General features: G+C 65.5%; 49 protein-coding genes, 1 tRNA gene and 1 pseudogene. 31 read left to right on the top strand and 20 right to left on the bottom strand.

The annotated features are described in order from the left end of the window. Positions 1-40 precede the first annotated feature (40 nt). From ABIB54_RS04255 to ABIB54_RS04245, 3 genes are all read left to right on the top strand, one after another. Positions 41-946: a nuclease-related domain-containing protein gene (locus ABIB54_RS04255; RefSeq protein ID WP_354574298.1), complete on the top strand. Its 906-nt coding sequence runs from the start codon at positions 41-43 to the stop codon at positions 944-946. Positions 947-1,490: 544 nt separating this feature from the next. Then, positions 1,491-2,711, top strand: a complete 1,221-nt coding sequence (locus ABIB54_RS04250; RefSeq protein ID WP_354574297.1) for a Fic family protein — start codon at positions 1,491-1,493, stop codon at positions 2,709-2,711. Positions 2,712-2,861: 150 nt separating this feature from the next. Further along, entirely contained in the window at positions 2,862-5,327 is a 2,466-nt protein-coding gene (locus ABIB54_RS04245) for an SIR2 family protein (RefSeq protein WP_354574296.1), read from the top strand. Between the two features lie 161 nt (positions 5,328-5,488). On the opposite strand, the gene ABIB54_RS04240 is transcribed toward ABIB54_RS04245, so the two are convergent. Next, positions 5,489-6,562, bottom strand: a complete 1,074-nt coding sequence (locus tag ABIB54_RS04240) for a zinc-binding dehydrogenase (protein WP_354574295.1) — start codon at positions 6,560-6,562, stop codon at positions 5,489-5,491. Positions 6,563-6,600: 38 nt separating this feature from the next. Then, complete coding sequence (locus tag ABIB54_RS04235; protein WP_354574294.1) at positions 6,601-7,467, bottom strand: IclR family transcriptional regulator; 867 nt, start codon at positions 7,465-7,467, stop codon at positions 6,601-6,603. Positions 7,468-7,579: 112 nt separating this feature from the next. Between ABIB54_RS04235 and ABIB54_RS04230 the strand changes: the two genes are divergently transcribed. From ABIB54_RS04230 to ABIB54_RS04185, 10 genes are all read left to right on the top strand, one after another. Continuing rightward, on the top strand, positions 7,580-8,248 hold the full coding sequence (locus ABIB54_RS04230) for an ABC transporter permease (RefSeq protein WP_354574293.1): 669 nt from the start codon (positions 7,580-7,582) through the stop codon (positions 8,246-8,248). Further along, a complete protein-coding gene (locus ABIB54_RS04225; RefSeq protein ID WP_354574292.1) occupies positions 8,241-9,266 on the top strand; it encodes an ABC transporter ATP-binding protein in 1,026 nt (341 codons plus the stop codon). The genes ABIB54_RS04230 and ABIB54_RS04225 overlap by 8 nt, the downstream gene beginning before the upstream one ends. Continuing rightward, on the top strand, positions 9,263-10,045 hold the full coding sequence (locus ABIB54_RS04220) for an ABC transporter permease (protein WP_354574291.1): 783 nt from the start codon (positions 9,263-9,265) through the stop codon (positions 10,043-10,045). Before ABIB54_RS04225 ends, ABIB54_RS04220 begins: the two co-directional genes overlap by 4 nt. Before the next feature lie 100 nt (positions 10,046-10,145). Next, positions 10,146-11,084, top strand: a complete 939-nt coding sequence (locus ABIB54_RS04215) for a glycine betaine ABC transporter substrate-binding protein (RefSeq protein WP_354574290.1) — start codon at positions 10,146-10,148, stop codon at positions 11,082-11,084. Then, entirely contained in the window at positions 11,084-11,599 is a 516-nt protein-coding gene (gene fae, locus ABIB54_RS04210) for a formaldehyde-activating enzyme (protein ID WP_354574289.1), read from the top strand. The genes ABIB54_RS04215 and fae overlap by 1 nt, the downstream gene beginning before the upstream one ends. 39 nt (positions 11,600-11,638) lie before the next feature. Continuing rightward, the gene (locus ABIB54_RS04205; protein ID WP_354574288.1) at positions 11,639-12,577 is read left to right on the top strand and encodes an NAD(P)-dependent oxidoreductase; all 939 of its coding nucleotides are present in this window, start codon (positions 11,639-11,641) and stop codon (positions 12,575-12,577) included. Continuing rightward, positions 12,577-14,091 (top strand): NAD-dependent succinate-semialdehyde dehydrogenase, encoded by a 1,515-nt coding sequence (locus ABIB54_RS04200; protein WP_354574287.1) that lies wholly within the window; start codon positions 12,577-12,579, stop codon positions 14,089-14,091. Before ABIB54_RS04205 ends, ABIB54_RS04200 begins: the two co-directional genes overlap by 1 nt. A 2-nt stretch (positions 14,092-14,093) precedes the next feature. Beyond that, complete coding sequence (locus ABIB54_RS04195; protein ID WP_354574286.1) at positions 14,094-14,870, top strand: SDR family oxidoreductase; 777 nt, start codon at positions 14,094-14,096, stop codon at positions 14,868-14,870. Positions 14,871-14,922: 52 nt separating this feature from the next. After that, complete coding sequence (locus ABIB54_RS04190) at positions 14,923-16,386, top strand: FAD-binding oxidoreductase (protein ID WP_354574285.1); 1,464 nt, start codon at positions 14,923-14,925, stop codon at positions 16,384-16,386. A gap of 4 nt (positions 16,387-16,390) precedes the next feature. After that, complete coding sequence (locus ABIB54_RS04185; protein WP_354574284.1) at positions 16,391-17,848, top strand: FGGY-family carbohydrate kinase; 1,458 nt, start codon at positions 16,391-16,393, stop codon at positions 17,846-17,848. A 27-nt stretch (positions 17,849-17,875) separates the two neighbouring features. Here the strand turns inward: ABIB54_RS04185 and ABIB54_RS04180 are convergent, their stop codons facing one another. The 5 genes from ABIB54_RS04180 to ABIB54_RS04160 form a co-directional block, all read right to left on the bottom strand. Further along, positions 17,876-18,592: a DUF4389 domain-containing protein gene (locus ABIB54_RS04180; RefSeq protein WP_354574283.1), complete on the bottom strand. Its 717-nt coding sequence runs from the start codon at positions 18,590-18,592 to the stop codon at positions 17,876-17,878. Between the two features lie 65 nt (positions 18,593-18,657). Next, positions 18,658-19,332 carry a DUF2306 domain-containing protein gene (locus ABIB54_RS04175; RefSeq protein WP_354574282.1) on the bottom strand — a complete coding sequence of 225 codons (675 nt, stop codon included), beginning with the start codon at positions 19,330-19,332 and terminating at the stop codon, positions 18,658-18,660. After that, the gene (locus ABIB54_RS04170; RefSeq protein ID WP_354574281.1) at positions 19,329-19,538 is read right to left on the bottom strand and encodes a DUF8691 family protein; all 210 of its coding nucleotides are present in this window, start codon (positions 19,536-19,538) and stop codon (positions 19,329-19,331) included. Before ABIB54_RS04170 ends, ABIB54_RS04175 begins: the two co-directional genes overlap by 4 nt. A gap of 3 nt (positions 19,539-19,541) precedes the next feature. Further along, the gene (locus tag ABIB54_RS04165; protein ID WP_354574280.1) at positions 19,542-20,180 is read right to left on the bottom strand and encodes a hypothetical protein; all 639 of its coding nucleotides are present in this window, start codon (positions 20,178-20,180) and stop codon (positions 19,542-19,544) included. A gap of 54 nt (positions 20,181-20,234) precedes the next feature. Continuing rightward, on the bottom strand, positions 20,235-22,688 hold the full coding sequence (locus tag ABIB54_RS04160) for a winged helix-turn-helix domain-containing protein (protein ID WP_354574279.1): 2,454 nt from the start codon (positions 22,686-22,688) through the stop codon (positions 20,235-20,237). A gap of 118 nt (positions 22,689-22,806) precedes the next feature. Between ABIB54_RS04160 and ABIB54_RS04155 the strand changes: the two genes are divergently transcribed. Beyond that, positions 22,807-23,778 carry an aldo/keto reductase gene (locus ABIB54_RS04155; RefSeq protein ID WP_354574278.1) on the top strand — a complete coding sequence of 324 codons (972 nt, stop codon included), beginning with the start codon at positions 22,807-22,809 and terminating at the stop codon, positions 23,776-23,778. A 31-nt stretch (positions 23,779-23,809) separates the two neighbouring features. Beyond that, positions 23,810-24,670 (top strand): aldo/keto reductase, encoded by an 861-nt coding sequence (locus ABIB54_RS04150; RefSeq protein WP_354574277.1) that lies wholly within the window; start codon positions 23,810-23,812, stop codon positions 24,668-24,670. Here the strand turns inward: ABIB54_RS04150 and ABIB54_RS04145 are convergent. Beyond that, positions 24,613-25,542, bottom strand: coding sequence for a LysR family transcriptional regulator (locus ABIB54_RS04145; protein ID WP_354574276.1), 930 nt, complete (start codon positions 25,540-25,542; stop codon positions 24,613-24,615). The genes ABIB54_RS04150 and ABIB54_RS04145 overlap by 58 nt on opposite strands. Positions 25,543-25,792: 250 nt before the next feature. On the opposite strand from ABIB54_RS04145, the gene ABIB54_RS04140 reads away from it, so the two are divergent. Both ABIB54_RS04140 and ABIB54_RS04135 read left to right on the top strand, forming a co-directional pair. Continuing rightward, on the top strand, positions 25,793-26,281 hold the full coding sequence (locus ABIB54_RS04140) for a CBS domain-containing protein (protein ID WP_354574275.1): 489 nt from the start codon (positions 25,793-25,795) through the stop codon (positions 26,279-26,281). Then, a complete protein-coding gene (locus ABIB54_RS04135; protein ID WP_354574274.1) occupies positions 26,278-27,564 on the top strand; it encodes an ArsB/NhaD family transporter in 1,287 nt (428 codons plus the stop codon). The genes ABIB54_RS04140 and ABIB54_RS04135 overlap by 4 nt, the downstream gene beginning before the upstream one ends. Positions 27,565-27,673: 109 nt before the next feature. Here ABIB54_RS04135 and ABIB54_RS04130 read toward each other — a convergent pair whose 3' ends face one another. The 3 genes and pseudogenes from ABIB54_RS04130 to ABIB54_RS04120 form a co-directional block, all read right to left on the bottom strand. Beyond that, a complete protein-coding gene (locus tag ABIB54_RS04130) occupies positions 27,674-29,377 on the bottom strand; it encodes an ABC1 kinase family protein (protein ID WP_354574273.1) in 1,704 nt (567 codons plus the stop codon). Positions 29,378-29,381: 4 nt separating this feature from the next. After that, positions 29,382-29,936: a PadR family transcriptional regulator gene (locus ABIB54_RS04125; protein WP_354574272.1), complete on the bottom strand. Its 555-nt coding sequence runs from the start codon at positions 29,934-29,936 to the stop codon at positions 29,382-29,384. A 103-nt stretch (positions 29,937-30,039) separates the two neighbouring features. Continuing rightward, positions 30,040-30,435 (bottom strand): annotated as a pseudogene (locus tag ABIB54_RS04120) (nitroreductase/quinone reductase family protein); the annotation flags it as partial. A 221-nt stretch (positions 30,436-30,656) separates the two neighbouring features. Between ABIB54_RS04120 and ABIB54_RS04115 the strand changes: the two are divergent. The 3 genes from ABIB54_RS04115 to ABIB54_RS04105 are packed head-to-tail and all read left to right on the top strand — an operon-like array spanning position 30,657 to position 33,481. Then, the gene (locus ABIB54_RS04115) at positions 30,657-30,938 is read left to right on the top strand and encodes a metal-sensitive transcriptional regulator (protein ID WP_354574271.1); all 282 of its coding nucleotides are present in this window, start codon (positions 30,657-30,659) and stop codon (positions 30,936-30,938) included. A gap of 39 nt (positions 30,939-30,977) precedes the next feature. After that, positions 30,978-31,211, top strand: coding sequence for a heavy-metal-associated domain-containing protein (locus ABIB54_RS04110; RefSeq protein ID WP_354574270.1), 234 nt, complete (start codon positions 30,978-30,980; stop codon positions 31,209-31,211). A gap of 2 nt (positions 31,212-31,213) precedes the next feature. Beyond that, complete coding sequence (locus ABIB54_RS04105; protein ID WP_354574269.1) at positions 31,214-33,481, top strand: heavy metal translocating P-type ATPase; 2,268 nt, start codon at positions 31,214-31,216, stop codon at positions 33,479-33,481. On the opposite strand, the gene ABIB54_RS04100 is transcribed toward ABIB54_RS04105, so the two are convergent. Next, the gene (locus ABIB54_RS04100; RefSeq protein ID WP_354574268.1) at positions 33,456-33,875 is read right to left on the bottom strand and encodes a pyridoxamine 5'-phosphate oxidase family protein; all 420 of its coding nucleotides are present in this window, start codon (positions 33,873-33,875) and stop codon (positions 33,456-33,458) included. The genes ABIB54_RS04105 and ABIB54_RS04100 overlap by 26 nt on opposite strands. 105 nt (positions 33,876-33,980) lie before the next feature. On the opposite strand from ABIB54_RS04100, the gene ABIB54_RS04095 reads away from it, so the two are divergent. Continuing rightward, positions 33,981-34,787, top strand: coding sequence for a thymidylate synthase (locus ABIB54_RS04095; RefSeq protein WP_354574267.1), 807 nt, complete (start codon positions 33,981-33,983; stop codon positions 34,785-34,787). A 78-nt stretch (positions 34,788-34,865) separates the two neighbouring features. On the opposite strand, the gene ABIB54_RS04090 is transcribed toward ABIB54_RS04095, so the two are convergent. Both ABIB54_RS04090 and ABIB54_RS04085 read right to left on the bottom strand, forming a co-directional pair. Continuing rightward, on the bottom strand, positions 34,866-35,633 hold the full coding sequence (locus ABIB54_RS04090) for a C40 family peptidase (protein ID WP_354574266.1): 768 nt from the start codon (positions 35,631-35,633) through the stop codon (positions 34,866-34,868). Positions 35,634-35,720: 87 nt separating this feature from the next. Continuing rightward, positions 35,721-36,884: an MFS transporter gene (locus ABIB54_RS04085; RefSeq protein ID WP_354574265.1), complete on the bottom strand. Its 1,164-nt coding sequence runs from the start codon at positions 36,882-36,884 to the stop codon at positions 35,721-35,723. 60 nt (positions 36,885-36,944) lie between these two features. On the opposite strand from ABIB54_RS04085, the gene ABIB54_RS04080 reads away from it, so the two are divergent. Further along, positions 36,945-38,192, top strand: a complete 1,248-nt coding sequence (locus ABIB54_RS04080) for an aspartate aminotransferase type Ic (RefSeq protein ID WP_354574264.1) — start codon at positions 36,945-36,947, stop codon at positions 38,190-38,192. A 40-nt stretch (positions 38,193-38,232) separates the two neighbouring features. On the opposite strand, the gene ABIB54_RS04075 is transcribed toward ABIB54_RS04080, so the two are convergent. Next, on the bottom strand, positions 38,233-39,540 hold the full coding sequence (locus tag ABIB54_RS04075; protein ID WP_354574263.1) for a hypothetical protein: 1,308 nt from the start codon (positions 39,538-39,540) through the stop codon (positions 38,233-38,235). A 111-nt stretch (positions 39,541-39,651) separates the two neighbouring features. Between ABIB54_RS04075 and ABIB54_RS04070 the strand changes: the two genes are divergently transcribed. After that, positions 39,652-43,428, top strand: coding sequence for an AAA family ATPase (locus ABIB54_RS04070; protein WP_502917058.1), 3,777 nt, complete (start codon positions 39,652-39,654; stop codon positions 43,426-43,428). A 305-nt stretch (positions 43,429-43,733) separates the two neighbouring features. Here the strand turns inward: ABIB54_RS04070 and mscL are convergent, their stop codons facing one another. From mscL to ABIB54_RS04055, 3 genes are read right to left on the bottom strand one after another with little or no spacing between them, the layout of a single operon-like run. Then, positions 43,734-44,240: a large conductance mechanosensitive channel protein MscL gene (mscL, locus tag ABIB54_RS04065; RefSeq protein WP_354574261.1), complete on the bottom strand. Its 507-nt coding sequence runs from the start codon at positions 44,238-44,240 to the stop codon at positions 43,734-43,736. Positions 44,241-44,246: 6 nt separating this feature from the next. Further along, positions 44,247-44,624 carry an FmdB family zinc ribbon protein gene (locus tag ABIB54_RS04060; protein WP_354574260.1) on the bottom strand — a complete coding sequence of 126 codons (378 nt, stop codon included), beginning with the start codon at positions 44,622-44,624 and terminating at the stop codon, positions 44,247-44,249. Between the two features lie 26 nt (positions 44,625-44,650). Continuing rightward, positions 44,651-45,229 (bottom strand): 5-formyltetrahydrofolate cyclo-ligase, encoded by a 579-nt coding sequence (locus tag ABIB54_RS04055; protein WP_354574259.1) that lies wholly within the window; start codon positions 45,227-45,229, stop codon positions 44,651-44,653. An 83-nt stretch (positions 45,230-45,312) separates the two neighbouring features. Between ABIB54_RS04055 and galU the strand changes: the two genes are divergently transcribed. From galU to ABIB54_RS04035, 4 genes are all read left to right on the top strand, one after another. Then, on the top strand, positions 45,313-46,206 hold the full coding sequence (gene galU, locus ABIB54_RS04050) for a UTP--glucose-1-phosphate uridylyltransferase GalU (RefSeq protein ID WP_185201526.1): 894 nt from the start codon (positions 45,313-45,315) through the stop codon (positions 46,204-46,206). An 84-nt stretch (positions 46,207-46,290) separates the two neighbouring features. After that, on the top strand, positions 46,291-46,947 hold the full coding sequence (locus ABIB54_RS04045) for a GNAT family N-acetyltransferase (RefSeq protein WP_354574258.1): 657 nt from the start codon (positions 46,291-46,293) through the stop codon (positions 46,945-46,947). A gap of 38 nt (positions 46,948-46,985) precedes the next feature. Continuing rightward, positions 46,986-47,891 carry a hypothetical protein gene (locus tag ABIB54_RS04040; protein ID WP_354574257.1) on the top strand — a complete coding sequence of 302 codons (906 nt, stop codon included), beginning with the start codon at positions 46,986-46,988 and terminating at the stop codon, positions 47,889-47,891. A 62-nt stretch (positions 47,892-47,953) separates the two neighbouring features. Next, positions 47,954-48,026: transfer RNA gene (locus ABIB54_RS04035), tRNA-Ala, on the top strand. A gap of 102 nt (positions 48,027-48,128) precedes the next feature. On the opposite strand, the gene ABIB54_RS04030 is transcribed toward ABIB54_RS04035, so the two are convergent. Further along, positions 48,129-49,550, bottom strand: coding sequence for a tyrosine-type recombinase/integrase (locus ABIB54_RS04030; protein WP_354574256.1), 1,422 nt, complete (start codon positions 49,548-49,550; stop codon positions 48,129-48,131). A gap of 440 nt (positions 49,551-49,990) precedes the next feature. Between ABIB54_RS04030 and ABIB54_RS04025 the strand changes: the two genes are divergently transcribed. The 4 genes from ABIB54_RS04025 to ABIB54_RS04010 all read left to right on the top strand — a co-directional run bounded on the left by ABIB54_RS04025 (position 49,991) and on the right by ABIB54_RS04010 (position 56,369). Beyond that, a complete protein-coding gene (locus tag ABIB54_RS04025) occupies positions 49,991-50,455 on the top strand; it encodes a hypothetical protein (RefSeq protein ID WP_354574255.1) in 465 nt (154 codons plus the stop codon). A 161-nt stretch (positions 50,456-50,616) separates the two neighbouring features. Further along, complete coding sequence (locus tag ABIB54_RS04020; RefSeq protein WP_354574254.1) at positions 50,617-52,128, top strand: type I restriction-modification system subunit M; 1,512 nt, start codon at positions 50,617-50,619, stop codon at positions 52,126-52,128. Next, positions 52,128-53,339, top strand: a complete 1,212-nt coding sequence (locus ABIB54_RS04015; RefSeq protein ID WP_354574253.1) for a restriction endonuclease subunit S — start codon at positions 52,128-52,130, stop codon at positions 53,337-53,339. Before ABIB54_RS04020 ends, ABIB54_RS04015 begins: the two co-directional genes overlap by 1 nt. Next, positions 53,340-56,369, top strand: a complete 3,030-nt coding sequence (locus ABIB54_RS04010; protein ID WP_354574252.1) for a type I restriction endonuclease subunit R — start codon at positions 53,340-53,342, stop codon at positions 56,367-56,369. 62 nt (positions 56,370-56,431) lie between these two features. Here the strand turns inward: ABIB54_RS04010 and ABIB54_RS04005 are convergent, their stop codons facing one another. Then, positions 56,432-56,794, bottom strand: coding sequence for an ASCH domain-containing protein (locus ABIB54_RS04005; RefSeq protein ID WP_354574251.1), 363 nt, complete (start codon positions 56,792-56,794; stop codon positions 56,432-56,434). Positions 56,795-56,999: the final 205 nt, after the last annotated feature.

Here is a 56,999-nt window from a genome sequence, read left to right as displayed (position 1 = left end):
CTTCGAAAGGTCGCAGGGGGCGGCGTGACCGGGGGAAACGATGTCAGATCTGCGCGCGCGCGTTCCTGCTCAGTCTTTAATGCAGCGCACGCTCCAGCTCCATTCAGCTGGCCAGGAGACACCGAGCGGACAATCGCGCCCCTGGTACGTCGGTGCCCTCGGCGAGATTGCGGTGGCGGGACTTCTCAGTTTGCTTGGACCGGAGTGGACAGTGCTTCACTCAGTTCCGATCGGGAACGGTGACACGGACATCGATCATGTCGTCATCGGGCCGCCCGGCGTCTTTACGATCAACACCAAGAACCACTCGGGTCAGGAGGTGTGGATCGGGGGTCACGGGCTATTCGTCTCCGGGAAGACCACGCGCTATATCTATGCCGCGATCGATGAGGCCACCGCAGCAGAGAAGCGACTCTCGGCCGCTTCTGATCTGACCGTTCCCATTTCTCCTGTCATTGTGCTGCTAAGCCCAGGGGTGCGTACCGTCAAGGCCGAGCCTGAGGGCGGCGTCAGGGTTGTGTCCGACGCAGAACTTCTGGACATCCTTTGCGGCCGTCCGGTCTTCAGCACGGAGCAGGTCGCCCAGATTGTGAGGGCAGCGATCAAACCCGAGACCTGGCACGACAATCCGCGCACTGAGTTGGATGGGTCTTCCGTGGCTATCCAGTTCAACGCGATCATGGCGCGGGACGCGCAGGCCGCCCTCTCTGCTGCAGCTGGTTCCAACACGAACAACGCGGCAAGAGCCTCCGCCCCGGCCAGGGCGCCTTGGCGCACCCCGTCGCGATCAGCGGCATCTCCGCGTCGGTCTGGATCCGGTAGCCGTCGAAGGGCTAAGAAGTCATCAACAGGGGAGGCACTGGTCAAACTGATCGTGCTGGGCGTCGCGCTATTGATCTTCTATGTCGGTGTACTTCCGGCCATGCAAGCAGCCGGACACCATTGAATATTCGACCGACTTCGAGCGACCCAAACGGGATGATTGCGGAGTGACCCTGTATCCGCACCCAATTAACCGGATTGCATACGCAGCCCCCATCCTGGTCCTGGGTGGGCTTGCGTTTGTGTCCGCCTATCCAACTTGGCTCATTGCGCCCACCCTGATCGCGGGTGTCGTTCTCGGCCTGCGCGGCTTTCGGATGAGCGTCACCTGCACAGATTCCGCTCTTGTTGTGCGCGGAATGTTCATGACGCGAACCATCCCGAGGACGGCGATAACATCTATTCCCGATAATGCGTGTCTAGTACCGCATGTGAACTGGCGGGACGAGAGGGGAAGAAGCCGATGGAGCCCCATTTTGGTATTCGCCGTTGGTCAGCGCGAACTGCCCTTCTTCGGCCGGCCCAAGATCGCACAACTCGCGAAGGTCCGGAAATGGTCTCGCGGTAGGTAGGTGCCAGTTCCATCACACCCCTGACGGGCAGCCCAACCGACAACAAGGGCAGCGCTTACCAATACTTACGACAACAACTATCTGTAAGCTGATGGCATGCGGATACCTGATGCGACCAGCGAGGCGGCTCCGGGCTGGCCCGCGATCACATTCGAGGAGCTCCCGTGGCGAAGCGCCGCAGACGAGGGGCAGTCGCGGCGCGCTGCCCTCAAGGCGCGCGGACCGTACGAAGCGGCCGTCCCGCCGTTCATCGCGAGCCTGCCGCTTCCGCACCTCGACGATGAAACCGCCGCCGCCGCCGAGGATTCTGTCTCGGCGCTGGGGCGATTCGACGGCGAGGTGGGCGCGGTCGCGGCGCCATTCTCGGCCATCCTGCTGCGAAGCGAAAGCGCCGCGAGCTCCGAGATCGAGCAGCTGACCGCGACCGCGAAGAACATCGCGCTGGCCGAACTCGGACGAGGAGGCGGCACGAACTCCCGCGCCATCGTCGGGAACGTCCGCGCGATGGAGGCGGCGATCGACATGGCAAACGAGCTGGATGCCTCGAGCATCATCGCCATGCAGGCCGAGATCCTGCGTGACGACCAGCCCGAGCACACGGGCGGATGGCGCGAGCAGCAGGTCTGGATCGGCGGGGGATACGCGAACAGCCCGCACACGGCCTCCTTCGTCCCGCCCCACCACGAGCGGGTAGCCGCCCTCATGGAGGACCTCGTCGCCTTCGCGACACGCTTGGACCTGCCTGCCTTCGCCCAGATCGCGATCGCGCACGCCCAGTTCGAGACGGTGCATCCGTTTCCCGACGGCAACGGCCGCACCGGCCGCGCGCTCATCCAGGCGATGCTGCACCGGTCGGGGGTGACCCGAAACGTGACCGTGCCGGTCTCGGCCGGGCTGCTTCGAGACACCGGGGGCTACTTCGACGCCCTGACGGCCTATCGGTCAGGGGATGTCGCCCCGATCATCCGCGGGCTGGCGGAGGCGTCGCTGGCGGCCGTCGTGAACGGGCGACACCTGGTCGCGGACCTGACGGATGTCCGCGCCGGCTGGGAGCGGATCGCGTCCGCACGCGCGGGAAGCGCCGGGCGCCGCCTGTTGGATGTGCTGCAGCGGCAGCCGATCATCGACGCGAAGCTCGCCTCCGATGCGCTCGGGATCAGTGCCCGCAACGCGCAGGGCGGAATCGATCGTCTGGTCGAGGATGGCATCCTGCACAAGATCGGATCCGCCGAGCGCAATCGCGCCTACGAGGCGCGGGAGGTGCTCATCGCCCTGGACGAGTTCGCTGCCAGGGCGAAGCGCCGTCGGGCAGGTTGAGTGAAACCAGCGCCCAATCTGGTCAGAAATCGAGAGTTGGGCAGCTGCGACTTAGCTTTCCGACACGGGCGACAGCAGGAAGGGCGTTGTGCGCTCTTCAAAGAGCGCGGTGGACGCAGGTGGCCATCGAAAGAACGATAGCTTGATGCGATGAACGTAGACGATTTGGCGAATGCGGTAGTTCCATCACGAACGACACTGTTATTCGGCGCTGGCGCCTCTATTCCGTCGGGCGGCCCTAGTGGATCCCAACTTGCACGCACAATTGCAAAGCTGCTATCGCCGGAGCCAGAAGGTGATGACCTCGCGGAAATCGGACAAATCGTTGAAAACCGAAAAGGTCGCGCTGCTCTTGTGGCTGCCGTCAGAAAGACCCTTGAAGGGATAGCGCCGACCGCCGGCCTCTTGGCGCTTCCAGATTTTGACTGGCTTTCCATCTATACGACGAACTTCGACACCCTTGTCGAACAGGCATATCAGGCCAAAGCTCGAGGTCTTGAGGTGTATCGGTCAAACTTCGATGTTACTCATCCCCGCGATGGACGGACCCCCCTTTACAAGATTCATGGTTGCGTTACTCAAGATGTGGCGGACGGCCACAAGAGCCGAATGCTCATTACCGAGAGCGACTACGACGACTTTGAGCAATACCGTCAAACTCTTTTTAACTCGCTCGTTCAGGACATGTTCACGAGCGACACCGTCATTGTCGGCCAGTCTCTCAGCGACAGGCATTTAAAGGACCTAGCCAAACGAGTTGTAGGGCTGAGGCCTCAAGGGGTCGCGACTCGTGTCTTTCTCATGGTTCACGATTACTCGGCAGACAGGGCCGAACTGTACACACGCCTCGGAATTGAAGTGGTGCACGGGGCACTGGACGATCTCCTTAGAGCGCTCATGCGAGCAGGCAAGACTGCCCAATCAGTCGCCTATTCGACGTCGACCGACGCGGGAATCCTGACGTCCGAGCTTGTTCTGTCGACCATCGATGTTCATCACGCTGCCGGCCTGACGCCCAATGTCGCGAGGTTGTTTAACGGGGCACCGGCCACTTACGCCGATGTTCGAGGCGGATTCACCATTTCGCGAGTAGCTCAATACCGGCTGGAGGAGGCCTTCAAGGGGGCGCGCGGATTCTTCATCGTGCTTGAAGGAGCGCGTGGGGTGGGCAAGACGAGCCTTGCCAGAGCTTTGATGCTGGCACTATCCGATCGGGGGCTCGCATGTTGGGAGCACCAATCGGACCAAGCTTTTTCGGTTGATTCTTGGCTCGGGGTCGAAAGCCGTCTGCGGCTTTCGGGTTCCGAGGGAGTCCTTCTTGTGGACGACTGTTCGAGGCACCTAGCGCAGGTGAACCGTCTAGTCGACAAGCTGAGCGCGCTTGACCGCCCGCACCTGCGCGTTGTGGTGACGGCGGACGCAGCCAAATGGAAGGTTTCGGTGAAGTCGCAGGGATTCTTCTCACGGGGCACCTTGCTGCGCCTTTCCGTGCTCGAGCGCGGTGACCTCGACGAAATGGTAGGTCTCGTCGATCGACGCCCCGAAATCAAAGCCCTTGTCGAACAGAGCTTCCTCGCACTGGGCCGCGCCGAACGAGTCTCGCGTCTTCGGGACAAGTGCAGTGCCGAGATGTTCGTGTGTCTCAAGAACATATTTGCGAATGACAGCCTGGACGACATCTTGCTGCAGGAGTATTTTTCGCTCGCGCCTGAACCGCAAGATGTCTATCGCTACGTTGCTGCTGTCCAGGCTTTGGGCGGTCATGTACATCGTCAACTCATCATGCGGGTCCTCGGCATAAGCGCCACGGGACTCGACAGTCTGCTCGGGCAACTCGAGGGAATCGTATTTGAACAAGTAATCGATACGCGACAGGGGATCTACGGGTGGCAAACCCGCCACGACGTGATCGCGTCGATTATCGCAAAGCTAAAGTTCGCTGACCAAGCGGAATTGGAGCAACTCCTGCTGAACTTGATCGATGGGTTGAACCCGTCAGTTCGCCTTGAACTCGAAACCGCGATCGCCATTGCCACCGAAGAGGGCGGCATCCAGCGGATTACCAATTTCGACACTCAGGTCAGCCTCTATCGGCGGCTGATTAACACGATCCCCGCCCACAAGACTCCTCGACGGCGGCTGGTGCGGCTCTACCTTGACAAAGATCTGCTCCCGGAAGCGACCCAGGAGATCCTTTCGTCGGAAAGGGCTGTCGGCCAAGACCCGGTGCTTATGCGGTACAAGGGTCAAGTTGGGCTGAGGAAGGCGGAAGGGATGAAGCAGGTCGAGGAATCCGATCGCAAGGCAATGCTCTTGGACGCCGAAAACATTATTCGGCGGTGCATTGACAAGTATGGACGTGATCTTTATAGCTACGTAACGCTTGGACAAATCGGTCTAGCTCTTGCTCGTCGATTCGGCGACTTTCGCGCCGCAGACGACGCGATCGAGTACCTAATCGAGTACGAAGTGGTTAACGGAGATCCACAAATCCAGCAGCGGCGTCGCGAACTCCAAGACTCTTTGCGACGTTTCGAGACTCCCTGGGATGGTGTGAGCGCGATCGAATTAGAAGACGCTGCCGGGACGCTTGATGCCAGTTTGATCGCGGAGTAGCTTGCCCACATTTTGCCCACACTTGACGAAAATTGGACCACAACCTGTAGTGCCGTGGTAATCCAAAATCACCGAAATCCCGGGGGTTTTGCCCGAAATCGCGACCATATCTAGGGCGGAATTAGAGTTCGAGTCCCTCCAGGGGCACCTTAGACGTGCGACTAACGCGAGCTGCGGACCAGCGTCTTCATTCCGCGCCCGGCGCCGAGCTCGCGAATGGCCTCCTCGACGTGCTCGAGTTCGACGATGTCGATCCACGACATCGCGGAGTCGTAGAGGCCGTCAGACATCGCTTCGATGACATCGCGATAGTCGTCAGGGGAGTAGACCTCGGAGTTTCGGATCGTGCGACCAGCTGAGAGCTGGTTGCGCGTGAGCTGATAGGGCTTCTCGTAGACGGCCACGACTACCATTCGGCCGTTGACGGCGAGGCAGCGCATGGCGTCAGGGAAGGCGGCCGTCGAACCGGCCGCGTCGATGACGGCATCGACGCCGCGTCCGCGAGTGAGGGATCGAACGCGCTCGGGCAGGTCCTCGGAGGTCGGGTCTATGACGTGAGCGACGCCGAGTGTGTGCAGAAGTTCGCGGCGAGATCTACTCGGCTCGGAGAAGATGACCATCTCGATGCCGCGGGCGCGGGCCGCGTAACAGGCGCCGAGACCGATGGGGCCACCGCCAACAACGAGAACACACTCGGAGGATTCGAGTTGCGCGACCGCGACGCTGTGCCACGCGACAGCCATCGGCTCGACGAGTGCTCCGAGGGTGAGGTCGACCGAGCGAGGCAGTACGAAGCACTGCTCGGCAGCCACGGAGGAGAACTCCGCCATTCCACCAGAGCGGCCTTGGATACCCTCGAACGCCATCAACTCGCAACCCGTGGTCTGTCCCGCCAGGCAGGGCTGGCACTTTCCACACCAGTTGTACGGGAAGACGGCGACGTTGTCGCCGACAGCGACGGATCTCACGCCGGCCCCGACCTCGGCGACGGTGCCGGAGAACTCATGGCCGAGGATCTGCGGCCAGGTCGCGCCGGTGAGCGGAGCCGGCTGATGGAAATCGCTGCCGAACGACTCTGGCGCGAAGAACAGGTGAAGGTCCGTCCCGCAGATACCGGCGAAGGCGTTCCGGATGAGGACCGAGCCTGGGGTCGCGCACGGGCGATCGACCGTCTCGAGCCGCACATCCTCGGCGCCGTGGATGCGGATCGCTCTCATCGTTTCTCGCACTCTCATGCCGCGTTTCTCGGCGGGTGAATCACCGAGGGCTCTCGTCACAATTCGGCACTGTGCGTTGTGGCGCCGAGCTTGCGGGACAGGTCCTCCGCGGCGGCGGCCACATAGTGCCCGAGGTTTTCCAGGCGTTCACCGATCCGCCCCTTTGGTGCGCTCACATTGATCGCCGCGACAATCCGCCCATTGAGGTCCCGCACCGGGGCCGACGCACCGACGACTCCCAATTCCAGCTCCTCATCCAAGGTCGCGAATCCTCGCGAACGAATCCGGGACAGCTCCTCACACAGGCTCTCGAAATCGTTCACGATTGCCTTGTCTTCTGGAGGAACAGGCAACACCGAGAAGCCGGCTCCGGCCATGACGGGGTCAGTGGGCCCGACGATGGGCAGGTCGCGCCCATGCTCGTCGTACCAGCGGGCGAGGGAAATGCGGTCCCAGTCGCTCAGCAGCACGCGCCCGGAGGGCGTCCGCCAGGCCGCGGTCGTCACGCCCTCCCATCCCGTCGTGCGGAACTCATGGGGACTGAGCTCGCTCAGAATCGTCAGCACGTTTCCGCCGCGCAGCACACAGAGGTGGGTCGTTTCGCGGGTTGAGAGCGCGACCTGCCGCAAGTGCGAACGCGCCTGAGACGCGAGGCGACTCTCCGTGGTTCGAGCCGCGAGCGCATACAACCGCGAGCCAAGCCGATACGTCAGTGTGGTCTCGTCCCGATCGAGCAGCCCAGCATCCGCCAACGTCGCCAGCGATCGCGATACGGCGGCCTTGTCCCGCCCGGTGAGTTGCGACACCCGAACGACTCCGAGACCGTGATTCTGTGCCGCTTCCGCCCCACCCAACAGCTCGAGGATCTCGACATCCCTGGTCAACCCCGACGTGTTCCGCCTCGGTTCCACTGCCTTAGCCATTTGCATACAGTAACCGGTGGTTGCCATATCAACAACACCTCTTGGCAAAGTGTCATCGCCTAGCTTTATGGTTAGTCCATTGAGCCCACTCAACGAAGAGAGGGGATGGTTCATGGACACTGGCTTCAGCTTCGATAATCTCGCGCTGTTTCTCAACGACCGGTGGAGCGAGATATTCGATCTCACTGTTCAGCACATCTCGGTCGTCGCGCTCTCGCTGATGATCGCGTTGATCGTCGGCGTGGCTATCGGCGTCGTGGTGTGGAATAAGCCCATACCGCGAGCCACGGCACTCGCGGCGGCGGGTATCGCAATCACCATCCCGTCACTTGCGCTCCTTGCGCTCCTGTCGCCCCTGCTCGGTTTGGGCTGGGGACCGACGATCGTCGCACTCGTCTTCTACTCGCTGCTTCCGATCATCCGGAACACCGTCGTCGGGCTGCGCGAAGTGCCGGCAGACGTGCTCGAGTCCGCTCGCGGGATGGGTATGAGCCGCACGAAGGTGATGCTCACGACGCAACTGCCCATCGCGTGGCCGGTCATCATCACGGGCGTGCGGGTGGCGGCGCAGCTCACCATCGGAATTGCCGCAATTGCCGCCTATGTGGCGGGGCCCGGTCTCGGGCAATACATCTTCACGGGGCTGTCTTCGGTCGGGTCTCGCAACGCGATCAACTACGCGCTGACCGGAACGGTCCTGATCATCATCCTCGCGCTCGTCGTCGACGGCGCGTTCATCCTCATCACCCGCTATACAACCTCGAGGGGTCTACGTGTCTGACATCACAAATACCGGATTTCTCACCGCGATCTCGCAGCAGTCGGGCGGTGTGAGCATCGAGCTCGATGCCGTCACCAAGGTCTACCCAGGGCAATCTGGTGCGGCCGTCGAGAACTTCTCGATGAGAATCGAACCGGGCGAACTCGTCGTGTTCGTCGGGCCGAGTGGCTGCGGGAAGACGACGACGATGAAGATGATCAATCGGATCATCGAACCCTCGTCCGGCAGCATCCGGATCGACGGAAAGGACGTGCTGTCGCTCGACCCGAACGCGTTGAGACGTCACATCGGCTACGTGATCCAGCAGATCGGGCTTTTTCCGCACCGGACTATCGCGGAGAACGTCGGTACCGTGCCGAAGATGCTGGGTTGGTCGAAGGACAAGGTGGCCGAACGCGTCGACGAGCTGCTTCGCACCGTGCAGTTGGACCCCGACTTGTTTGCCAAGCGGTATCCCAAGCAACTCTCTGGTGGCCAGCAGCAGCGGGCCGGTGTCGCTCGGGCGCTCGCTGCGAACCCGCCCGTGATGCTGATGGATGAGCCCTTCGGCGCCACTGATCCGATCACGCGCGAGAAGCTGCAAGCGGAGTTCCTGCGGCTGCAGGCCGAGCTCGGCAAGACGATCATCTTCGTCACCCACGACTTCGAAGAGGCCATTCGACTCGGCGATCGCATCGCGGTGATGAGTGAGCGCAGCAAGATAGAACAATTCGACACGCCCGCCCGGATTCTTGCGGCACCGGCCAATGAGTACGTCGCGTCCTTCATCGGGCAGGGCGCGGCGATAAAGCGGCTCACGCTCATCCCCGTGACGGATGCGAGACTCAAACCTGCTGTTGATGGTCTCCCCTCCATCCCTTCGGATCTGTCGATGCGGGATGCGCTCGACCTCTTGGTGCTGACCGGTAGCGAGGCGATCAACGTCGTCGATCGGGCGGGAGTGCCGATGGGGTCCCTCGACCATGCCTCCATCTCGAATCTCCTCGGGGGACCGTCGAAACTCGGGGCCCGAGAATGACAACAACGATGCCGGTGGAGGTGAACGCCGCACTGGACTCTCGCGCCAAGGACCGAAGATCGGTGATCGTCCGGCGCTCTGCGGCGCCGGTACTCGTCGCACTCTTACTGCTTTCGACATTCTTGTGGGTGTCGAGCCTGCAGCTCGACTCGATCGAACAGCGCACGCTGAACCCCGTCTACATCGCTGCGCGCATTCGTGAGCACCTTGTCTTGACTATCGTGGCTTCTGCGCTCGTCGCCGTGCTTGCGATCCCGGCGGGCATCCTCGTTCACCGCGTGCGTTCGAAAGTGTTCCGGAGCATCGTGCTCGTCGTCGGCAACATCGGGCAGGCGACACCCGCCGTCGGTGTGGTGATCCTCCTCGCGATCGTCTGGCAGACCGGATTCGCGACGGCGCTCGTCGCTCTCGTGGCCTACTCGTTTCTCCCGACGCTTCGAAACACGATGATCGGCCTCGCGCAGGTGAGCCCTGATGCGAGAGAAGCAGCGCGGGGGATGGGCATGACGCCCGGCCAGGTGTTGCGGCAGATCGAACTCCCGCTCGCGACACCCACCATCTTCGCTGGCCTGCGCACTTCGCTGGTCTTCGCTGTGGGCGTCGCGACGGTGGCGACCTTCATCAACGCGGGCGGCCTCGGCGACATGATCGTCAACGGCCTCAAGCTTCAGCGCTTTCCCGTGCTGCTCGTCGGATCAGTGCTGGTGGCGGCCATCGCCATCCTCATCGACTGGCTAGCCGGGATCGTCGAAGACATTGCCCGCCCCCGCGGGCTCTGAAAACCGAACAGCACAACCGCACCACAATCACACCTCTGCATCACCCGTCTCGCGGCGGTCCGTTGTCGTGCCCCGCGAACATCACGAAAGAAGGAAATCCATGATCACGAAGAAACATCTCTCGGTGGTGGCGATCGCTGCGGCGGCCGTCTTGCTGTTCAGCGGATGCGCCGGCTCCGGCGGCGCCGCATCAGGCGGCAAGGGCACGGAGCTGAAGGGCCTGACCGGCGATATCGGCTCGAAGGACTTCTCGGAGCAGTACATCCTTTCTCATCTCACCACCGACCTGCTCAACGCGCACGGTGCGAACGTGAAGGCGAACACGAAGCTGGTCGGATCATCGAATGTGCGACAGGCGCTCGTGAACAACCAATTCGTGGGCTATTGGGAGTACACCGGAACGGCCTGGATCACCTATCAGGGCAACACCAAGCCGATCACCGACCCTCAGGCCCAGTTCGACGCGGTGAAAAAGGCAGACGCAGCCAAAGGCATCGCCTGGCTGGACCCGGCACCGCTGAACAACACCTATGCATTCGCCGTTCTGTCGTCGAAGGCAGCGAAGTTGGGTGTGAAGAGCTTGAGCGATGTCGCGAAGCTCCCGCAGGCGGACCAGACGTTCTGCATCGAAAGCGAGTTCTCCACCCGTGACGACGGTTGGCCCGGCCTCAAGAAGGCCTATGGCATAACCGTTCCCGACTCGAACGTCAAACTTCTCGACACCGGCCTGATCTACACCGCGACGCAGAAGGGCCAGGACTGCAACTTCGGCGAAGTCTTCCAGACCGATGGTCGCATCCAGGCACTCAAGCTGACCGTGATGAAGGACGACAAGAAGTTCTTCCCGGTCTATCAGGGTGCATTCTCGATGCAGGATTCTCTCCTCAAGAAGTACCCTGCGATCTCGAGCATCATGGCGAAGCTTTCGCCATTGCTCACCACTGAGGAGATGCAGAAGCTGAATTCGCAGGTCGATGTCGACGGCCGTGATCCGGCGAAGGTCGCGGAGGAGTTCCTGAAGAGCAAGGGCCTCATCTGATGTCGGAGGCCACCGCACCGCAGATTGGCGAGAGCTTCGTGGGAGAGGGTGTGAATGCCGCGCACATCAACACCGTGCTCGGTGACCGTGGCGGTCCGACCGGCGTCGCTTGGGCTACAGCTCTTGCCTCCCCGAGTGCCGGACACGTGCCGTTCGTCGCGATCCTTCAGCCATCCCTGCCCGTCAAACCCATGACTCTGTTCGTGACCAAGTCGGCGCCCGTCGGCGACGTGCACGGGAATATGATCTGGGGCCCGGCGCAGGCCGGAGTGGCGGCCGGGGTTGCGGATGCGGTGGCCGACGGGGTCATTCCCGAGTCCTTCACCGAGACGGCCGCGCTCATCGCGGCCGTCTGGGTGAACCCCGGCGCTGACGACGCCGACGCGGTGTACCGCAACAACCGGTTGGCGACCGCCACCGCGCTGCGGAACGGGGCTACGGGCGAGCCGACGCTGGACCGCATCCTCGAGGCGCGTCACCGGCCAGCCAACCCTTTCTACACAGCCCCGGAATAGGGCCGACAACTCGACCGAATGCCTCACGAAAGAATGAACATGACAACACAAGGATTGCCGACGGTGGGATTCATCGGACTCGGCAGCATGGGTGCCGGGATGACCCGCAACCTTCAGCAGGCGGGCTACCCGCTGGTGGTCAACGATCTACGGCCCGAATCTGCGGAGCACCTGATCGCCGGGGGAGCGACGTGGGCCGACACGGCCGCCGAGGTTGCGACGAAGAGCGATCTGGTGATCACGATGCTGCCCACGCCGCGACATGTGGCCGATGCGGTGTCGGGCCAGGGTGGCGTGCTCGAGGGGATTGCCGACGGTGGGACATGGATCGATATGTCGACCTCGGTGCCCGAGGTAGCGAACACGGTTCGCGCCTCCGCCTCCTCGCGTGGGCTGCACATCCTCGACGCGCCGGTGAGCGGAATGTCGGTCGGGGCGGCGAGCGGGAGGCTGCAGATCTTCATCGGGGGTGACGCTGACGATGTCGAGCGGCTGCGCCCGGTGTTCGAAGCGATGGGTGACCCCGAGCGCATCCTGCACGTCGGCTCGCACGGCGCAGGCTACGCGGTGAAGCTCATGATCAACCAGCTCTGGTTCTCGCACCTCGTTGCTACGGCCGAAGTGATGGCGGTTGGGGTATCGGCGGGAGTCGACCTGGCTGTGCTGAGGAACGCACTGGTCGCCAGCCCCGCGAACAGCAACTTCGTGGAGCACGACGTGCTCTCCATCCTCGAGAACGGAGACTACGACGAAGGGTTCGCGCTTGCCCTCGCTTGCAAGGATCTCGGGCTGTCGGTAGATCTGGCGCGCTCGGTCGGCGTCTCGGTCGAGCTGTCGGCGATGGTCGAGCAGGTATTCCGCCGGGCACGGAACATCCACGGCGACCGGGCCGGCGAGATGACGCCGTTCCGGCTGTACGAAGACATGGTCGGCTCGCCGCTGCGTTTGGCGCCGGTCGACGAAGAGGCGGTGGCCTGATGACGACCGCGATCACCGTTACCGCGGCCGACGAGCAGCAGCTGCTTGGCCGAATCCGAACCGACCTCTACATCGACGGCCAGTGGCGAGCTGCCTCATCCGGCCGCACCTTCACGGTCACCGATCCATCGACAGGTGAGACGCTGGCCGAGGTGGCCGACGCCAGCCCGGAGGACGGGCAAGCAGCGCTGGATGCCGCGCACCGGGCTCAGCGCGGATGGGCGAAGACCCCGCCCCGCGTTCGTGCGGAGATCCTTCGGCGCGCCTTCGACCTGGTCACCGCCCGCGCCGACGAGTTTGCGTTGACGATGACGCTCGAGATGGGTAAGCCGCTCGCCGAGTCGCGAGGCGAGGTCGCCTACGGCGCGGAGTTCCTGCGGTGGTTCTCTGAGGAAGCGCCCCGCATCTCCGGCCGCTATTCGACTGCCCCGGACGGCGCCAACCGCCTCCTCGTCGTGAAGCGACCGGTCGGGCCGTGCCTCTTCATCACGCCGTGGAACTTCCCGCTCGCGATGGCCACGCGCAAGATCGCTCCGGCCATCGCGGCCGGGTGCACGATGGTACTGAAGCCTGCCGCACTCACACCGCTCACCGCACTGCTGCTGACGCAGGTGTTCGAGGAGGCCGGCCTTCCGCCGGGGGTGCTCAACCTGATTCCGACCACCAGCGCAGGCAAAGTCACCGCCCCGCTGATCAAAGACCCGCGGCTGCGCAAGCTGTCGTTCACCGGTTCGACCGAGGTGGGTCGACGACTGATCGCCGACTCGGCCGAGCAGGTGCTGCGCGTCTCGATGGAGCTCGGTGGGAACGCGCCGTTCATCGTGTTCGAGGATGCGGACATCCCGGCCGCCGTCGCCGGCGGCATCCTCGCCAAGATGCGCAACGGGGGAGAGGCGTGCGTCGCCGCCAACCGGTTCCTCGTCCACGAGTCGGTTGCCGAAGAGTTCACCACCGCTTTCGTCGAGCGGATGGCCGGATTCTCGGCCGCCCGCGGCACCGAACCGCAGTCGACGGTTGGGCCGCTCGTCGACGAGGCGACCCGAGAGAAGGTGTCGTCGCTCGTCGCCGGCGCAATCGAAGACGGTGCCCACGTCGCGCTCGGAGGGTCGAGCATCCCCGGCCCCGGATACTTCTACCAGCCGACAGTCCTGACGGGGGTGCCCGCGGGCGCGCGCATCCTCGACGAGGAGATCTTCGGACCTGTCGCGCCCATCACCACTTTCCGCACCGAAGCAGAAGCGATCACGCTCGCGAACGACACCCCCTTCGGGCTCGTCTGCTTCGCCTTCACCGCCGACCTCAACCGTGCGCTGCGTCTGGCCGAGGAACTCGACACGGGAATGCTCGGCATCAACGCCGGCGTCGTCTCCAACCCGGCCGCGCCGTTCGGCGGCGTCAAGCAGTCCGGGCTCGGCCGCGAGGGTGGCTTCGAGGGCATCGACGAGTACCTTGAGACCCGCTACGTCGGCATTGCCGACCCCTTCGTTTCGACTTCCGACACCGAGGACGATTGAGTATGGACATCACCGAATTCAGCACGGATTTCTTTTCGCTGAAAGGCAAGCGGGCGATCGTCACCGGCGGCAACTCCGGGCTCGGGCGGGCGTTCGTCGTCGCTCTTGCGGCAGCGGGAGCCGACGTCTTCGTGCCGAGCCTCGACGACGACGACGGCACGACCGCTCGGCTGGTCGACGAACGTGGGGGCCGCTACGAATTTCTCCAGGCTGACATCACGCAGAGCGGCGTGCCGGCGCAGGTCGTCGCGACCTGTGTCGACCGCCTCGGCGGTGTCGACATCCTGATCAATTCGGCCGGCATCTGCCTGCTCGATGACGTGATCGCGTTCGATCGCAGCAAGTGGGACCCGATGATTTCCGTCAACCTCACCGCGGCTTTCGACCTCGCCCACGAAGCAGGCAGGCTGATGATCGCGCAGGGCTCTGGCAAGATCGTGAACATCGCCTCCCTGTTCTCCTTCCTTGGCGGGCGGATGTCCCCCGCCTACGCCGCGACCAAGGCCGGCATCGTCGGCTTGACGAAGGCATACGCCGATGAGCTTGGTGAGCATGGCATCCAGGTCAATGCGCTCGCTCCCGGATACTTCGCAACCGCGATCACCGAACAGACCCGGGCGGACGCGGACACCAGCCGCCGCATCCTCGAACACATCCCGGCGAACCGCTGGGGAGACCCGGCCGACCTCATGGGTGCCTTGATCTTTTTGTCGAGCCGCGCATCCGACTACGTCAACGGCCACACGCTCGTGGTCGACGGCGGGTACCTCGTTCGCTGATCCTCCTCGATCCGATCACGCCCACCCCTCAACCTCAGCTCCAGGAGCAACAATGACCGCATCCCGATCACCCCTGACCCGTGAGCAGATCGTGTCGGCCGTCGCCGACCTTCTCGGCTCCGACCACCTCGACACCGATGAGACCGCGCTGCGCGAAGCCAGCGTCGATCGCTTCAAGAAGTACTCGGCGGCACACAGCATCTACGACGGGCCGTTCCCCTCTGTCATCGTCTACCCCCGGACCGCCCAGGAGGTGGCGGCGGTCCTGCGCTTTGCGAACGACAATCTCGTCGCCGTCGTGCCGCGAACCGGGCGTACCGCGACCGAGGGCGGCCTCGAGACAGTGGTTGCCGACTCCATCGTCCTCGACGGGTCGCGGATGAACGCGATCGTCTCGATCAACCCCGTCGACATGATGGCCACGGTCGAATGCGGAGTTCCGCTCCAGGTGCTGGAGGATCAACTGCGCACCCAGGGACTCACCACCGGCCACTCACCGCAGTCGAAGCCACTCGCGCAGTACGGCGGGCTGACGGCGACCCGCTCGATCGGACAGTTCTCGACCCTGTATGGCGGTATCGAAGACATGGTCATCGGGCTCGAGGCCGTCTTCCCCGATGGGACGATCAGCCGCATCAAGAACGTTCCTCGCCGCGCGGCCGGCCCCGACATCCGGCACATCGTCATCGGCAATGAGGGGGCGCTCTGCTTCATCACCGAGGTCACCATCAAGGTGTTCACCTACCAGCCCCAGAACAACAAGTTCTTCGGCTTCCTCCTCGACGACTTCGGACAGGGCGTCGATGCGCTCCGCGAGCTGATCACCTCCGGTTACCGCCCCTCAATCTGCCGCGTCTACTCGCCCGAGGATGCCCGCCAGCACTTCGCGCACTTCGCGAAGGATAAGAACGTGGTCGTGCTCATGGCGGAGGGCCCGGCCCCGATCGCCGAGGCAACGGCCGGTGCCATCGAAGAAGTATTCGCCTCCCGCCCGCACGAGCGTGTCGACTCGGCTCTCATCGAGGACTGGTTCAACCACCTGAACTGGGACCAGAGTTCCATCGACGCCGAGAAGGCGACGATGATCGCGGATGCGCACCTCGGTTACACCACGGAGGTCTCCATGGACTGGTCACGCGTGAACGACCTCTACGAGGCCGTCATGACGCGCGTGCGCTCGGAGTTCCCGAGGGCGGCCGACCTGACGATGCTCGGCGCGCACTCTTCGCACAGCTACCAGACGGGCACGAACCTGTACTTCGTCTACGACTACAACATCCACTGCGAACCACGCGACGAAATCACCGAGTACCATGAGCCGATCAACGCCCTCATTGTGGAGGAGTCGCTCCGGCTGGGAGGTTCGATGGTGCACCATCATGGCATCGGCAAGTACCGCACGGCCTGGACTGAGATCGAGCATGGGAGCGCCTACCCCATTCTGTTGAAGCTGAAGGCGGCGTTCGACCCGAATGGAGTCATGAACCCGGGCACCATCTTCCCCCTGGAGGCCTGAGCCGGTGGCGGCTGCTGATCCCTCACGGCAGTTTGTCGTCGCGATCGACAACGGTTCGCAGAGCACCAAGGTGTCGATCGTGGATGCGGAGGGGCGCATCCACGCGAACGCGCGCGTCGGCTTGCGCGCCTACCAGAGCCCCGAACCGGGCGAGGTGGTGCATCCGGACGACGACGTGTGGGACTCGATCGCGTCGGCCTGCCGGCTTGCGCTCTCGCGCTTTGCCGGTGATCCCTCGAAGATCGTTGCGGTCGGCCTCTGTACGATCCGATTCTGTCGCGCGATCCTCGCCGCTGACGGGCATCTCGTCGAGCCCATGCTCAGCTGGATGGACGCGCGGGTCGGGCTCCCCTACGAGCGGACGTCCGAAGAAGCCCGATACGTCACCACATCGTCTGGTTACATCACGCACCGTCTGACCGGCGCCTTCAGGGACACGTCGGCCAACTACCAAGGCATCTGGCCGATCGACGCGCGCACCTGGCGCTGGTCGACGGATGCGGCGGCCTACCGACAGACGGGTATGCCGCGGGAGCTGCTTTTCGACCTGGTCGACCCCGGTGACGCGCTCGGAACGGTGACGGATGCGGCGGCCAAGGCCACGGGATTGCCCGCCGGCATCACGGTCTACGCCACCGCGAACGACAAGGCCGTCGAAGCGCTTGGGGCCGGTCTTCGATCGGAATCGGAGCTGGTGCTCTCTCTCGGAACCTACGTCTCGTCCATGACCATCGGCTCGGAACCCCGCGAGTCCGACGCGTTCTGGGTGAACTTCGGATCGTCCCCCGGACAATTCCTCTACGAAAGCGAGGGGATCCGGCGCGGGATGTGGACGGTCAGCTGGTTCCGCTCCCTGCTCGAGTCCGAGACGAACGGGAGAGCATCCGAAGTCGACGGCGAGCATCTCTATAGACTCGAGGCCCGCCTGAACGCTGGTGCCGCGGATGTGCCACCCGGGAGCAATGGGTTGATGACGGTCCTCGACTGGCTGGCACCCGATCACGCGCCACACCGGCGTGGTGCGCTTCTCGGCTTCGACGGCAGCCAGGGCCGTTTCCACATCTACCGTTCAATTCTGGAGGGCCTCGCTTTCACGATGGCCGACCATGCCGCGGCGATGGAGTCCGCGCTCGACCGCCGCTTCGACACGGTGATCCTTTCGGGCGGCGGCGCACGATCGGACCTCATGGCGTCGATTGTCGCGAACGTCTTCGGCGTCGACGTCAAACGGGCAGAGGTCGACGACGCGGCCGGGATGGGTGCGGCGGTCTGTGCGGCAGTCGGCAGCGGTATGCATCCTTCCTGGGACGAGGCCGTGGCGCGGATGGTGCGACACGCGCCAGTCGTCTCGCCTTCCCTCCGCGGCGCAAGCGACTATCGCCGGTTTCATCGCGTGCACACAGAACTCCGAGCTCGATCGCATGACCTCTTCGAGTGGATGAATTCCCAACTCACCGACTGAGGTCGTCGAGACTGGCCGGACGGCAGCTCAGCGCACCGTGACCGCAGCGGTCTCGTGCAGTGGGCTCGCGGGGGAGGGCGACTCTCGGCCGGGTTCCTGGCCGCCGGCATCCAGCCGGAAGGGCGGATACACCTCCGTCATCAGCCCGACGAAGGCGACGACGCGGTAGGTCCAGCGGCTGAATCCCACCAAAAACTCGAACAGCGAGGTCGGGTAGCGCCCCGTGATGAGAAGGAAGACTCCCGCGATCACCACGAGCAGATTGAGCACCGAGTACCCGCCGACCGGATGCCCGCCCTGCCAGCTCGCATAGGCATCCCACGGGTAGAGCATGATGATGCCGACGAACGACCCAACCACGAGGAGGTGCGGAATGGCGAGCAGCCAGGCGACGAGCACGCGGGGGCGGGAGAGTCGCTCCGGGTAGTCGACGTCGAGGGTGGCGGGGTAGTCGGTGGCGGCGAGGGTGAATGGCGGATAGGCGTCGGTGCCGAGCGCCGCGTAGACGAAGAAGCCGACGCGCCAGTTCCAGCGCAGCACTCCCACGTTGAAGTCGAACAGGGCACGCGGATAGCGGCCGGTCGCGAGAATCGCGATCCCCGCGATCAGGCTCGTGATCACGAATGCCGCAGTGAGCACGACGAGGATCACGTAGTGCGGGATGGCCAGGAACATCTTGACGATCCACAGCCAGCGCGACAGGTGCGGGTCGAGGGTTGCTTCGAGTCGTAGCGGATAAGACATGGTTCTGCTCCTTCGGTTGCGGCTGGGAACTGCGCTGTGGTTGATGTCCGGGTGGTCCGCGGTCCTCAGCGGCTCGCCGCGGGGACCCGGCGCCGCCGACGGATGACGAGCTCGGCGATCGTGAGGTTGATCACCCAGGCGGCCGCCATGAACGTCGTTCGAGGCAACTCATTGCCGGGCCCGAAGATGATGGTCTCGGGGATGAGGACGATCGCCTGGGTACCCGCAGCGACGGCGATGGCGTCGGCGCGGGTCATCCACTCCCCGTGTGTGGCGAAGTTGCGGTTCACGATCGCGCGGATGCCGAGGGCGATGCTCGCCACCATCGCCGCCCCGAAAGCCAGGCGAATGACGGTGAGGGGGAGGCCCTCGCCGGCGGGGTGCGGGTAGAAGGCAGCCATCCACATGCCCGACAGCGCGGTGACCAGCCCGGCCGGGATCAGTATGCGCCCGGTGATGCGGTGCCAGCTCCGACCGCGCCGCAGCGCGGGGACGAACTGGAACGCGCCGAGGATGCTGAAGATCGTCACGCTCACGATGTGGGTCGCGACCGGGATCGGCGATTCGAGGAACCGCGCGTTCTTCGCGGTTTCCACGGCGCCGCTGGCAATCTCGTGCAGTCGTACTTCGCCGGCGAGGATCGGGACGAGGGTGAGCAGGATCAGCCCGGCGGGCACCAGCCACTGGCGGCGCGCGCCCGTGGTTCCTCGGCCGGTCGATCTGGCGACGGTTGTGGTCATTTCTCGTTCTCCTTGTGCAACTCGTTGAGGGAAATCAGTGTCACGCCGAGATCACCGATCCGTCTCAGCAGTCCGTGCAGGGCAGCCTGGTCGGTGACCGGGCCGGTGAGGGTCGTTGTTCCGTCGCTGTCGACGGCGAGCGTGAATCCCTCGAACCAGTCGCTCCACCGGTGGTCGAGCTGTCCCTGCAGGCGTATCTCGTACATGACTCAGGCCGTGGGCATCCGGCTCGACCAGAGAGACCACCCCAGCCAGACCATCGCTGCGCCCATGGGCAGCGCGGCCAGGCGTTCCAGGGTGTGCGGCAGCAGCGCGCCGGCGACGGGGGTGATGGCGGCCGCGGCGATCAGCAGGATTCCCGCACCGCGAGACAGCACCCGAGCGCGGATGATCGCGATACCGAACAGCAGCGCACCGCCGATGTAGAGGATGCTGCCGACCAGCGGCACTCCGGCGAGCATCCCGAGGTCATTGACCGCCGGGTAGCGGCCGAACAGTCCGACGATGTCGACAGCCAACTGTGGGGCGTCGACGGCGATGAGCGGGGCGATGAGGGCTTCGGAGAAGTTGAAGGCCGCCTGCAGCACGAAGAACAGTGCGAGCGCCGCGTAGGCGATGAGCCCGAGCAGCCCCAGTTGGCGCACCTGGCGCAGGTAGATTCCGGCGAAGCCGATCAGTGCAAGCACCGCCTCCGCGAAGCTGATGATGTGCACCGTCACCCAGCGTTGGGTGGAGAGTGATTCGACGACATCCAGGGGGTGGATGAACTGGATGACGATGTAGGCGGTTCCGGCAAGCGCGGCGGCCACGGCGGCGGCGCGAGTGAGGGTGGTTGAGGTGATGTTCATAGGGGCAACCTACGAACGCACCTGGTGACCCGGCATCACCACATCTGGTGATAGTCAGAGCACACCCAGTTCGCGCCCCCGCCGCACGGCGGCGGTGCGCCCGTTCACGTCGAGCTTCTCGAAGACGTGCCGGGTGTGGGTGCGGAGCGTGTTCACCGAGACGTAGAGTTCGCGCGCGATCTCGGGGCCGGTGAGTTCTGTGGCGAGCAGTCGCAGCACCTGCAGTTCGCGGTTGCTCAGCCCCTCCCTGGCGCCGCTCGCCTCGCCGGCCGGGCGTCCGGCCAGCGCGCGCAGTTCTCGCACGACCCCGGCCCGGCCACCGCCCTCGGCGGCGAGGAGCAGCCGTTCGAGCAGTCCGGCCGCGCGGGGGTCACCCTGCGCGATCAGTAGCCGCGCCAGAGTGATGTGGGCGTACTCGGTCAGGTAGCTCAGCGCATCCTCCGGGGTCAGGCCGAGAGAATCCGCCCACGCCTGCGCCTCGGGAAGGTGCCCCTGCACGATCAGGATGCGCGCCCTCATGGCCGCGATCGATCGGGCCTCGGCGAAGAAACCCCGGCGATAGTGCCGCTCCGCCGACTCGAGCAGTTCGAGAGCGGCGTCGAGCTCGCCCCTGGCCTGCGCGAGGAGTGCTTTCGCTACGAACCATCGGTGATGGTGTTCACTCGAGAACGCCGCATCACCCAGCGCGGCACCCGCGGCCAGGTGCTCTTCGGCGGCCTCGAGGGCACCGAGCTCGACCAGCACTTCGGCGATTCCGCCGTGGAGATCTGCGGTGGGTGGGCCACCGGCGAGCGTGGTGGTCGCCTCTCGCAAGGCCGCCTCGTACGCGCGGCGCGACTCCGCGAGGCGGCCGAGGGGGATGAGCATGTCGGCGAGCACCATCGTCGTGCTCAGGGCATCGGTCAGGTTGCCGGCGAGACGCAGGCTGCGCGCCGCTTCGCCGAATGCCGTCACGCCGGCCTCGAGATCGCCGGCGGCCCACTTGCCGAGGCCGAGGAGCCCGGCGGCCGCGCCCCGCCCGAGGTGATCGGAGGGGCTCGTGAGTTCGAGGGCGAGGCCGGCGTGCCGGGTGATGCCGGCCAGGTCACCGGTGGCGAGCGCGACGGATGCCCGATACAGACAGATCGTGACCGGGAGCGTGTCGAGTTCCTGGCCGGGCTCCGAGTCGTGCCCGGTCTCGAGGGACCTCTCCGCTCGGACGAGTTTCGCCTCGACGGCGGCGATGTCGCCGGAGACCAGCGAGAACCAGGCGGAGAAGACCCCGAGCACGGGCCGCCGATCGATCGCGTCGTCGGGGAGGAGGGCGAGCCATCCGAGCAGCGTCGCATCCTGCCGGGACTTGCGCACACCCGGAATCGTGGCTTCGATCAGCCGTGCGGCCCGGGAGAAATCGGAGGCCGCCAGAGCATGAGCCACGCCCTCCTCCGGCAGGTCATTGGCCTCGAACCACCCGCTGGCGAGGCTGTGGAGTGCCGCGACATGCTCGGGGCCGCCGGAGAGAAGACGCGCCCGCAGCACGTCCGCGAAGAGGTGGTGGTAGCGGAACCATTCGCGGCGATCATCGAGTTCGACGATGAAGAGGTTCGCCCGTTCGAGGGCGTCGAGCATCTCCTCGCCCCGGCCCTGGCCGCTGACCGCCTCGCAGAGTGGTGCGGTGAACCTCTCGAGAATGGCGGTGTCGCAGAGGAACCGTCGCACGTCGAGGGGCGCCTGCTCCAACACCTCCTCGATCAGATAGTCGATGACGAATCGGTTGCTGCCGGCGAATGCGGCAATGAAGGCGGATGTGTCGGCGCGGTCCCGCATGCTGAGGGCGGCCAGCTGGAGTCCGGCGATCCATCCCTCGGTGCGGGCTTCGAGAGCGGCGACATCGTCGGGCGACAGCGCAAGGCCCATCGCCCGATTGAGGAATCCGGCGGCCTCGTCGGGGGTGAAGCGGAGGTCGGCGGCGCGCAGTTCCGTCAGCTCGCCCCGCGCTCGCAGGCGTGCAATGGGCAGCAGGGGATCGGAGCGGCTCGCAATCGCCAGGTGCGCGGTGGGCGGCAGATGGTCGAGCAGGAAGACCATCGCGTCGCGCACGGAGGGGTCTTCGATGAGGTGGAAGTCGTCGAGCACCAGGAGGATCTCGTGGGCGCTGCCGGCGAGGTCGTTGACGAGTGCCGTCAAGGTCGCTTCGCTCGGCCGTTCGCCCGCCGGGAGTGCCGCACCGATGGCGGCGTCGGCGCTCTGCAGCGCGGCAACGAGGTAGCCGAAGAACCGCACCGGGTCGTTATCACCGGACTCGATCGATAACCAGGCGACCCGCATTCCGGCCTCTGGCCGGCCGATCCTGGCCACCCAATCGCTGAGCACGGTGGTCTTGCCGAACCCGGCCGGGGCGGAGATCAGGGTGAGTTTTGCGCCGGACCGGATGCCCGCATCCAGCCGGTCGACGAGCCGCGGCCGGGCGACGGCCTGCGCCCGCGCCAGGGGCACGAAGAGTTTTGTCGCCAGAACCGGCATCGGCATGTGCTCATGTTAGGGCCGCGGGCTCACCCCCGGGATTCCGTCATTGAGAACCCCGACTGCTGAGTAGCATCCGCAGTTCCTATTGGACAGATGGGCGGCTGGGGAGCACCGTAGAAGTATGGAATACACGCATCTCGGCCGCTCCGGCCTCACCGTCTCCCGCCTCTGCCTCGGAACCATGAATTTCGGCCCTCAGACGACGGAGTCCGACTCTTTCGCCATCATGGACTCGGCGCAGGAATACGGCATCAACTTCTTCGACACGGCGAACGTGTACGGTGGCGAACTGGGCCGCGGCACCACGGAGACGATCCTCGGCAACTGGTTCGAACAGGGCAACGGCCGGCGCGAGCACACGGTTCTCGCCACCAAGCTCTACGGCGACATGACGCAGTGGCCGAACGAGGGCAAGCTCTCGGCGCTCAACATCCGTCGCGCTCTCGATGCGAGCCTCTCGCGGCTGAAGACCGACTACATCGACCTCTACCAGTTTCATCACGTGGATCGGGATACCCCGTGGGACGAGATCTGGCAGGCGATGGAGACGGCCGTCGCGCAGGGCAAGATCCTGTACGCCGGCAGCAGCAACTTCGCGGGATGGCACATCGCCACCGCTCAGGCGGAGGCGCGCCGACGCAACTTCACCGGGCTGGTGAGCGAACAGTCCATCTACAACCTGCTCACGCGCGATATCGAGCTCGAGGTGATCCCCTCCGCCCAGGGAAACGGCCTCGGGATCATCCCGTGGTCGCCGCTCCACGGCGGGCTTCTCGGCGGAGTGGTGCGCAAGGAGCGGGATGGCAAGCGCCGCCTGGAGGGCCGCGCGGCCGAGACGCTCGAGACCCATCGCGAAGCCATCGAGCGCTATGAGGACTTCGCCGAGGAGCTCGGCCATGAGCCGGGGGATGTCGGACTGGCCTGGTTGCTGCACCAGCCCGCGGTGACCGCTCCCATCGTCGGACCGCGCACCATGGACCAGCTGGATGCCGCGGTGCGTGCCCTCGACGTCACCCTCGACGCCGACGCGCTCGCCCGACTCGACGAGATCTTCCCCGGTCGCAAGACCGCGCCGGAAGACTACGCCTGGTAATCCGTTCACCCGAAAAGAGAGACCCACGAACATGAAGACACGAACCATCGGCGATGTACAGGTCAGCGAGATCGGCCTCGGCGGCATGCCCATGTCCATCGAAGGGCGGCCCGATGAGGCTCGCTCCATCGCGACCATCCACGCTGCTCTCGATCTGGGGGTGACGCTCTTCGATACGGCGGATGCCTACCACCTGACCGCGACGGATGTCGGCCACAACGAGTCGCTCATTGCAAAGGCCATCGCCTCCTGGGGAGGGGACACCTCGGCTGTGCTCGTCGCCACCAAGGGTGGCCACCTGCGCCCGGGAGACGGCTCCTGGACCCAGGATGGCCGCCCCGAATACCTGAAGAAGGCGGCGGAGGCCTCGCTGAAGCGGCTCGGTGGCGAGGCGGTCGGCCTCTACCAGTTCCACCGTCCGGACTCCTCGGTGCCCTACGCGGATTCCATCGGCGCCCTCCGCGACCTGCTCGACGCCGGCACCATCCGGCAGGCAGGCATCTCGAACGCGAACCCGGAGCAGATCCGACTCGCGCAGGAGGTGCTCGGCGGCCGGCTCGCCTCGGTGCAGAACCAGTTCTCGCCCGCCTTCCGAAGCAGCGAGCCCGAACTCGAGCTGTGCGATGAACTCGGGATCGCATTCCTGCCGTGGAGTCCGCTCGGAGGCATCACCTCCGCGGCTGCGCTCGGCGACAGGTTCGCGGCGTTCGGAAAGGTGGCGGCCGACCGTGGCATCACCCCGCAGGTCGTGTGCCTCGCCTGGGAGCTGGCGAAGTCGCCCTGGGTGATCCCGATCCCCGGCGCGTCGCGTCCCGAGAGCATCACCAACTCGGTTCAGGCGGCCGAGGTCACCCTGACCGCCGAAGAGCTCTCGATGCTCGACGCGGCCTGAGCGCTCCCCTCGAACATCTGGTCGAGGAATGCGGTGGCGGCCGGACTCGGTTCGTCCGCCATCGCGACGGCGACCGTCCAGTGCGGCACGTTCTCGGGCAGCGGCACGGCGCAGAGGGTGTCCGGACGCTTCGCGGCAAAGCTCGCCGGCACGATCGCCACCCCGAGGTTGTAGCCCACGAGGTCGAGCAGAGGGTGCACGTCATTGACCTCCATTGCGGTGCGGTAGTCGTAGCCCGCCGCCGCGAATGCCCGGCGCGCCAGCACGTGGGCGCCCCACCCGGGTTGGAAGCCGATCATCGGCTGGTCGTGCAGTGACTCGATATCGACCTCGCTGCGTGAGGCGAACGGATGTTCCGGATGACACAGCACCACGAGCTTCTGCGAACTCACCGGGCGCAAGCGCACGCCCTGCGGGGCGGGACCGGTCACCACGACCAGGGCCACATCCCGGAGCCCGCTCGCCACGCTGTCGAGCTGATCGACGGATCCCTCGTAGCGCAGCCGTACCTCGACGCCGGGATTCGCGAGTCGGAATCGCCCGAGTTCGGCAGGAAGGTCGATCGCGCCGATGCAGGGTTCCGCGCCGACGGTGAGGCGCCCACGAACGAGCCCCCGCACCGCCGCGACCGCGTTCTGCGCTGCGGCGGCGCTCGCGAGCGTACGAATCGAGTCGGCGAGCAGCGCCTGGCCGGCGGCGGTGAGCTCGACGCGGCGCGTGCTGCGAACGAACAGCGAGATGCCGAGCTCGGTTTCGAGAGCCCTGATCGACGCGGAGAGGCCCGACTGCGAGATCTGAAGCAGCTCGGCCGCTCGGGTGAAGTGCCTCTCGTCGGCGACGGTGACGAAGTGTTCGAGTTGACGCAATTCCATTCAGCGACCTTAGCAATGAATAGATGCCCGGCCAGAAGCCGATCAGCGCAGAATCATCGATGCGGTGGGCGGGAGGCGCCGGTCATCACCCGGGTCGAGACCAGGCACGGCTGGCGCGCTGGGCCGTCGACGCCTCCTCACCGCGGCGACCGCCCACACGAGAAGCGTGAACCCCCGCTACGCTCGACTGAGGTGAGCCGGGAAGTCTGGTCGGCGCAGCAGGACTGCTGCCAACTTCTGAGGGGACCCCATGCGCGCATCCGATCTTCACGTCAGCCTTCCGATAGTCGCGCGGGAAACCACCGCGTTGGAGGCCGCGCGTGCCATCGCCGCCGATGACCTCGTCGGTCTCGTGATCGCCGATTCGGCCGGAGTTCCCTCGGCGGTGGTCTCCGCGGTCGACGTATTGGGCCTCCTGGTGCCCAGCTATGTGCTCGATGACATGGCGCTGGCCGGGGTGCTCGACGAAGAGGCGGCCGAGGAGGTCTGGGCTAAAGCGGGCCAGAGCACCATCGGGGAGCTGATCGACGACGACCGTGTCCACATCTACGAACTCCTCCGCGTGGATGCGGACGACACGATCCTCGAGGTGGCCGCCCGCATGGCGAATGCCCGGGCGCAGATCGCTCTCATCAAGGGATCGAGCGGGCCCGACGCCCAGTTCGTCACGCTCACCGCCCTGATGGATGCCATCCTCACGTTCTGTGCACCGTCCGACACCTCGCACAACGACGCATGAGCATCCAGGTCATCCTGGCTCTGGCGGTATTCGTCGGCGCCTACGTCCTCATCGCGACCGAGAAGGTGCCCCGCGTCACCGTCGCGCTCGTCGGCGCCGGTCTCATGGTGATCATCGGCGCGACCGATAAGAGGGGGATCTTCTTCTCCCAGGAGAGCGGGATCGACTGGAACGTCATCTTCCTGCTGCTGGGAATGATGATCATCGTCGGCATCCTCCAGCAATCGGGTCTCTTCGAGTTCCTGGCGATCTGGGCCGCGAAACGGGCGAAGGGCCGCCCCTTCGTGATCATGGTCATGCTGGTGCTGATCACCGCCGTGCTGTCCGCGTTCCTCGACAACGTGACGACGGTTCTTCTCATCGCCCCCGTCACCCTCCTGATCTGCGACCGGCTCACGATCTCGCCGATACCCTTTCTCATCGCCGAGGTCATGTCGAGCAACATCGGCGGAACGGCGACGCTGATCGGCGATCCGCCCAACATCATCATTGCCAGCCGGGGCGGCCTCAGCTTCAATGACTTCATCGTCAACGTCGCGCCGATCGTCGTCATCCTGCTCGTCGTGTTCGTCGGACTGTGCTGGCTCATGTTTCGCAAGCAGCTCGGCTTCGACCCGGCGCGGGTCGCGCGGGTGATGGCGCTCAATGAGCGGGAGGCGATCCGCGATGTGCCGCTGCTCGTGAAGTCGCTGAGTGTGTTGGCGCTCGTGATCGCCGGCTTCATCCTGCATTCGCTCGTGAACCTCGAGCCGGCGATCGTCGCGCTGCTCGGGGCCGGGCTGCTCGTGCTCATCACCCGGCTCGAGCCCCGCAAGATCTTCGCGGACGTCGAGTGGCAGACGCTGCTCTTCTTCGCCGGCCTCTTCATCATGGTGGGCGGGCTGGTGAGCCTCGGAGTGATCGAAGCCGTCGGCCAGGCGGCGATCCAGGCCGTGGGCACCAACTACCTCGGTGCGACGGCCGGGCTCCTGTTCGGATCCGCCGTGTTCTCGGGCATCGTGGACAACATCCCCTATGTCGCCACTCTCGCCCCGCTCGTCAACGACCTGGTGCAGGCCGGTGGCCAGCCCGCCCAGCCGCTCTGGTGGGCGCTGACGCTCGGTGCTGACCTCGGGGGAAATGCCACCGCGGTGGGAGCAAGCGCCAACGTGGTCGTGCTCGGCATCGCGATGCGCAACGGGCATCCCATCTCCTTCTGGACCTTCACCAAGTACGGGCTCGTGGTGACCGCCGTCACGGTCACGCTCTGCCTGCCCTACCTCTGGTTGAGGTACTTCGCCTGAGCGGGGGCGGCACACAGGGCTCTGGTCCCCGCGACGCATCGGGGTGACTCCGGAATCGCCGCTGCGGGTGATGCGGCACTTCGAGCGGGCGAGGCGAACGACCCGGTCGTCAGCGCCGCCGCGCCGTCACGACCACGTGTAGCAACGGGAGGGCGGATGCCCCCATCAGCACCCAGCCGAGCGTCTCATCCGTGGGGCGCAGAAGCACCCCGGCGATGAGCAGCGTCGCGAAGACGAGCGCGGAGGCGAGGCGGCTCACGGAGCGCTCGATCGACCGCAGCCGGCGGTCGACCTCCGGGGCCCGCACGGCGACCTGTCCGCGGTCGAGGCGGGTGGCCAGTTCGTCGAGTCGCCGCGGAAGCCGAGCGAGCGTGTTCGCATAGCTCACCGCCTGCTGGCCGATGCCGCGAAGCGCGTTTCCGCTGGTCGAGCTCAGCACGGTGCGCGCGAAGGGGTCGACGGCGTCCCACATGTTGAAGTCCTTGTTCAGCGCGCTCGTCACCCCCGAGATGAGGGAGATGCTCCGCACCAGCAGCAGGAAGTTCTCGGGCAGCTGGAAGGGCAGGGCTCGGATCGTCTCGCCGAATCCCCGCGCGAACTTCTCCAGCTCACGCGGGTCCACGGTCTGCAACTCGGCGACGCCCATGCCGCCGAAACGGTCGAACAGGGCGGTCATGGCCCGCTCGAGTTCGTTGGTGTCCGCCGTCTTGAGCAACACGCCGAGGCGTTCGAGGGCGGCGACCAGGGCGCGACCGTCCCGACCGACCGCCGCGAGGATGAAGTCGCGAAGCCCGCTCCGGAGCGAGTCGGAGATCTCGCCCATCATCCCGAAGTCCACGTAGGTGAGGCGCCAGTCCTCGTCGGTCCCGGGTCTTCCCGGTGTGATGAAGATGTTTCCCGGATGCGGATCCGCGTGGAAGAAGCCGGCAACGAAGATCTGCTGGAAGGTGGACCGCGCGAGCTCCTGCGCGACCTCTGCCGGGTCGATTCCCGCCGCGGTGAGGCCCGCGACATCCGAGATCTTGATCGCGGTCACATCCGACAGCGTGAGCACGCGGAGGGCACTGCGGTCCCACACGATGACGGGCGCGCCGATGCGGGGATCGCTGGCGAAGTCCTCCGCGAAGCGCTCGGCACTCGCGGCCTCGTGAAGGTAGTCGATCTCCTCGAGACTCGTCGCGGCGAACTCCTCCACGAGCGCGGGGGCGTCGGCGCGGTTCGAAACGAGTTTCACGTGGGAGAGCCAGCGGGCCACCCGGCGAAGCGCCGCGAGGTCGACCTCGACGATCTTCTCGATGCCCGGCCGCTGCACCTTCACGACGACGTTCTCGAAACCGACATCGGCGGCGATCCCGGCGGTCAATCGAGCGCGATGAGCCTGGCCGAGGGATGCCGCGGCGATGGGAATCGGCTCGAACGAGGCGTAGGCCTGCTCGAGCGGCATGCCCAGTTCTGTCTCGGCCTGGCGGCGGATGCGCTCGAACAGCTCTGGCTCCACCTCATCCTGCAGCCCCTCGAGCTCCTTGGTTATCTCCGGGGGAAGGATGTCAAGGCGCGACGAAAGGAACTGGCCGACCTTGATCATCAGTCCGCCGAGATCGGCGGCGAGCACATAGAAGCGTCGGGCGATGCGCTGCACCCGCTTGGTGCGGCTGCGGGCCGCGAGTCGGCGAAGGCCGAATCGCGGCAGAACGAGTTCGAACCACCAGGTCTGCGCCAGAGCGGACGCGGAGAACCGCATGATGCGGCGATACCGTGCGCGGTAGGCGGGGTCTATCTGCGATGCAGTGCTGGTGCCGCGATCGGGCGGCATGCCCTCAGTCCTCGGCGAGGATGGAATAGAGCGTGCGGCGCGCCTCGTCGATCGCGGCGACGGCACGCTCCCTCTGCTCGGCGGTGCCGCTCTGCGCGACCTGCGCGGCAGCCTGGGCGAGCTTCGCCCCGGCCTTCGGCAGTGCGGTGTTGCGGTCGGAGTTCCAGGACCGGCGCGGCTCCCAGGGCGTCGGGCCGCTGGAGAACTCGGCGGCGGCTTCCTTGCCCGCCTCGGTGAGGGAATAGACCTTGCGCTCACCGACCTGCTCCGAGCTGACGAGTCCCTCGTCGGAGAGCAGCTGAAGCGTGGGGTAGATGGAGCCGGCGCTCGGCTTCCAGGCCCCGTTGGTGCTCGCCTCGATGGACTGGATGATCTGGTAGCCGTGCATCGGCTCCTTGGCCAGGGCGACGAGGATGGCGGTGCGCACGTCTCCTCGGCCCATCCGGCCGGTCTGCCCCGGCTGCCCGGAGTTCATGTATCCCGCCATGCGGGGGAAGTTCTCGCGGAGGCCGTCGACGGCCTCCCACAGGTCGAAGCCGGAAGAAGATGGGGTGCGCATGATGTGTCCTCTCTGGACGGATGTGGCCGGTGCTGAAGTGCCAGCACCGATATGCCAGTCGCTCACGTCTCAACGATACGTCACGACACATTGTTGACAGCTGTTAATCGGCGCCCGGAAGCTGACCTTCGGCAGCACTCGACAGGGGCCGCAACAGCACGCGGGGGATCTCCCGGTCGGTCTTCCTCTGGTAGCCGGCGTAGTTGGCGTACCGTCCTGCGATGAGGGGCCAGAGTCGGGCTCTGTGCTCGGGATCCGCGATGGTCGCGAGCATCGGTACACGGGGATGACCCTCGATCACGACCTCCACCCGGGGATCGTCCCGAAGGTTGAGAAACCAGGCGGGGTTGCGGTCGTCTCCACCGCGGGAGGCGACCACCACATAGGCATCCCCGTCCCTCGCGGGAGAGGTGAGCATCGTCGTCCGGCGTTCACCGCTCTTTCGGCCGGTGGTCGTGAGCTCGATCACGGGCATCCCGGCGATGTTCCAGCCGGCCCTTCCCCCCCGTGAGGCGCTGCAGGAAGCGGTGGGCGGATTCCATTAGTTTCATCGACCGTGTGCTTGGCATGATCGGAGCCTACTGCGGGCCGTTCGCGAGCGGACCGGGTGTCGCTCGCGACGCTGCCCTCGCTCGCCGTCGGGCGACCGCCAAGCGTTTGACTTCGGGCGGACCGAGGCGTACATTTATACCCCATAGGGGTATAGAGAAGGGTCGCATCATGGTCGGGTACAGCCAGAACAAGGACGATCTCGTCAAGCGGCTGCGACGTGCCGAGGGGCAGGTGCGCGGCATCCAGCGCATGGTCGAGGACGACACCTACTGCATCGATATCCTCACCCAGGTCTCGGCCGCGACCAAGGCACTGGAGACCGTGGCGCTCGCCCTGCTCGATGACCACCTCGCACACTGTGTCGCCGAGGCCGCTCGGGAGGGCGGGCCTGTCGCCGACGAGAAGATCAAGGAAGCCTCGGCCGCCATCGCGCGACTCGTGCGCTCCTGAACGACCAGAGACCACCGAGCGGAAACTGAGGATTTCACCATGCCAGAACACACGAATATCGAACAGCACTACCTGGTCGAGGGGATGACCTGCAACCACTGTGTCGCCAGTGTCACGGAGGAGGTCTCCGAACTCTCCGGCGTCGAGAGCGTGACGGTCGACCTCAGGGTGGGTGGAGCCTCGGATGTCACCGTCGTGAGTTCGGCCCCGGTGCCGCTCGAGGGCATCCGGGCCGCCATCACCGAAGCAGGATACCTGCTGGTCTCGGCGTAGTCATGGCCGGCACCGAGCTGCAGGACCTGAACTTCGACATCGGGGGCATGACCTGCGCCTCCTGCGCCACTCGCATCGAGCGAAAGCTCAACCGCATCGAGGGCGTGTCGGCCACCGTCAACTACGCCACCGAGAAAGCCCACGTGGAGACGGGAGGGGCGGATGCCGCCACTCTCATCGCCGCGGTCGAAGCGGCCGGCTACACCGCCACCCTCCCGGTGTCGGTCGTGGCCGAGGAGCAGGCCGCACCGCCGGTCGATCGCGACGCCGCAGAGCTGCGTCGACGCCTCATCATCTCCGCGAGCCTCGCCATTCCGGTCGTATTGCTCTCCATGATCCCGGCCCTGCAGTTCACCAACTGGCAGTGGCTCGCCCTCACCCTTTCGGCACCGATCGTGGTCTGGGGCGCCTGGCCGTTCCACCGCGTCGCCGTTCTCAACGCGCGGCACGGATCGGCTTCGATGGACTCCCTGGTGAGCGTCGGGGTCATCGCCGCCTTCGCGTGGTCGCTCTACGCGCTGTTCTTCGGCAGCGCCGGCGAACCCGGCATGCACATGACCTTCCAGCTGGTGAATACGCGCTCGGGCGCCAGCGAGATCTACCTCGAGGTCGCCTCCGCGGTGACCGTCTTCATCCTCGGCGGCCGGTACATCGAGGCACGGGCGAAGCGGGAATCCGGAGCGGCACTCAAGGCGCTGCTGCGCCTCGGGGCGAAGGATGCCACGCTCCTCCGCGGGGGAGTGGAGACCCGCGTCGCCGTCTCGACCCTGGTGCCCGGCGACAGCTTCGTCGTGCGCCCGGGGGAGAAGATCGCCGCCGACGGTCTCGTGACCGAGGGGGCATCCGCCGTCGATCGCAGCATGATCACCGGAGAATCTGTGCCCGTCGAGGTCTCGGCGGGCGATCGGGTCGTCGGAGCGACGGTCAACGTCGGTGGACGACTCGTGGTGGAGGTGACCCGGGTGGGCGCCGACACCGAGCTCGCCCGCATCGGCCGCCTGGTCGAAGATGCGCAGAGCGGCAAAGCCAAGGCGCAGCGGCTCGCCGACCGGGTCTCCGCGATCTTCGTGCCGGTGGTGTTCGGGCTCGCCCTCATCACCTTCGTGGGGTGGCTGCTCTTCGGCGGCTCGCTCGAGGCGGCCTTCACTGCCGCGGTGGCGACGCTGATCATCGCCTGCCCGTGTGCGCTCGGACTCGCGACCCCCACTGCCCTGCTCGTCGGTACCGGCCGTGGGTCTCAACTCGGCATCCTCATCCGCGGACCGCAGGTGCTCGAGCAGACCCGCACCGTCGACACCATCGTGCTCGATAAGACCGGCACGATCACCACCGGCACCATGGCGGTCGTCTCGGTGGAGCCCCTCGGTGCCACGTCCCGGGCCGAACTGCTCGGCGCCGCTTCCTCCGTCGAGAGCGGGTCAGAGCATCCGGTTGCGCGGGCGATCGTCGCGCTGGCTACAGCCGAGGGCATCCCTCCCGGCGAACCGGCATCGTTCAGCGCGCAGGCCGGGCAGGGTGTGCAGGCGGTCGTGGATGGCCGACTCATTCTCGCCGGACGGGCCTCGTGGCTCGCCGACTCCTGGTCCATCGCGCTGTCGAGCGCCGCATCCGCCGCCGTGCACTCGGGCGAGGACGCCGCCGCCACCGTGATCGCCGTGGCCTGGGATGGCGAGCTGCGCGGCATCATCACCGTGCGGGATGCCGTGAAGCCGACGAGCGCGGAAGCCATAGCGCGGTTCCGCGCGCTGGGTCTTCGCCCGGTGCTCCTCACCGGGGACAATGCCGGATCCGCTCGTACCGTCGCCGCAGAGGTGGGCATCGACGAGGTGCATGCCGGAGTGACCCCCCAGGGCAAGCTCGACCTGATCCACGCCCTTCAGGCAGACGGTCGGGTGGTGGCGATGGTCGGCGATGGGGTCAACGACTCCGCGGCGCTCGCGGCGGCAGACCTCGGAATAGCCATGGGCGGCGGAACGGATGCGGCCATCGCCGCCAGCGACATCACGATTGTCAGTGGTGACCTTCTCGTCGTGGCCGACGCGGTGCGACTCGCACGCCGCACTCTCGGCACGATCAAGGGCAACCTGTTCTGGGCCTTCGCCTATAACGTCGCTGCGCTGCCGATCGCGATGCTCGGCCTGCTCAACCCACTGCTCGCCGGAGCGGCGATGGCGTTCTCCTCGGTCTTCGTCGTGACGAACAGCCTGAGGCTGCGCAGTTTCGCGCCCGCGGACAGGGCCGCGACTACCCGGCGCGGTGCGAACTCGTGAACTGCCGCCCGGTGATCGACGACGCGGTGATGCGCACGTAGTTCCACTTCTCCGTCGGCATGAGCGAGTGAAGGCGGAGAACGCCCGATGCCTCGATCTCCTCGTCGGAGCCGAGGCGCACGGCTGTGCCCTTGACGACCACACTCCAGCGTCGCCGGCGGTGCGTGCCATCCGTCTCCAGGGCGACGATCGGATGGGTCGTGAGGTCCATGAGCTTGGAGCCGGGAGCGCTGCGGAAGAAGATCACCCGATCCGCCACCACGTAGTTGATGGGAAAGATGTCGACACCGCCCTCGGTCGAGACCGCGAGCCGGCCGAGATCGGCGGAGGCCAACAGATGCCAGCTGGCTTCGTCGCCGAGCACGTCGACGGGGGATTCGGGGGAATCTGGCATGGGGGCTCCTCACGGTCAGGGAAGGCATCCAGTCCACCAGTGCCGGCAGCCGGTCCTCGGGTCGAAAGTCCCGAATGTGCTCGACAGGCTCTACGCTCGAACGTGATGACTACGGCAATCCCCACCCCTTACGAAGACCTCTTGCGCGACACCCTCGCGAACGGCGCGCAGAAGTCCGATCGCACCGGTACCGGCACGCGCAGCGTGTTCGGTCGGCAGTTGCGCTTCGACCTGGCGGAGGGCTTCCCGCTCATCACGACCAAGCGGGTGCACTTCCGATCCATCGCCTACGAACTGCTCTGGTTTCTGCGAGGAGACGGCAATGCCCGCTGGCTGCAGGACAACCGGGTGACCATCTGGGACGAATGGGCGGATGCCGACGGCGACCTCGGTCCCGTCTACGGGGTGCAGTGGCGATCCTGGCCCACTCGAGACGGCGGCACGATCGACCAGATCGCCGAGGTGATCCAGGCGATCAAGACGAACCCCGACTCTCGGCGGCTGATCGTGTCCGCGTGGAACGTGGCGGACATCCCGAGCATGGCGCTCGCCCCCTGTCACCTGCTGTTCCAGTTCTACGTCGCCGACGGCAAGCTGAGCTGCCAGTTGTACCAGCGCAGTGCCGACCTCTTCCTCGGGGTGCCGTTCAACATCGCGAGCTATGCGCTGCTCACCCACCTGATCGCCGCGCAGGCCGGTCTCGGCGTCGGCGAGTTCATCTGGACCGGCGGGGACTGCCACATCTACGACAACCACGTCGATCAGGTGACGGAACAGCTCACGCGGGACCCGTTCCCCGCGCCGACCCTGCGCCTCGCAGCGCGGGACAGCATCGACGACTACGGGTTCGACGATTTCGAGGTCCTCGACTACCAGCACCATCCCGCCATCAAGGCGCCCGTCGCGGTCTGACCGTCCCGCAGCGGCTGGCCGGCTGCGCGTCCCTCGGCGAGAATCATCGCCGGGTCGGGCAGGGCGCGGTGGCCGCACCTACAGCCGGATGAAGATCGGGTGGCCCCAGATCGGGCGGTGCGAGACATCGGTGCCGGGCTTCGGCGCATCGATGATGCCACCGTGACCGTCGTAGAAGCCGATGTGCTGGTGCGAGTAGTAGACGAGATCGCCCATCACGGCTTCCGACTCGGGGATGGCCGTGCCCTTGCTGGCCTCGACCACGGCATCCCCCGGGAGGGAGACGCCGAACTTGTCGTAGACGTAGCGCACGAAGGTGTCGCAACTGAACCCGGTGCTCGGCGAATTGCCGCCGGCGATATAGGGCACCATTCCGACGAATTGAAGCGCGTACTGCACGACTGCCTCACCGCCTCCTCCGAGGTCCGGCGGGTTGATGTGCATGCTCGCCCCGACCGACAGCGGAGTGGCAGGCTTCGCGCCACCGGCATAGACACCGGCGGCGGTCTGAACCGCCGCGGCGTAGAACACCGTGCTCGTGTCGCGGGTCACCGGGGTCTCGGCGACCGCGGCGCTCACGCGCAACTGCTGTGCCCTCGACTGCTGTGCCTTCGACTGCTGTGCCTTCGACTGCTGGGACTGCTGGATGAAGTCTGCGACAGCATTCGACGACGACGCTGCAGAGGGTGCGGCGGTCGCCGCTGCTGAGACCGCCGGAATGGCCATGGTCGCGGCCATCCCCATCGCCATGACCATGGCGCCGGCGGTGCCGGCAGCACGCCTCAGCGACAGGGTCGATCGACGAGAGGGCGCCCGGAGGGAATGTCTGCCGAGATGTGAAGCCAAGGGTGGGGGAGATCCAAATCGCTAGCGTTATCGGGTTGTGACCTACGGCCACGATAGCCCATGGCCCCCGAGTCGGGGTCAACACGCTCAGGCGGTGCGGCGACCGAGAGCGCGACTGAGCACGAGAATCACCAGGGCGAGCACCGGCATGATGATGAGTGCGACCCTCAGGGAGGCGACATCGGCGACGAATCCGACCAGCGGCGGCGACAGGAAGAGCCCGATCCTGATCGTCGTGGTCACCCAGGTGAGCCCCGTGCCCGGCGCAAGGCCGGGCAGCGCCTCTGCGGTACGGATCGCCCCGGGAATCAGTGTGCCGATGCCGGCCCCCACCAGGCCGAAGGCCACGATCGTGGTGACGGCCGTGGGAAAGATGAGCGCGACGGACATCCCGACGAGGCCGAGGGAGGCACCGACTCGCGCCACGGCCCGGTCGCCGAACCGCGTCACCAGGAAGTCGCCGGCGAATCGACCGACGGTCTGCGCGCCCTGGAGGGCGATGAATCCGAAGCCGGCGACCACGGCACCGGTACCGAGCGAGTCACGCAGGTAGACCGCGCTCCAGGTGGACGTGACATCCTCCAGCATGTTCGCGGCCGCCGCGACGAGGCCGAGGGCAACCAGAAGCCGTGCGAGGCCGAGGCGAGCCCGTCGCGCCTGCGGCACAGCGGAGATCGTCGCCTCCGCGAGGTCCGAGCCCGCGAGCATCCACCGGCCGGCCAGGAGGGCGAGCACGATGAAGACAACGGCCGCAGAGGCGAAGTGCCAGACCAGAGGGATGCGCGCGCCGGCCGCGAGCGCTCCCATCACACCGCCGATCACGGCTCCGACGCTCCAGAGGGCGTGCATCGAGTTGAGGATGGAGGTGCCGTACTGGCGCTCCACCCGCAATCCGTGGGCGTTGTTCGCAATGTCCGCGATCGAATCGAGAGTGCCGGCGATGAAGAGGCCGGCGGCGAACAGCCACCAGACCGGCGCGGCCCCGATCAGCACGAGGTTGAGCGAGAGCAGCAGCACCGCGAGCGGTCCGATCCGCGCAGAGGTCCACCGCCGAATCACCGCACCACCGAGAGTGCCGGCGACCAGGGCGCCGAGTGGATAGGCGGCCACCGCGATACCGAATTGCCCGTTGGAGAGGTCGAGGGCGGCCTTGATGTCGGGAAACCGCGGCACGATGTTCGCGAAGGCCGCGCCGTTCAGCAGGAAGAGGGCGGAGACGGCGATTCGCGCTTTCCGCCGGGGTTCGAGCATCCCCCCATGATGGTGCACGCCGGCACCGATCCGCGGTGCCTCATCCAGTAGTTTTGAGGGGTGAGCGAAACCACCACAGTCCTCGAATCCCAGTACGCCGAACTCCGCGCGAAGAAGCTCTCGCTCGACCTCACCCGGGGCAAGCCGTCACCCGCCCAGCTCGACCTGTCGAACGCCCTTCTCTCGCTGCCGGGCGAGGGCGATTACCGTGACGCTGCCGGTGTCGACCTGCGCAACTACGGCGGACCCGACGGACTCATCGAACTGCGTGAGATCTTCTCCGAGCTGCTCGCCATCCCCGTCGCCCAGCTGCTCGCGTCGGGCAACGCGAGCCTCGCGGTCATGCACGACACGATCGTCACCGCGCTCCTTCACGGGGTGTCCGGCGGCGCCGGACCGTGGCGCGACGTGCAGGGGCTCAGCTTCCTCTGCCCGGTTCCCGGCTATGACCGCCACTTCGCGATCTGCGAGGCCCTCGGCATTCGCATGATCCCGGTGCCGTTCATCGACGGCGCGCTCGACCTGGAGACCATCCGTCGTCTGGTCGCCGCTGATGCGGGCATCCGCGGAATGTGGGCGGTGCCGATGTACGCGAACCCCACCGGCACGAGCTTCAGCGTGGAGGAGGTCGAGGCGCTCGTGAGCATGCCGACCGCCGCCCCCGATTTCCGCCTGTTCTGGGACAACGCCTATGCGGTGCACCATCTCACCGACGATGAGCCGGCCGTGATCGACGTGCTCGCAGCAGCCGAAGCCGCGGGCAATGCCGATCGCCCCTTCGTGTTCGCGTCGACGTCGAAGATCACCTTCCCGGGAGCCGGAGTCTCCTTCTTCGGGGCGTCAGCGAGCAACATCGCGTGGAAGAAGCACCACACGGCCGTGCAGACGATCGGCCCCGACAAGATCAACCAGCTTCGCCACGTGCGGATGCTCGGGGACGCCGACGGCGTGCGTCGCCTCATGCGCGCCCACCGCGCGATCGTCGAGCCCCGCTTTGCGGCGGTGCTCGAGATCCTCGGGCGTCGGCTCACCGGCGTCGCAACCTGGACCACCCCGACCGGCGGATACTTCGTGAGCCTCGATGTTCCGCACGGCGCCGCCTCCGCGGCGGTCGCGCTCGCCGGCCAGATCGGCGTCGCGGTGACGCCAGCGGGCTCGAGCTTCCCCTACGGCGACGACCCCGACGATACGAACATCCGCATCGCGCCGACCTTCCCGTCGCAGTCCGACCTCGAAGCCGCGATCGACGCGCTCTGCACCTGTGTGCTGCTCGCCGTCGAGCGGATGTCGGCGCCGCGGGTCGAGTAGCCCGGCACGTCAGCCCGCCCTCCTCGACCGGCGGCGGGCGTCAGCGGTGCGCGTCGAACCGGGCAAGGGCGTCCGCGTCGCGCGAGTACGTCGCCGAGCTGCGGGCGCTGTCGAGGGCGGCGACCGGGTCGGACTGCGCCTCGGCCACCTCGAGAAGTCTCTGCGCTTCGGCCAGTCGGGAGCGGGCATCCGCTCCGACGCCTCCTCGACGGCTCGCGATGAAGTCCTGCGTCGCCGCGATCTGGCTCCGAGCACTCACCAGCACTCCGGCGAGGGCCGCACCGGCGTGTTCGAGCCGCTGGCTCTGGTTTCGGGCGTGTGCGAGCGCGCTGTCGAGCCCAGCCACGGCTCCCTCGAGTCGGGCGAGGGATGCGGCGGGGTCCCTGCTGTCGAGTGACCCGAGCACGGACTCGAGTGCTGTCACGGCGCTTCCGATCGCCGCACCGGAGCTCGGATCCGGAGCGGAATCCCGTGCGACCCGAGCCTCGGCGAGATCGACCCTGCTCTGGTTCGCGAGGTGATCGAGCCGATCGGACTGCTCGGCGAGAGTGGCTCCGAGAGCGTCAACTGCATCCAGCAGCCTCAGTGCCGTGGTTGCGCTGGCCCGCGCGTCCTGCACGCGATCGGCGACATCGGTCGCCAGCGGGTCGGCGAGGCGCGCATTCGCGGCTTCCGCGCCCTGGCCCGCGGTCGTGAGCAGCTCCCGGGCCTCGGCGACATTGCCGGCGACGGGGGCAATCGCGTCGGGGGAGTAGCGACCGCCGAGCACCGAGAGGGTGCTCTCCACGGTGGGCACCCGCATCGAGGTGGCGACCACGAGCATCCGGACCTTGGCCAGCTCGGAGGGAGCATCGGTCTCCCGTCGGCGCAGGGCGTCGAAAGCCGCCGCCTCATCGGTGAGCGCCTTGTGCGAGGTCTCGCAGAGATGGATGATGCGGGCGTTCCATTCACGCTGCTGCGTCGCCGTACCGGGCGGGGAGTCATCGAGTCGATGCTTCAACCGGAATGATTCGGTGAGGTCGCGCCGGGCAGACGTGAGGGCCTCGGCGAAGCTGCGGGAACGCTCCTCGCCGAACTGTGCGACGGCGAATCCGAGGTTGTCGTCGGCCTCGACGACCGCGTCATCCAGTCGCACGAGCAGGATGTTCGCGCGGGTGGCGAGGTCCGTCTCGCTCGCGGGAGGGCCGGGCACCCGGGCTGGCGCGAGCTCCGCCCGGCGCCGGCGCCGGCGCAGGATGGTGAATCCGACGATCACGACGATCGCGAAGAGGACCACAATGGTTACAAGCGCTGTCGTCACGGCCTGGACGAGGTCTGACGAAGCGGCGCGGATTGCCAGGAAGAGCATGGCCGGTATCTTACGTTTCGCGCCCGGTGGCGAGCAGTGCGCAAACCCGGCGCGCGACGAAACTCCCCGCTATCTCCCGACATTCCGCGGCGCCCCCGTTAAGGTGGCCCTGTGTGGCGTGCCAATAGACCTCAGGATGACGACTTCTTCGCGGAGCCGAGCGATAGCCATGCCCATGCGGAGCGACAGGTGACCGCGCCACACGCGCTGACCCTCGGCGACCCCAACTATTCGCTCTCCAACGTGGCCGAGCCCACCTGGCAGGGCTGGCGGTCGCAACTCGGCGCCATCGGCGGCGTGTCTCCTCTGCTGCATTTCGTGGACGGACCGCGCACCCGCATCGAACTCGGCGCGACGCATCCGGGTGGCCTCGCGCAGTTCATCACCGGCAAGTCGACGCTGCTCTCCAACCTGATCCGGGATGACATCGCCCTGAGGGCGGCGAAGATCGCCGCCGCCGAGATCGCCGACAAGAGCCTCGAGCTCGCCACCGCTCGTGGCATCGACTCGATCCACCTGGGCATCGGGATCGCCGAGTGGCAGCACGAGGGCGTGCAGTTCCGGGCGCCCGTGCTGTTGCGTCCGCTGGCGATCCGCCGCTACGGCAGCAACTTCGAACTCAAGCTCAAGGGGGCGCCGTTCCTCAACCCGGAGCTCTCCCGTGCGCTCGAGGCACAGTTCCAGATCTCCCTCGATGCCGAAGCCTTCGTGGCGCTCGCCGAGGAGGACGGGTCGTTCAAGCCCAATCCCGTGATCGATCGGCTGCGCGGCCTCACCTCGCATCTCGAGTGGTTCAATGTGCAGCCTCGACTCGTCGTCTCCTCCTTCGCGGACGTGTCCCGTGCCATGGAGTCCGATGCTGGCGACCTCGAACATCCGCTGCTCGATGCCCTCGCGGGGAATCCCTCGGCCAAGTGGGCCATCGAGGAGAGCTACGCCCCGGTCGAGCCGCAGAGCCCCGACCGGCGCACCCCGGAGACCGACACCCTGCTGCTCGATGCGGATGCCGAGCAGGAGAATGTGATCGCCCAGATCGCGGCCGGCAACTCCGTCGTCGTCAAGACCCTGCCGGGCACCGGTGCAACCCAGACCATCGTGAACGCCATCGGTGCCTTGGTCAGCCAGAACAAACGCGTGCTGGTGGTCAGCGCTCGGCGCTCCTCGCTCGCGGGCATCGCGCAGCGTTTCGGGGATGTCGGTCTCGCCGGCCTCGCGGTCGCTCCCGGCACGCTTCGCCGCGACCTCATCCGCTCGATCGGTCGCAACGAGAAGTCCCGCGCACCCCAGATCGGCGAAGTGGATGACGCCCTCGTTCGCCTGCGCAAGGTGCTGCTCGACTACCGCGGCGCGGTCGCGCGCACCGACCCGGCACTGCGAGTCTCGGTGCTCGACTGCCTCACCGAGCTCTCCCGCCTCGCACTCCTGCCCGACCCGCCCGCGACCACCGCGCGACTGTCCCGCCAGTCCGTCGAGCTGATGGCGGATGATCGCGCCGGCGCCGCCCGCGCGATGGTCGAAGCCGCCGGCCTCGGTGAGTTCCGCTACGGCCCGGGTGATTCGCCCTGGTACGGAGCCACCTTCGCGACCAGCGAGGCGGCTTCGCGCGCGCACGCCATCGCCAAGCAGCTGCACCACACCGAGTTGCCGCGCCTGCTCGAACGGGCGAGCGACCTCATCTCCGGCACGCGCATGCGGCCATTCGAGACGATCAACGAACTCGGCATCTACCTTCGGCTGCTCATCGACATCCGCGATACCCTCGACCGTTTCCTTCCCGTGGTGTTCGACCGTTCGCTCAGCGAGCTGATCGCGGCGACCTCCGCCCGCAAGGATTCCCGGGAGATGTCCTCCGCGAACCGACGCCGGCTCAAGAAGCTCGCGCGAGAGTACGTGCGTCCTGGCGTGCACATCGGTGACATCAACGAGAGCCTGCAGCACATCCAGCAGCAGCGCATCCTCTGGCAGCGTTTCGTCGCTGCGGGAGTCACGCCGGAGGTCCCGGTCGGCATCGCCGACGTGCAGGTGGCCTACCAGCAGGTGGCCCAGGACCTCGATTTCCTCGATGAGCCGCTCGGTGCGGTGACGCGCGAGACGCAGCTGATCCATCTGCCGATCCACATCCTCACCGAACGGATCGCCGCTCTCGCCGCCGATTCGGATGTGCTGAACAACCTCCAGGAGCGCGCCGAGGTGCGCGCGACCCTCCGTCACCTCCAGCTCGACCCGCTTCTCGACGACCTCGCTTCACGCCATGTGCCCGACGAGCAGGTCGCTGCCGAACTGGAACTCGCCTGGTGGCAGTCGGCACTCGAGTCCCTTCTCGAAGCCGATCGCGCCCTGCTCAACGCGAACACCTCGGTGCTCGATCGGCTCGAGGCGGACTTCCGGCTCGTGGACGAGGCCCACGCCGCCGGAAGCGCCCAGCTGCTGGCCTGGCAGCTCGCCGAGAACTGGAGCATCGGTCTCGTGGACTGGCCGGAGGAGGCGAGCGCGCTCAAGACCTCCCTGCGCGGCGGAGCGGTGGATGCCCGAGACCTGCAGGAGGCCGCCCCGCACCTCTCACGGACGATCGCGCCGGTCTGGCTCGCGTCGCCGTACGAGGTGGCCGGCATCACCGACACCCTGGCCTTCGACTCCGTCGTTCTGGTGGACGCCGGCGCCACGACTCTCGCCGAGAACCTGGGCGCCATCCGCCGCGGCAAGCAGACTGTCGCCTTCGGCGATCCGGTCACCCAGACGCCGTCGCCCTTCACCATCGGGTTGGCCGGTGCCGTCGATGCCTCACCGCTCGACGCCGAGGCGCTCGACGCCCTGCACGCCGATTCCGCGCTCGCCCGACTGTCGTCCCTCCTGCCAACCCTCGCTCTCACCCGCAGCTACCGTGCCGGCGGGGAAGACCTCGCCGAACTGGTCAATCGCCGCTTCTACGCCGGCAAGATCGAGTCGTTCCCGTGGGCCGGGAGCTTCCTCGGGCACGGAAGCATCCGCCTCGACTTCCTGGCCGACGGATCTGGCATGCCCGACCCGGAATCCGGCGGCGTGGAGAGCGTCGACGCAGAGGTCAATCGTGCGGTCGAGCTCGTCATCGAGCACGCCGCAACCCGCCCGCACGAATCCCTCATGGTGATCACGGCCAGCGCCCGCCATGCGGTGCGTGTGCAGCAGGCCGTGCTCGCGGCCACCTCTGGCCGCCCGGAGCTCAGTGACTTCGTGCTCGGCGACCGCCCGGAGCCCTTCACGGTGACGACGATCGAACAGGCCGTCGCGCAGAGTCGCGACCGCGTGATCTTCTCCATCGGCTACGGACGCACCCCGCACGGAAGGGTGCTCTCGGACTTCGGCGCCCTCGGACGTCCGGGGGGAGAGCGGCTTCTCGCGGTCGCGATGACCCGCGCTCGCCGTTCCATGGTGATCGTCACCTGCTTCGAAGCGCAGGACATCGACGAGGATCGCATGCACTTCGGCGCGATCGCCCTCGCGGAGATCCTCACCGACGTGACCGCCCGCAACGCGCTCGGAGCATCCTCGGACGACAGCGAGCCGATGCTCGTCGACCTCGCCAGGCGCCTGCAGCTGCGCGGCCTGCGCGTGGCCCTCGGTCACCGCGGCAAGCTCGGGCTCGTGGCATCCCACCAGGGCATGTGCCTCACGATCGAGACCGACTCCGTACTGCACGGCTCGAGCCTCCGGGAGTCGCTGCGGCTGCGGCCCGAGATGCTGCGTCGCCTCGGATGGCACTACCTGCGTGTTCACGCTTTCGAACTCTTCAGCGAGCCGGATGTCGTCGCGGACCGCATCGTGACGATGCTCGGTGCGTCGGCGGTGGCTCCGGAGACCCAGCCCATCCCGATCGTTGGCACGGCCGGTAGTGCGGCACAGCAGGTCTGACGTGGGAAAGCACGACGCCCCCACGCCGCGCGATCGACCGCGCCGACGGGTGACCACCGAGGCGATCGCCGGCTCAGACCCGAACCCGCAAAAGGAACCTCCTCGTCACGCCGAGAACGAGAATGACGAACGGCTGAAGGCCGACAGGCCGCCCCACTGGGGCCAGACGCACTGATCATCGCCCGGGTCGTTCCGAGTCGCACTCACCCACGACATCCGGGCCATCGCGGCTACTCCGGGCCGGCCTGCCGACCCCTTGTGACTGCACTGGCCCGGATTACTGCGCCGGAAGGCCGGCGGAAAAGTCACTGAGCGGCGTGCGCTCCACCGCTCGGCGCGGTTGCGGGCAGACTGTGGTCACCCTCGGGCGACGGGCGCCCGGCGAGCAGGTCGCGGATCTGGATGAGCAGCTCGGTCTCGGTGGGCGGCAGGTCGGTGGGCGTGGCCTCCTCCTCCTGCTTCTGCTTGGCGAAAGCGATCTTGCCCAGGTGGTTGACCGGCAGCACGATCGCGAAGTAGACCACGAAAGCGATAATCAGGAACTGGATGATCGCGGCGAGCACCGCACCGAAGGCGATCACTCCCGGCTTGCCCCCGCCGATCGCGGGGATGGTGACCTGGAACGCCTTCGTCAGGTCTGATGCGTTGAACAGCACTCCGATGATCGGATTGAATATGCTCGCCACCAGCGCGGTGACGATCGCGGTGAACGCCGCGCCGATGATGATGCCGACCGCGAGGTCGATCACATTGCCGCGGAGAATGAATTCTTTGAAACCTTTGAGCACGGAGACTCCTCTGCTGTCGCTCATCGAGAGCTACGAACCGGCGGGACCGGTGGGGGATTTCGAAGATACCGTGCCAGATTTCGGGGCGGGGGATTTTGCCGCTTGTGTTTCACTCTTCGAGCTACTTTTTTCGGATTTCGCGGCGGGAGCATCGGATTTCGTCGCGGATGACGACTCCGCTGGCGACGACGACGAGCTCGACGAGCCCGACGCTGTCTTCGAGTTCTCCGCCCGGCTGTCGTTGCGGTAGAAACCGGAGCCGGTGAAGCTCACGCCGATAGAGTTGAAGACCTTGCGCAGCTGGGACTGGCCGCAGTTCGGGCAGACGGTCAGGGAGTCATCCGTGAACGCCTGGTACTGGTCGAACGCGTAGTCGCAGTTCGCACAGCGGTAGGAATAGGTGGGCACGGAGGTCCTCAGTCGTTGGGGGGAAGTCAGAAGCTGACGATGGCGCCGGGGGTGACCACACCGTCCACGCGCTTGTCGTGCACCTCGCTCGGCACACTGTCGACCAACTCCCTGTCGAAGATCACAGCATAGACCGGCGGACACTTCTCCATGGATCCGAGGGTGCGATCGAAATAGCCGCGGCCCCACCCCATGCGCATTCCCGTGCGGTCGACGGATGCCGCCGGCACGAGAATCAGGTCGACATCATTGATGGCGATGGGTCCGAGCAGCTCGCCCACCGGCTCCGGCATGCCGAACAGGCCTTCGACCTCCGTTTCGCCGTCGCCGACGGTCCAGTCGAGCAGACCGTCATCGCGCGAGATCGGGTAGAGGATGCGGATCTTCTGAGCATCCGCCCAGTTGAGGAACGGCCGGATGTTCGGCTCCTCCGTCGTCGGAAGGTAGGCCGCGACCGAGCTCACCCGCAGTCGCGTGGCCAACTCGATGAGGTGTTCGCACAGGTGGGTGGTGGACTGTTCCCGCTCGCGGGTCGTCATGATGCGCCGGCGCTCCCGAAGCTCGGCCCGGAGGGCGCGCTTCTGGTGGCTCTCGTCTCCTGTCACTCCCGTACCCCGTTCACGGCCCCAAGTCTATGGTCCGTGTCGAGTTAACGCCGTCGAAATGGCGGTCGTATACCCTTAGCGCCATGGCCTTCACAATCACTAAAGCTGTCATTCCCGCCGCGGGTCTGGGAACACGATTCCTGCCCGCGACGAAAGCGATGCCCAAAGAGATGCTGCCCGTCGTCGACAAGCCGGCGATCCAGTATGTGGTGGAGGAGGCCGTCGCGGCCGGCCTCACCGATGTACTGATGATCACGGGTCGAAACAAGAATGCGCTCGAGAATCATTTCGACCGCGTGGGCGAGCTCGAGGCCACTCTGCTCATGAAAGGCGACATCGAGCGCCTCCGCAAAGTGAACTACGCGACCGATCTCGCCGAAGTGCATTACGTGCGCCAGGGCGACCCCAAGGGACTCGGACACGCGGTGTTGCGCGCCCGGATGCACGTGGGCCACGAGCCCTTCGCCGTGTTGCTCGGTGACGACATCATCGACGACCGGGATGTTCTGCTCTCTCGCATGCTCGAGGAGCAGGGCAAGCGCAATGCCACGATCGTCGCACTGCTCGAGGTCGACCCCGCGCAGGTGCACATGTACGGAATCGCCACCGTCGAGGCCACCGACGACGAGGATGTCGTGCGGATCACCGGACTGGTCGAGAAGCCCACCCGCGAGAAGGCTCCCTCCAATTACGCGATCATCGGTCGCTACGTTCTGCAGCCCGAGATCTTCGACATCCTCGAGCACACTCCCGCCGGCAAGGGCGGCGAGATCCAGCTCACGGATGCGCTCCAGACGCTCGCGGCCAACCCGAGCATCGCGGGCGGCGTGTACGGTGTCGTCTTCCGTGGTCGCCGCTACGACACCGGTGATCGTCTCGACTACATCAAGGCCATCGTGCAGCTCGCGGTCGACCGTGATGACCTTGGCCCGGATCTGCGCCCGTGGCTCAAGGACTTCGCAAGCACCCTCGAGTAGTCGATGGTCGAGTGCCCGCGGTGGGCGAGTGGCCCCTCCGCGGCCGTATCGAGACCGGAACCGGCCCGGCTCTAGACTGGTGCGGTGGCGACTCCGATCCCTACCCTCCGTGAGGGCAAGACGACTATCCGCCCCATCCGTCTGCGCGATGCACGAGTGCTCGAGCGCGAACTCCTCGAGAACCGCGGCTGGCTGCGCAAATGGGAAGCGACAAACCCGCACGGGGCGATGAGTTTCGATGTGCGCTCCAGCATCCGCAGTCTCCAGGCCAACGCGCGCGCCGGTTTCGGCCTTCCCTTCGCCATCGAATACGACGGGGAGTTCGCCGGGCAGCTCAACGTCTCGGGGATCACCTACGGCTCCCTCTCGTCGGCGACCATCGGATACTGGGTCTCAGAACGCTTCGCCGGCAAGGGAGTGACGCCGACGGCGGTCGCGCTCGCGAGCGACTACGCCTTCTTCCAGGTGGGGCTGCATCGCATGGAGATCTGCATCCGTCCGGAGAATGCCCCGAGTCTGCGCGTGGTCGAGAAGCTGGGCTTCCGGTATGAGGGGCTTCGGCGGCGCTACATCCACATCAACGGCGATTGGCGCGACCATTTCTGTTTCGCCCTCGTCGCAGAGGAGCTTCCTTCTGGGGTGCTGAGGCGCTGGCTCGATGGACGCGTGCCCGAGGGGGCAGGGGTCGTGCCCCAGGCGGACTGGGATGCGTCCCTCCAGCGCGGAACACACCCTCGGTAATCGAGGCTTAATCGGCCGAGCCCTCGTACCGTAGGGCTATGGGTGCTGAAGGAGTCGGATCGGGCGTGATCATCGCCCTTGCCGCCGTGCTCTGGCTCGCCTACCTCGTTCCCACGTGGCTCCAGCGTCGGGAGTACCTCGCGACCGAACGCAACGCGCTCCGCCTGCAGCAGACACTGCGCATCATGGCCGAGACGTCCGAGGTGCCGCTCGAGGTGCGTGCCGAGACGACCGCTCGCAGCGCCGCCCAGCAGGAGCGCGTGCTCAAGAAGCAACTGCAGCGCACCGCGGCCATTGCCGAGGCGCAGGATGCCGCGGTCGCGCGAGCCGCCGCCCGCCGCTTGGCCGAGACCCAGCCCGCTATCGCCGCGGATGTCGCGGCAAGTTCTCCCGCCTCCCGCCGCCTTCGCCGTTCGCGGGCGATCACCTCGGCGGTGCTGTTCGCCGCGCTCATCACCTCCGGCTTCGGCGTCGTGCAGCTTCTCGCCTCCGGTTCCTGGATGCTCCTGGCCGTCGGCGCCGCCGTGACGGCCGGCAGCATCGGCATGCTCGGGCAGATGGCATCCGTCGGCCGCACCCGGGCCGCACTCGCCCGCAGCCTGCGCTCCCGGCCCGTCGTCGTCGAAGCCCCGCGAGCGGTGGTCGCGCCCCCGGCCCCCGTGCAGACGACCTGGACGCCGGTGCCCGTGCCGAAGCCACTGTATATGTCTCGTCCCGCGCCGGAGAGGTCACTCGTCGCGTCGCTCGAGGCCGCCGCAGAGCTGCGCCAGGCCGCAGCGGATGCCGAGCGCCGCCTCCGCGAGGCGTACGAGGCCCCGGAGGTCACTCCGATCAGGCCCGCTGCACCGACGGTTCCCAGCCGGTTCGCCCGGATGGGTTTCGTCGAAGAGCAGCCGGAAACGCACACGGACCTCGATGCCGTGCTGCGCCGCCGTCGCGCGTAGCGCCGAGGAGGCGTCACTGCGCCGATGCACCTCGTGAAAGTGATAACGTAGCAACGCAGTACGGGCCCTTGGCGCAGTTGGTAGCGCGCCTCGTTCGCATCGAGGAGGTCAGGAGTTCGAATCTCCTAGGGTCCACGAAACCCCCGGTTCTCCGGGGGTTTTTTCCGTTAAGCGGCGGTGTTGCCCACGTTTTGCCCACGGTTTGAGCGGGCTGAATTACCGGCGATTCACACGCATTTATGCCCAGGGGTTCACGATTGGGACGCCCGTCGGACTTGGATTCACGCCGACGGAGGCGGGAGCGCCGAAGATCGCGAGCGCCGCAGCGGTGATCTGTGACACCGTGAATTCATCCAGCTGGCGGTCTACTTCGAGGACCAGCGGGGAGCGGTCGTCCTTCTGTCGTTCGGGGACGCCGGCGAGGTAGAGCTGCTCTATGCCGAAGGTCTCCGCCGCGTCGCGCAGATCCGCCAGCTTGCCGATCCACAGCTGCTGGAGTGCGAGCTCCTCGGGTTCCAGAATTTCGCCGATGAGCGCGCCCAAGATGTCGGAGTTATCGTGGAGCCGCCGGCGCTCGACGTAGTGCTTTTGGGCTATCTCGCGTGTGTTGCCCATCTGCTCCGCGGCGGCGTCAACTCCGCGCTCGTGGGCAATGCGGGTTGCCCCGAGTTTCCGCGCGGTCCTCGGGGTCATCCCCTCAACAGCGGTGCCGGCGATGGCAGCCCTCCACAGGATGCGCATAGAGGTCTGTGCGAGCGGATGTCCGTGCTTGTGTCCGAAGACGAAGGGACCCGGCAGGTTCTGCGCCCGACGGGCACGAAGCGCCACCGCAAGTCTCTCGGGAATGACCAGGTCGCGACCTTCCTCTACCGCTTCGTCACCGGTCTTCGTGCGGCTTTGCCTGACCGTGCTCATCTGGCCCTCGACCGCGGAACCGCCTTTGAGGAAGATGATGGTCCCGTTGATGTTGACTGTTGGGACGGGGCCGTCAAGGTGGACGTCCTCAGCCCAGCGGAGCCCGAGTACCTCACCAGGCCGAGCAGTGGTTGCGATGACGGTATCGATCAGAAGGGGCAGCAGCTGCGCGTCTGCGTAGGGGTTGTCCGAGGCGTACGGGGTCTTCGCCCAGTTGAAGACAGCCCGCCGGAGCTCGCTGGCTTGATCGTCGGTGATGGCCCGCGGCCGTTTGGTACGAATGGTCACAGTCGTTGCGTCTCGCACCGGGCTTATCGAGACAAGACCCCGCTGCACCGCAAGGTTGAAGGTGTTCGAGAGGACCACGCGAGCCTGCTTGGCAACCGAGGGACGCCCTCGCTGCGTCTCAGTGCCATGCAGAATGGCGGTGATCAGCTCAGAGACGACCTGAACGGTGACCTCTTTGAGGCGGAGCTGCCCGATTCCGAAGGGACCGCTGAGGACATCCTTGTTCGCAATCCGTTCGTACTCGTTCAAAGTCTGCGGGGCGATGTCGCCGAGATCGCGCTCGGTAGCGACCCACACAGCGACGAACTCCGCGAGGGTCATTTCTTTTCTCAGGCGAAGTTCACTCCGGACCTGGATAGAACGTGATGCATAGGTATCAGGATCCGCCAGTAAGGCATTCAGCCGCGCTCGGGCCTCAGCAGCCCCGCTGCGGGAGAATGCCTCCTTCTGCGTCACCTGGCCTGAATGTAGCCGGATACGGGCCGTAGCGCGCCAGGTGACGCTCTTCGGGATGGCTTTGGTTCGGGTCGGTGGGGTGGGCAGCCCGGCGGCAATCGCGTCGCGACCCTTCGCCTCTTGGAGGGCCCGGATCGCTTTGGGGTCGAGCTTCTGGACCCGAACATCTCCGTGGCCGCCGGGGGAGAGGGCAGCGCGTGGGTTCATGGGCTGATCCTCGCACAAACCGTGGGCAAATACGGAAGCCGTTGCTTTTGGTCTAGCGGCACGGCCAGCAGACGAGCGAAGCCGGGGGAGTACTCGCTTGGTATGCCGCGCATAGACCGGGTACGGCCGGCCTGCGCCCGATTCGCCCGAAGCCTCGCGCGCGGGCCGGCTCGCCGCGCACAGGGCCGACATGCACATACAAACGAAGCCCACCACCTACTGCACCTCCGCCCGTGCCTGAGCGCGGGCCCGTAAAAACCACGCGGATTGCCGCGACCGGCGAGGCTGTGAACGGCTTCGAGGGCATCTTCGAATCCGTGGATGCCCTTGTCGAAGCGATTGTCGGGTCGCCTCCGCAGTACGGCTCGCCTTCGACCAGCGCGGACTACCTGTTCGCCCGTACGGTCGAGCTCTGTAATCTCATGCAGATGTCCGAGATGCTGGCTCACAGCGAGAGCGTGGAGGCGCTGGGCGAGTCAAAACGGAGCGAGTTAGACCGAAGCCGGGCTGAGCCGCCCGACGTCGTCTTCTGGAGGGAGATTCCGCGACTGATCTTGATGCAGCACCGACGGGATGGAAAGTTTGTCCGCGTGCTCGGGAACGTCGCCACTGTCCGGATCTACCACGGGCCGGTGAAGTGGCTGCTGGGGCTGCGGGAGATCGGCGCGCTGTCGTGGATGGTGATGCCGGACGAATGATGGTGCCTGAGGCTTAGTCGGTTGAGGAGGGTTGCCCAGACGTGCGCCACGACCTCGACCTGGGCGCTTGACGGGCGACGATGAGAGAGAATCCGTCGCGGGCTGCCAATAGAGTCGAGAATGCGCCGCGGTGGGTGGCGCCGTGAGCACGATGGACCCCAATGTCACTGATCGCAACCGAAAAGCACCACCTCACTCAACGACAGCTGGAGTCCGCGTTGTGGACCGCAGCGAACGCTCTGCGGGGACCGGTCGACCCCGGCGACTTCAAGGGATACGTCTTCCCGGTCATGTTCTTCAAATGGGTGTCCGATAATTGGGACTTCCACCACGCCGAAGCCCTCGCTGAATACGGTGACGACCTCAATGACGAGATCGAAGCCGATTTTCAGGCGTTCGCAATTCCTGACGGCTGCCACTGGTCTGACGTCTTCGAGACGACCACCAACGTCGGCTCGAAGCTCTCGAAGACTCTCCTCACCATCCAAGAAGCCAACCCTGGTGCACTCGATGGCGTGTTCGGCGACGTCAACTGGGCCAACCAAGAACGGCTCCCCGAGTCCGCCCTTGTCGAGCTGTTGAACGCATTCCACAAGCTCGATCTGACACCAAAGTCCGTAAACGGTGACATGCTCGGCGCCGCGTACGAGTACCTTCTCAAAGAGTTCGCGGAAGCTTCCGGCAAGAAGGCCGGCGAGTTCTTCACCCCGCGTCACGTCGTGCACCTGCTCGTCAAGATTCTCGACCCGAAGCCCGGCGACTCGATTGCCGACCCCGCCTGCGGCTCCGCTGGGATGCTGGTCGAAGCCGTCCACGCGGTCGACGACAACCGCGGCGACTCCCGCACCCTCAGCCTGTACGGCCAGGAGATCAACCTCACCACCTCCGCGATCGCGAAGATGAACTTGTACCTGCACGGATTGCAGGACTTTCAGATCGTCCGCGGGGATACGTTCTCCGAGCCGAAACTCCTCGACGGCGACGAGCTTCGGAGGTTCGACGTCACGGTGGCAAACCCGCCGTTCTCGCTCCAGAACTGGGGAGCAGACAACTGGGCGCGCGACCCGTTCGGACGTTCGATCGGGGATGTCCCACCCGCGAAGAACGGCGACTACGCCTGGATTCAGCACATCGTGTCGACAATGAAGCCGGGTGTTGGCCGAGCCGGCATCATCATGCCGCACGGCGTTCTTTTTCGTGGCGGCAAGGAAGCGGTCATCCGCGAGCAGCTGATCCGCTCCGACCTCCTCGAAGCCGTCATCAGCCTACCGACCAACCTGTTCTACTCGACCTCCATCCCCGTCTGCATCCTCGTGTTCCGGAAGCAGAAATCAGCCTTACGCGTCGGCCGTGTGCTGTTCATCGACGCGACCAAGCGGTACCAGCCGGGCAAGAACCAGAACGTCATGTCCGAGGACGACATCACCGTCATTGACACGGCCTACAAGCTCGGCGAGGACACCGACGGCGACGGTGGGCTCAGCCTCCGCCTCGTCGACCTGGCTGAGATCGAGGCCAACGGATTCGACCTGAACATCGGTCGGTACATCAAGGGTGAGACCGCGGCCGAAGCCAACGTGGAAGAAGCGCTCGTGCTCTTGCGTGAAGCACGTGAGCGGCTCGAAAAGGCGCAGGCCGTGCTCGACGAGAAGCTGATTGCGGCGGGATTCTGATGCGGGAGGGGTGGTCCGTCAAACAGATAGAGGCTGTGGCCGACACGCGTCTGGGCAAGACGCTTCCACAAGGATCGGGACGCGTTGATGGCGGCCAGCGATACCTTCGAAACGTGAATGTCAGATGGGGTCGAGTCACGACGGACGACCTGAACACGATGGACTTTTCTGAGCGTGAACAGAGCGAGCTAGAGCTGCGAGCCGGTGACGTCCTTGTGTGCGAGGGCGGAGAAGTCGGTAGATGTGCACTTATCACCGAAGACATGCCCGGTGTGTACTTTCAAAACGCTATTCACCGCCTCCGTAGCAGCGGGGCTGTAGTGCCGGCTTTCCTTGCCTACGCAATTGAAAATCTTGTCTCCTCCGGTGGCTTGGAAGGAGTCACTTCGCAGGTGACCATCGCACATCTCAATCAGACAAAACTGCGTGCTCTTGAGCTGCTGATCCCTCCACTCGCCGAGCAGCACCGCATCGTTGACCTGATCGAATCGTTGGACGAGGCGATTGAGGCGGCAGAGGAGTCAGAATCCCGATCTCTCAGTGCCTACTCTGCGGTGGCGGGAGGTTTGAAAGGGCCGATGACGCCGCTGTCAGCGATTCTCGAAAAGATCGAGGCCGGCAAGAGCCCCAGCGGCGAGGAGCGGCAGCCTCTGGCTGACGAGAGGGCCGTGTTGAAGGTAAGTGCAATCGGCGCCAACGGCTTTGACGCGGACGAAGTGAAGACGGTTGCGCCGAATGTGGAACTCTCGTCATTGACACGCGTCACGAGCGGTGATCTCCTTATGGTGCGAGCCAACGGTGTCCTCTCTCGCGTGGGGGCGGTCTGCTTGGTTCCGGCAGTTGGCGATCGCTACTACCTTTCCGACAAGACCCTTCGGTTGATTTCCAACCCGAATCTTGTAGCGCCAAACTGGCTATTGGCGGCCCTTCGTGCGCCCGGTGTACGACACCAAATCGCGCAGTTGACAGGCGGATCTGACATGCGAAACATCACTCAAAAAGCGATTCTAGAGCTGAGAATTCCGTGCCCGAACTTGGACATTCAAGCGCCTACATCCGAATTGCTTCAGGCATTAGTTGGTAGCGCTACGGCCGGTCGAGACCACGGGCTCGCCCTCCGCCATCTCCGCACCGACCTCCTCACCGCTCTCCTCTCCGGAACCCATGAGATCCCCGTGTCCTACGACGACCTACTACCGGATGCAGCGTAAATGGCCTCTTTCTCTGAACTCTCAGTGGTGCAGAAACCTGTCATCGACCTGCTGGTCGGGAACGGTTGGACGCACATCCCCGGCAGCGCTCTGCAGCGCGACCGTACAGCCTCGATTGTCGAGTCGGAGGTTCGTGCTGCACTCATCCGGCTGAACCCGCTGATCGCGGCGAAACCGGACCGTGCCGATGAGGTGCTGTTGCAGCTCCGCCGGGCGCTAGGGCAGACGCGGGACAAGGGCCTCGTCCAGGCGAACAAGGATCTGCTTCCGTGGTTGCGCGGCCTTCACACCATTCAGTTCACTGACCATGATGTGCACGAGCCGATCCGGTTCATTGACTTCGAGGACCGGGCAGCCAACAAGTTCGTGATCTCGGACGAGGTGACCTTCGGACCGATCGGCGATTCGTGCCGGTTTGACATCGTGCTTTGGGTGAACGGACTCCCGCTGATCGTCGGAGAGGCGAAGTCGATGACAGACTCCGTGCTCTCCTGGTTCAACGGCGCCAAGGACATTCACGACACCTATGAGAAGGGCCATCCGGAGTTCTTCGTCGCCAACGTACTGTCATTCGCGACCGACGGCCGTGAACTCGAATACGGGGCTGTTGGTCGGGACCCGAGCGAATGGGCGGCGTGGGGTTCCACCGACTCCAAGGCGACTCTCGGCGGCTGGGAGCGCGTGAAACTCAGCATCCAGTCGTTGCTCAACCCGACCACCGTTCTCCGTATCCTTTCCGATTACGTGCTATTCGAGAACGACGACCGTGACGGGAAGACCGTCCTTTCGAAGATCGTGCCCCGCTACCCGCAGTACGAAGCGGTCGAAGCCATCTTCAACCGGGTGCTCGAAGGGAAGAAGAAACGCGGGCTCGTCTTCCACACGCAAGGGTCCGGCAAGACCCTCGCCATGGCGTACGCCGCAGTGAAGCTCATGCGTTCCGCGAAGCTGAATAACCCGACCTTGGTGCTCATTGCTGACCGTGTCCAGCTTGTCCAGCAAACCTATGACCAGTTTCGCGTCACAGGTATGCCAGCCCTCGCGGTCGCCAAGAGCACCGGCGATCTGAGGGAGTTCCTCGCCACCGATCAACGCGGAGCGATCTTCACCACCGTCCACAAGTTCAACGGTGCCGGCCTCCTGAACGAACGCGACAACATCATCGTCCTCATCGACGAAGCGCACCGCACGCAAGAAGGTTCCCTCGGCCAGCAGCTCCGTGCAGCGCTCCCGAACGCGTCGTTCTATGGCTTCACCGGCACCCCGATCGCCGACTCGGACCGGAACACCTACACACTGTTCGGCGATCCTGACGACCCCGGCCACGCCCTGAACACCTACGACTCCGACCGGTCGATCGCCGACGGCATGACCGTCCCCATGCACGTCTCGGCCCGCCTGGTGAAATTCAACATCGACAAGGAAACCTTGGAGGCTGAGTTCCAAGCGCTCGCGCTGGCCGAGAATCTTGACGACGCCGACAAGGAAGTCCTCGCTAGTAAGCTCGGGCGCTTGTCCACGTTCGTGGCGAACCCGGAGCGGATCCGGGCTGTCTGTCAGGACATTGTCGACTTCTTCTACTCCACGGTCGACCCGCTCGGCATGAAGGCCCAGATCGTCGTCTATGACCGGGCGATGTGCGCTGCGTACTCCGACGAACTCCAACGACTGCTCACCGAACGCGCTGCGGCGCGTGACGAACCCGCGGACGAGGTCGCCGTGGTCATGCATGTCACAGGCAAAGGCGACGAGGATCTCGCACGATTCAAACTGAGCGACACCGCGGAGGAGAGGATCCTGAACCGGTTCCGATCAGCTCACGACCCTTTGAAATTCATCATCGTCACCTCAAAACTTGGCACCGGCTTCAATGCCCCTATCGAGGGCGTCCTATTTTTGGACCGGCCCCTAAAGCTGCACACCCTCTTCCAGACGATCACCCGCACGAACCGGACTTGGAAGAACCCGGATACAGGGCAGGAGAAGCAGTACGGGCTTGTAGTCGACTATTTCGGACTAGGCGAAGGATTCGCACGGGCGATGCTGCCCGCCGACCCAGACCGGAAACAACGCGAGGTCGAAACTGACGGGCTTCTCGATGTGTTCGAGGAAGAGCTCGCCTCAATTCTGGAACGGTTCTCCGGAATCGATCGGTCGGCCAGGGACTTCGCCTCGTTTGAGGAAGGGCGGCGACGGCTGCCCGACGTGACAGCGGTGGAACGCTTCACCGCCAAGTACGGCATCGTCTCTGGGATCTGGGAGGCGCTCTACCCGGAGATGCGGTTGGAGCAGCACAGGGACGACTACGTCTGGTTGACCAAGATCTACAACGGAATGTCGGACCGTGATCTCTCCGCGACGCGGATCTGGCGAAAGCTCGGCGCGAAAACTCTCGCGCTCGTGCATAACAACATCAACGACTTCGAAGTTTCCGACCCTGGGTTCAACGCTGTTCTCGCTGACGAGGAGACCATCAATCGACTTCGCGAGAGGGGGTTGATCGGACCTGGCGTCAATTCCGATAATCTGGCGAAGACCGCAGCCCAGACCGTTGACGACATCGCCACCAGGATCAAGCGGCGACTGGCGGGCCCGGCCGGTGGCCATCCCATCTACCGATCGCTCGCGGATCGCCTCGAAAAGCTTCGAGAGGCTCAACTGATGCGCTCAAGCGACTCGATCGACTACCTGCACGAGATCTTTGTTCTCGCGCGCGACCTCACTCTGGCGGAAAAGGTGGAAGAAGAGGCCGGCGTCGAAGGTCTCAACTTGTTACCGGATCCTCGGGTCGGCGCGCTCACGCAAATCTTCGAAGAGTACGCGCCAGCCGACGCTCCGGTCATACTCGGAAACGTGGTCCGTTCGATCGACGACATCGTCACTGACGTGCGATATGACGGCTGGCACAAGGATCGGCGAGGCGACAAACTCGTGCGCATCGAGATTAGGCGCGTTCTCAGGGGGTATGGTCTTCCGATGACCGGGGAACTGTTTGATCGGGCTTACGCGTACATCGCCGCAAACTACTAAGAATCCGATGCGCAGGCGACAAGCTCGCGGTCAGACAGGTTTGTTGGGCGCGATCGCGCCGATTAGGCGTGACGGTAGCTGAAGCTTTGCGGGATTGAGGGACGGGGTTCGAGCTCGTGCAAGGCGACCGGCGTCTCATAACGTGTAGCGCCCTGCACGACAAATGCCACGGCTTCAGTCTTCTCGGCGAAGTAGCTCTGGTATTCGCTGTGTTCGATAATCCCTACGGCTCCGAAAGAGGACCAGATAGTCTCGGGAGAATCAACGACCGTTTCTCCTATGTGGAACTCGCCAACGATTCTCTGCACGGGCGCAGTCGCGTAGATCCAGACCGTCCGAATGTCCTCAGCCAGACGTCGTTTGCGAAACTCGACCTTCTTAGTCCCGTCGAGAATCGCCTCTGCATAGACGGGGTGGATGGCCATCAGGGCTACTCGGCTAGTTGCTGGTGCACCCATTCGATCCCCTTCGAGTTATTGACTTGCGTAACCTGTTGAGGAGGTCCGTTGAGTACTTTTTTGGCGATCGGTCAAGCCCCAAGTAGTGGTGTAACTGCTGATCCTTCGTTTCAGGCGCTGAGGGCCATGATCGTGTCGGTGTTCACCTCGCTTCCGGTGTCGGCAACTGCTC

The sequence above is a fragment of the Frigoribacterium sp. UYMn621 genome (genome assembly GCF_040549525.1).
Lineage (GTDB): Bacteria > Actinomycetota > Actinomycetes > Actinomycetales > Microbacteriaceae > Lacisediminihabitans.
This window is presented reverse-complemented; position numbering and strand designations above follow the sequence as displayed.

Bases quoted from the DNA above. Each gene is read 5' to 3' on its own strand.
- ABIB54_RS04255 (WP_354574298.1), top strand. From the start codon at position 41: ATGTCAGATCTGCGCGCGCGCGTTCCTGCTCAGTCTTTAATGCAGCGC.
- ABIB54_RS04250 (WP_354574297.1), top strand. From the start codon at position 1,491: ATGCGGATACCTGATGCGACCAGCGAGGCGGCTCCGGGCTGGCCCGCG.
- ABIB54_RS04245 (WP_354574296.1), top strand. From the start codon at position 2,862: ATGAACGTAGACGATTTGGCGAATGCGGTAGTTCCATCACGAACGACA.
- ABIB54_RS04240 (WP_354574295.1), bottom strand. From the start codon at position 6,562: ATGAGAGTGCGAGAAACGATGAGAGCGATCCGCATCCACGGCGCCGAG.
- ABIB54_RS04235 (WP_354574294.1), bottom strand. From the start codon at position 7,467: ATGGCTAAGGCAGTGGAACCGAGGCGGAACACGTCGGGGTTGACCAGG.
- ABIB54_RS04230 (WP_354574293.1), top strand. From the start codon at position 7,580: ATGGACACTGGCTTCAGCTTCGATAATCTCGCGCTGTTTCTCAACGAC.
- ABIB54_RS04220 (WP_354574291.1), top strand. From the start codon at position 9,263: ATGACAACAACGATGCCGGTGGAGGTGAACGCCGCACTGGACTCTCGC.
- ABIB54_RS04215 (WP_354574290.1), top strand. From the start codon at position 10,146: ATGATCACGAAGAAACATCTCTCGGTGGTGGCGATCGCTGCGGCGGCC.
- fae (WP_354574289.1), top strand. From the start codon at position 11,084: ATGTCGGAGGCCACCGCACCGCAGATTGGCGAGAGCTTCGTGGGAGAG.
- ABIB54_RS04205 (WP_354574288.1), top strand. From the start codon at position 11,639: ATGACAACACAAGGATTGCCGACGGTGGGATTCATCGGACTCGGCAGC.
- ABIB54_RS04200 (WP_354574287.1), top strand. From the start codon at position 12,577: ATGACGACCGCGATCACCGTTACCGCGGCCGACGAGCAGCAGCTGCTT.
- ABIB54_RS04195 (WP_354574286.1), top strand. From the start codon at position 14,094: ATGGACATCACCGAATTCAGCACGGATTTCTTTTCGCTGAAAGGCAAG.
- ABIB54_RS04190 (WP_354574285.1), top strand. From the start codon at position 14,923: ATGACCGCATCCCGATCACCCCTGACCCGTGAGCAGATCGTGTCGGCC.
- ABIB54_RS04180 (WP_354574283.1), bottom strand. From the start codon at position 18,592: ATGTCTTATCCGCTACGACTCGAAGCAACCCTCGACCCGCACCTGTCG.
- ABIB54_RS04175 (WP_354574282.1), bottom strand. From the start codon at position 19,332: ATGACCACAACCGTCGCCAGATCGACCGGCCGAGGAACCACGGGCGCG.
- ABIB54_RS04170 (WP_354574281.1), bottom strand. From the start codon at position 19,538: ATGTACGAGATACGCCTGCAGGGACAGCTCGACCACCGGTGGAGCGAC.
- ABIB54_RS04165 (WP_354574280.1), bottom strand. From the start codon at position 20,180: ATGAACATCACCTCAACCACCCTCACTCGCGCCGCCGCCGTGGCCGCC.
- ABIB54_RS04160 (WP_354574279.1), bottom strand. From the start codon at position 22,688: ATGCCGATGCCGGTTCTGGCGACAAAACTCTTCGTGCCCCTGGCGCGG.
- ABIB54_RS04155 (WP_354574278.1), top strand. From the start codon at position 22,807: ATGGAATACACGCATCTCGGCCGCTCCGGCCTCACCGTCTCCCGCCTC.
- ABIB54_RS04150 (WP_354574277.1), top strand. From the start codon at position 23,810: ATGAAGACACGAACCATCGGCGATGTACAGGTCAGCGAGATCGGCCTC.
- ABIB54_RS04145 (WP_354574276.1), bottom strand. From the start codon at position 25,542: ATGGAATTGCGTCAACTCGAACACTTCGTCACCGTCGCCGACGAGAGG.
- ABIB54_RS04140 (WP_354574275.1), top strand. From the start codon at position 25,793: ATGCGCGCATCCGATCTTCACGTCAGCCTTCCGATAGTCGCGCGGGAA.
- ABIB54_RS04135 (WP_354574274.1), top strand. From the start codon at position 26,278: ATGAGCATCCAGGTCATCCTGGCTCTGGCGGTATTCGTCGGCGCCTAC.
- ABIB54_RS04130 (WP_354574273.1), bottom strand. From the start codon at position 29,377: ATGCCGCCCGATCGCGGCACCAGCACTGCATCGCAGATAGACCCCGCC.
- ABIB54_RS04125 (WP_354574272.1), bottom strand. From the start codon at position 29,936: ATGCGCACCCCATCTTCTTCCGGCTTCGACCTGTGGGAGGCCGTCGAC.
- ABIB54_RS04115 (WP_354574271.1), top strand. From the start codon at position 30,657: ATGGTCGGGTACAGCCAGAACAAGGACGATCTCGTCAAGCGGCTGCGA.
- ABIB54_RS04110 (WP_354574270.1), top strand. From the start codon at position 30,978: ATGCCAGAACACACGAATATCGAACAGCACTACCTGGTCGAGGGGATG.
- ABIB54_RS04105 (WP_354574269.1), top strand. From the start codon at position 31,214: ATGGCCGGCACCGAGCTGCAGGACCTGAACTTCGACATCGGGGGCATG.
- ABIB54_RS04100 (WP_354574268.1), bottom strand. From the start codon at position 33,875: ATGCCAGATTCCCCCGAATCCCCCGTCGACGTGCTCGGCGACGAAGCC.
- ABIB54_RS04095 (WP_354574267.1), top strand. From the start codon at position 33,981: ATGACTACGGCAATCCCCACCCCTTACGAAGACCTCTTGCGCGACACC.
- ABIB54_RS04085 (WP_354574265.1), bottom strand. From the start codon at position 36,884: ATGCTCGAACCCCGGCGGAAAGCGCGAATCGCCGTCTCCGCCCTCTTC.
- ABIB54_RS04075 (WP_354574263.1), bottom strand. From the start codon at position 39,540: ATGCTCTTCCTGGCAATCCGCGCCGCTTCGTCAGACCTCGTCCAGGCC.
- mscL (WP_354574261.1), bottom strand. From the start codon at position 44,240: ATGAGCGACAGCAGAGGAGTCTCCGTGCTCAAAGGTTTCAAAGAATTC.
- galU (WP_185201526.1), top strand. From the start codon at position 45,313: ATGGCCTTCACAATCACTAAAGCTGTCATTCCCGCCGCGGGTCTGGGA.
- ABIB54_RS04040 (WP_354574257.1), top strand. From the start codon at position 46,986: ATGGGTGCTGAAGGAGTCGGATCGGGCGTGATCATCGCCCTTGCCGCC.
- ABIB54_RS04020 (WP_354574254.1), top strand. From the start codon at position 50,617: ATGTCACTGATCGCAACCGAAAAGCACCACCTCACTCAACGACAGCTG.
- ABIB54_RS04015 (WP_354574253.1), top strand. From the start codon at position 52,128: ATGCGGGAGGGGTGGTCCGTCAAACAGATAGAGGCTGTGGCCGACACG.
- ABIB54_RS04010 (WP_354574252.1), top strand. From the start codon at position 53,340: ATGGCCTCTTTCTCTGAACTCTCAGTGGTGCAGAAACCTGTCATCGAC.
- ABIB54_RS04005 (WP_354574251.1), bottom strand. From the start codon at position 56,794: ATGGCCATCCACCCCGTCTATGCAGAGGCGATTCTCGACGGGACTAAG.